Source organism: Fulvivirga marina (assembly GCF_016775155.1).
In the GTDB taxonomy this organism is placed as follows: domain Bacteria; phylum Bacteroidota; class Bacteroidia; order Cytophagales; family Cyclobacteriaceae; genus Fulvivirga; species Fulvivirga marina.
Map to the genome: position 1 here is coordinate 1 of NZ_JAEUGD010000031.1, position 57,671 is coordinate 57,671.

At 39.7% G+C, this 57,671-nt stretch carries 51 protein-coding genes (1 of these 51 running past the window's edge); 19 read left to right on the forward strand and 32 right to left on the reverse strand.

The features are described from left to right. The 4 genes from JMN32_RS08905 to JMN32_RS08920 form a co-directional block, all read right to left on the reverse strand. Positions 1 to 312, reverse strand: a 312-nt coding sequence (locus JMN32_RS08905) for a hypothetical protein (protein ID WP_202855973.1), incomplete at its 3' end; no start/stop codon positions are given. 10 nt (positions 313 to 322) lie between these two features. Next, the gene (locus JMN32_RS08910) at positions 323 to 4,039 is read right to left on the reverse strand and encodes a DUF6443 domain-containing protein (RefSeq protein ID WP_202855974.1); all 3,717 of its coding nucleotides are present in this window, start codon (positions 4,037 to 4,039) and stop codon (positions 323 to 325) included. A gap of 19 nt (positions 4,040 to 4,058) precedes the next feature. Next, entirely contained in the window at positions 4,059 to 7,613 is a 3,555-nt protein-coding gene (locus JMN32_RS08915; RefSeq protein WP_202855975.1) for a hypothetical protein, read from the reverse strand. Between the two features lie 523 nt (positions 7,614 to 8,136). Next, a complete protein-coding gene (locus tag JMN32_RS08920) occupies positions 8,137 to 8,442 on the reverse strand; it encodes a hypothetical protein (protein ID WP_202855976.1) in 306 nt (101 codons plus the stop codon). 225 nt (positions 8,443 to 8,667) lie between these two features. On the opposite strand from JMN32_RS08920, the gene JMN32_RS08925 reads away from it, so the two are divergent. Beyond that, positions 8,668 to 9,162 (forward strand): helix-turn-helix domain-containing protein, encoded by a 495-nt coding sequence (locus JMN32_RS08925; protein WP_202855977.1) that lies wholly within the window; start codon positions 8,668 to 8,670, stop codon positions 9,160 to 9,162. 21 nt (positions 9,163 to 9,183) lie between these two features. Here the strand turns inward: JMN32_RS08925 and JMN32_RS08930 are convergent, their stop codons facing one another. From JMN32_RS08930 to JMN32_RS08955, 6 genes are all read right to left on the reverse strand, one after another. After that, positions 9,184 to 10,596 (reverse strand): tetratricopeptide repeat protein, encoded by a 1,413-nt coding sequence (locus JMN32_RS08930; RefSeq protein WP_202855978.1) that lies wholly within the window; start codon positions 10,594 to 10,596, stop codon positions 9,184 to 9,186. 111 nt (positions 10,597 to 10,707) lie between these two features. Next, complete coding sequence (locus tag JMN32_RS08935) at positions 10,708 to 10,869, reverse strand: hypothetical protein (protein ID WP_202855979.1); 162 nt, start codon at positions 10,867 to 10,869, stop codon at positions 10,708 to 10,710. A gap of 547 nt (positions 10,870 to 11,416) precedes the next feature. After that, positions 11,417 to 12,832 (reverse strand): aminopeptidase P family protein, encoded by a 1,416-nt coding sequence (locus JMN32_RS08940; protein WP_202855980.1) that lies wholly within the window; start codon positions 12,830 to 12,832, stop codon positions 11,417 to 11,419. Between the two features lie 13 nt (positions 12,833 to 12,845). Further along, positions 12,846 to 13,853, reverse strand: coding sequence for a WD40/YVTN/BNR-like repeat-containing protein (locus JMN32_RS08945; protein ID WP_202855981.1), 1,008 nt, complete (start codon positions 13,851 to 13,853; stop codon positions 12,846 to 12,848). Positions 13,854 to 13,856: 3 nt separating this feature from the next. Next, on the reverse strand, positions 13,857 to 16,112 hold the full coding sequence (locus tag JMN32_RS08950) for a S9 family peptidase (RefSeq protein ID WP_238354403.1): 2,256 nt from the start codon (positions 16,110 to 16,112) through the stop codon (positions 13,857 to 13,859). Between the two features lie 20 nt (positions 16,113 to 16,132). After that, positions 16,133 to 18,469 carry a GAF domain-containing protein gene (locus JMN32_RS08955; RefSeq protein ID WP_202855982.1) on the reverse strand — a complete coding sequence of 779 codons (2,337 nt, stop codon included), beginning with the start codon at positions 18,467 to 18,469 and terminating at the stop codon, positions 16,133 to 16,135. Between the two features lie 251 nt (positions 18,470 to 18,720). Here JMN32_RS08955 and JMN32_RS08960 point away from each other — a divergent pair, with 251 nt between their 5' ends. From JMN32_RS08960 to JMN32_RS08985, 6 genes are all read left to right on the forward strand, one after another. Further along, positions 18,721 to 19,284: an acyl-CoA thioesterase gene (locus JMN32_RS08960; protein ID WP_202855983.1), complete on the forward strand. Its 564-nt coding sequence runs from the start codon at positions 18,721 to 18,723 to the stop codon at positions 19,282 to 19,284. Between the two features lie 108 nt (positions 19,285 to 19,392). Continuing rightward, positions 19,393 to 20,124: a lysophospholipid acyltransferase family protein gene (locus tag JMN32_RS08965; RefSeq protein WP_202855984.1), complete on the forward strand. Its 732-nt coding sequence runs from the start codon at positions 19,393 to 19,395 to the stop codon at positions 20,122 to 20,124. Next, the gene (gene gatC / locus JMN32_RS08970) at positions 20,114 to 20,401 is read left to right on the forward strand and encodes an Asp-tRNA(Asn)/Glu-tRNA(Gln) amidotransferase subunit GatC (RefSeq protein ID WP_202855985.1); all 288 of its coding nucleotides are present in this window, start codon (positions 20,114 to 20,116) and stop codon (positions 20,399 to 20,401) included. Before JMN32_RS08965 ends, gatC begins: the two co-directional genes overlap by 11 nt. 6 nt (positions 20,402 to 20,407) lie before the next feature. After that, entirely contained in the window at positions 20,408 to 23,434 is a 3,027-nt protein-coding gene (locus JMN32_RS08975) for a tetratricopeptide repeat protein (protein WP_202855986.1), read from the forward strand. Between the two features lie 73 nt (positions 23,435 to 23,507). After that, the gene (gene gcvT / locus JMN32_RS08980; protein ID WP_202855987.1) at positions 23,508 to 24,590 is read left to right on the forward strand and encodes a glycine cleavage system aminomethyltransferase GcvT; all 1,083 of its coding nucleotides are present in this window, start codon (positions 23,508 to 23,510) and stop codon (positions 24,588 to 24,590) included. 78 nt (positions 24,591 to 24,668) lie between these two features. Next, the gene (locus tag JMN32_RS08985) at positions 24,669 to 25,391 is read left to right on the forward strand and encodes a 2-phosphosulfolactate phosphatase (RefSeq protein ID WP_202855988.1); all 723 of its coding nucleotides are present in this window, start codon (positions 24,669 to 24,671) and stop codon (positions 25,389 to 25,391) included. A gap of 12 nt (positions 25,392 to 25,403) precedes the next feature. Here JMN32_RS08985 and JMN32_RS08990 read toward each other — a convergent pair whose 3' ends face one another. Genes JMN32_RS08990 through JMN32_RS09010 form a run of 5 tightly spaced genes read right to left on the reverse strand, consistent with a single transcriptional unit; the run spans position 25,404 to position 27,895 of the window. After that, positions 25,404 to 25,730 (reverse strand): nucleotide pyrophosphohydrolase, encoded by a 327-nt coding sequence (locus tag JMN32_RS08990; RefSeq protein ID WP_202855989.1) that lies wholly within the window; start codon positions 25,728 to 25,730, stop codon positions 25,404 to 25,406. Positions 25,731 to 25,758: 28 nt separating this feature from the next. After that, a complete protein-coding gene (gene dtd, locus JMN32_RS08995; protein WP_202855990.1) occupies positions 25,759 to 26,211 on the reverse strand; it encodes a D-aminoacyl-tRNA deacylase in 453 nt (150 codons plus the stop codon). Positions 26,212 to 26,223: 12 nt separating this feature from the next. Beyond that, on the reverse strand, positions 26,224 to 26,877 hold the full coding sequence (locus tag JMN32_RS09000; protein ID WP_202855991.1) for an oxidoreductase: 654 nt from the start codon (positions 26,875 to 26,877) through the stop codon (positions 26,224 to 26,226). 41 nt (positions 26,878 to 26,918) lie between these two features. Continuing rightward, positions 26,919 to 27,332 (reverse strand): YkvA family protein, encoded by a 414-nt coding sequence (locus JMN32_RS09005; RefSeq protein WP_202855992.1) that lies wholly within the window; start codon positions 27,330 to 27,332, stop codon positions 26,919 to 26,921. 41 nt (positions 27,333 to 27,373) lie between these two features. Further along, positions 27,374 to 27,895, reverse strand: a complete 522-nt coding sequence (locus tag JMN32_RS09010; RefSeq protein WP_202855993.1) for a DUF7935 family protein — start codon at positions 27,893 to 27,895, stop codon at positions 27,374 to 27,376. 136 nt (positions 27,896 to 28,031) lie between these two features. On the opposite strand from JMN32_RS09010, the gene JMN32_RS09015 reads away from it, so the two are divergent. The 5 genes from JMN32_RS09015 (at position 28,032) to JMN32_RS09040 (ending at position 32,937) form a co-directional block, all read left to right on the forward strand. After that, complete coding sequence (locus JMN32_RS09015) at positions 28,032 to 28,610, forward strand: RNA polymerase sigma factor (RefSeq protein ID WP_202855994.1); 579 nt, start codon at positions 28,032 to 28,034, stop codon at positions 28,608 to 28,610. A 1-nt stretch (position 28,611) separates the two neighbouring features. Next, positions 28,612 to 29,331, forward strand: a complete 720-nt coding sequence (locus tag JMN32_RS09020; protein ID WP_202855995.1) for a tetratricopeptide repeat protein — start codon at positions 28,612 to 28,614, stop codon at positions 29,329 to 29,331. A gap of 622 nt (positions 29,332 to 29,953) precedes the next feature. Beyond that, on the forward strand, positions 29,954 to 30,457 hold the full coding sequence (locus JMN32_RS09030) for a hypothetical protein (RefSeq protein WP_202855997.1): 504 nt from the start codon (positions 29,954 to 29,956) through the stop codon (positions 30,455 to 30,457). 304 nt (positions 30,458 to 30,761) lie between these two features. After that, a complete protein-coding gene (locus JMN32_RS09035; RefSeq protein ID WP_202855998.1) occupies positions 30,762 to 32,555 on the forward strand; it encodes a CHAT domain-containing protein in 1,794 nt (597 codons plus the stop codon). 61 nt (positions 32,556 to 32,616) lie between these two features. Then, positions 32,617 to 32,937: a HesB/IscA family protein gene (locus tag JMN32_RS09040; RefSeq protein WP_202855999.1), complete on the forward strand. Its 321-nt coding sequence runs from the start codon at positions 32,617 to 32,619 to the stop codon at positions 32,935 to 32,937. Positions 32,938 to 32,939: 2 nt separating this feature from the next. Here the strand turns inward: JMN32_RS09040 and folB are convergent, their stop codons facing one another. The 3 genes from folB to JMN32_RS09055 are packed head-to-tail and all read right to left on the reverse strand — an operon-like array spanning position 32,940 to position 35,023. Next, positions 32,940 to 33,296 (reverse strand): dihydroneopterin aldolase, encoded by a 357-nt coding sequence (gene folB / locus JMN32_RS09045; protein ID WP_202856000.1) that lies wholly within the window; start codon positions 33,294 to 33,296, stop codon positions 32,940 to 32,942. Next, on the reverse strand, positions 33,296 to 34,081 hold the full coding sequence (locus tag JMN32_RS09050; protein WP_202856001.1) for a DivIVA domain-containing protein: 786 nt from the start codon (positions 34,079 to 34,081) through the stop codon (positions 33,296 to 33,298). The genes folB and JMN32_RS09050 overlap by 1 nt, the downstream gene beginning before the upstream one ends. Positions 34,082 to 34,105: 24 nt before the next feature. Further along, positions 34,106 to 35,023 (reverse strand): WD40 repeat domain-containing protein, encoded by a 918-nt coding sequence (locus JMN32_RS09055; RefSeq protein WP_202856002.1) that lies wholly within the window; start codon positions 35,021 to 35,023, stop codon positions 34,106 to 34,108. A 67-nt stretch (positions 35,024 to 35,090) separates the two neighbouring features. On the opposite strand from JMN32_RS09055, the gene JMN32_RS09060 reads away from it, so the two are divergent. Continuing rightward, positions 35,091 to 35,723, forward strand: a complete 633-nt coding sequence (locus JMN32_RS09060; RefSeq protein WP_202856003.1) for a 4'-phosphopantetheinyl transferase family protein — start codon at positions 35,091 to 35,093, stop codon at positions 35,721 to 35,723. 15 nt (positions 35,724 to 35,738) lie between these two features. Next, on the forward strand, positions 35,739 to 36,305 hold the full coding sequence (locus JMN32_RS09065; RefSeq protein ID WP_202856004.1) for a redoxin domain-containing protein: 567 nt from the start codon (positions 35,739 to 35,741) through the stop codon (positions 36,303 to 36,305). Here JMN32_RS09065 and JMN32_RS09070 read toward each other — a convergent pair. The 4 genes from JMN32_RS09070 to JMN32_RS09085 all read right to left on the reverse strand — a co-directional run bounded on the left by JMN32_RS09070 (position 36,302) and on the right by JMN32_RS09085 (position 40,798). After that, positions 36,302 to 37,162 carry a transglutaminase-like domain-containing protein gene (locus tag JMN32_RS09070; protein WP_202856005.1) on the reverse strand — a complete coding sequence of 287 codons (861 nt, stop codon included), beginning with the start codon at positions 37,160 to 37,162 and terminating at the stop codon, positions 36,302 to 36,304. The genes JMN32_RS09065 and JMN32_RS09070 overlap by 4 nt on opposite strands. A 137-nt stretch (positions 37,163 to 37,299) precedes the next feature. Then, positions 37,300 to 38,925: an acyl-CoA carboxylase subunit beta gene (locus JMN32_RS09075; RefSeq protein ID WP_202856006.1), complete on the reverse strand. Its 1,626-nt coding sequence runs from the start codon at positions 38,923 to 38,925 to the stop codon at positions 37,300 to 37,302. Between the two features lie 69 nt (positions 38,926 to 38,994). Then, entirely contained in the window at positions 38,995 to 39,963 is a 969-nt protein-coding gene (locus tag JMN32_RS09080; RefSeq protein WP_202856007.1) for an MlaD family protein, read from the reverse strand. Positions 39,964 to 39,973: 10 nt separating this feature from the next. Next, positions 39,974 to 40,798: an N-acetylmuramoyl-L-alanine amidase family protein gene (locus JMN32_RS09085; RefSeq protein WP_238354404.1), complete on the reverse strand. Its 825-nt coding sequence runs from the start codon at positions 40,796 to 40,798 to the stop codon at positions 39,974 to 39,976. A 43-nt stretch (positions 40,799 to 40,841) separates the two neighbouring features. On the opposite strand from JMN32_RS09085, the gene JMN32_RS09090 reads away from it, so the two are divergent. Beyond that, complete coding sequence (locus JMN32_RS09090; protein ID WP_202856009.1) at positions 40,842 to 43,580, forward strand: putative LPS assembly protein LptD; 2,739 nt, start codon at positions 40,842 to 40,844, stop codon at positions 43,578 to 43,580. 106 nt (positions 43,581 to 43,686) lie between these two features. Here JMN32_RS09090 and lysS read toward each other — a convergent pair whose 3' ends face one another. Further along, complete coding sequence (gene lysS / locus JMN32_RS09095; RefSeq protein ID WP_202856010.1) at positions 43,687 to 45,420, reverse strand: lysine--tRNA ligase; 1,734 nt, start codon at positions 45,418 to 45,420, stop codon at positions 43,687 to 43,689. Between the two features lie 127 nt (positions 45,421 to 45,547). Continuing rightward, on the reverse strand, positions 45,548 to 46,726 hold the full coding sequence (locus JMN32_RS09100) for a proline dehydrogenase family protein (protein WP_202856011.1): 1,179 nt from the start codon (positions 46,724 to 46,726) through the stop codon (positions 45,548 to 45,550). A gap of 184 nt (positions 46,727 to 46,910) precedes the next feature. Here JMN32_RS09100 and JMN32_RS09105 point away from each other — a divergent pair, with 184 nt between their 5' ends. Both JMN32_RS09105 and aroB read left to right on the forward strand, forming a co-directional pair. Further along, positions 46,911 to 47,984 carry a bifunctional 3-deoxy-7-phosphoheptulonate synthase/chorismate mutase type II gene (locus JMN32_RS09105; protein ID WP_202856012.1) on the forward strand — a complete coding sequence of 358 codons (1,074 nt, stop codon included), beginning with the start codon at positions 46,911 to 46,913 and terminating at the stop codon, positions 47,982 to 47,984. Beyond that, complete coding sequence (gene aroB, locus JMN32_RS09110; protein WP_202856013.1) at positions 47,981 to 49,018, forward strand: 3-dehydroquinate synthase; 1,038 nt, start codon at positions 47,981 to 47,983, stop codon at positions 49,016 to 49,018. Before JMN32_RS09105 ends, aroB begins: the two co-directional genes overlap by 4 nt. On the opposite strand, the gene JMN32_RS09115 is transcribed toward aroB, so the two are convergent. Next, complete coding sequence (locus JMN32_RS09115; RefSeq protein WP_202856014.1) at positions 49,015 to 49,194, reverse strand: YtxH domain-containing protein; 180 nt, start codon at positions 49,192 to 49,194, stop codon at positions 49,015 to 49,017. The two genes, aroB and JMN32_RS09115, sit on opposite strands and share 4 nt — an antisense overlap. 94 nt (positions 49,195 to 49,288) lie before the next feature. Here JMN32_RS09115 and JMN32_RS09120 point away from each other — a divergent pair, with 94 nt between their 5' ends. Continuing rightward, on the forward strand, positions 49,289 to 50,521 hold the full coding sequence (locus JMN32_RS09120) for a 3-phosphoshikimate 1-carboxyvinyltransferase (protein WP_202856015.1): 1,233 nt from the start codon (positions 49,289 to 49,291) through the stop codon (positions 50,519 to 50,521). Here JMN32_RS09120 and JMN32_RS09125 read toward each other — a convergent pair. From JMN32_RS09125 to JMN32_RS09155, 7 genes are all read right to left on the reverse strand, one after another. Next, the gene (locus JMN32_RS09125) at positions 50,510 to 51,295 is read right to left on the reverse strand and encodes an ABC transporter substrate-binding protein (RefSeq protein WP_202856016.1); all 786 of its coding nucleotides are present in this window, start codon (positions 51,293 to 51,295) and stop codon (positions 50,510 to 50,512) included. The two genes, JMN32_RS09120 and JMN32_RS09125, sit on opposite strands and share 12 nt — an antisense overlap. A 254-nt stretch (positions 51,296 to 51,549) precedes the next feature. After that, entirely contained in the window at positions 51,550 to 52,074 is a 525-nt protein-coding gene (locus JMN32_RS09130; RefSeq protein ID WP_238354405.1) for a YfiR family protein, read from the reverse strand. Between the two features lie 221 nt (positions 52,075 to 52,295). Continuing rightward, positions 52,296 to 52,820 carry a YfiR family protein gene (locus JMN32_RS09135; protein WP_238354406.1) on the reverse strand — a complete coding sequence of 175 codons (525 nt, stop codon included), beginning with the start codon at positions 52,818 to 52,820 and terminating at the stop codon, positions 52,296 to 52,298. A gap of 209 nt (positions 52,821 to 53,029) precedes the next feature. After that, on the reverse strand, positions 53,030 to 53,554 hold the full coding sequence (locus JMN32_RS09140; protein ID WP_238354407.1) for a YfiR family protein: 525 nt from the start codon (positions 53,552 to 53,554) through the stop codon (positions 53,030 to 53,032). A gap of 81 nt (positions 53,555 to 53,635) precedes the next feature. Further along, positions 53,636 to 54,706: a M42 family metallopeptidase gene (locus JMN32_RS09145; protein WP_202856017.1), complete on the reverse strand. Its 1,071-nt coding sequence runs from the start codon at positions 54,704 to 54,706 to the stop codon at positions 53,636 to 53,638. A gap of 12 nt (positions 54,707 to 54,718) precedes the next feature. Further along, on the reverse strand, positions 54,719 to 55,417 hold the full coding sequence (locus JMN32_RS09150) for an SDR family oxidoreductase (RefSeq protein ID WP_317191770.1): 699 nt from the start codon (positions 55,415 to 55,417) through the stop codon (positions 54,719 to 54,721). Next, entirely contained in the window at positions 55,417 to 57,006 is a 1,590-nt protein-coding gene (locus JMN32_RS09155) for an acyl-CoA carboxylase subunit beta (protein WP_202856018.1), read from the reverse strand. The genes JMN32_RS09150 and JMN32_RS09155 overlap by 1 nt, the downstream gene beginning before the upstream one ends. Positions 57,007 to 57,173: 167 nt before the next feature. Here JMN32_RS09155 and JMN32_RS09160 point away from each other — a divergent pair, with 167 nt between their 5' ends. Next, positions 57,174 to 57,671, forward strand: partial view of a Ppx/GppA phosphatase family protein gene (locus tag JMN32_RS09160; protein ID WP_202856019.1) — the 5' portion only. 435 nt of this gene lie beyond the right edge of the window; 498 of the gene's 933 nt are visible here — the first part of the coding sequence; it begins with the start codon at positions 57,174 to 57,176; its stop codon lies off the right edge, out of view.

The following is a 57,671-nucleotide window of genomic DNA, read 5'->3' on the forward strand; positions in this document are numbered from 1 at the left end:
GATGCTATTAATTTTGATAGCATAGTCGATGTTTTTGGTTGCATCGATGTTGTTTTGGGTCAATCCAAAGTAGCGCTCGTTCCCTGTGGGGTAGACGGTGAATTCTGCCCAGCCGTCGGTGTCTGCGGCTAATATTTCTGCTGATGCTGCTCCTCCATTGTCTGTTCCCCAGCCTCCGGTTTTGCGCAGGGTATTGTCTGTCTGCACTTCTACACCTACCAGGTCGGTCCAGGTGATGGGGTTTTGGGCGTGGCTGTTATAACCAATGAACAGCAGGAATATCAGTATGTATTTATTGTTAGGGTTGTTCATGTTTTATGCTTTAGTTCTCCACGGATACGCCATTCAGCGGGTTGTTGTACAATAGGTCCATTCCGAAAAGGTCAGGGGTGGGGTCGTCAACATTAACTCCGGTCTCCTCCTGAAGTGTGCTGTTGTTCAGGCTTTGCAGCCAGCCTCGGATGTTATACCGGTAATCGATGGATTGGTGTGGTGTTCCGTTCTCTATGTGCAGGTTCTTCTCAATCTGTTCACCCAGTTCGTTGTATTTGTTCTCGGCGAGTAGCACTTCTTCCTGCTCCACGTCATCTTTGGTCAGTTTATGATAGCCCCGCAGCAACCTTCCGGCGTGATCGTATTCATACCGTCTGTCTATTCTCAGCGATTCTGTTTGCCCTTTTGAATAGTAAGATGATGTCAACAATACTCTTCCTGCAAAATCATAGGTGGTGGTCTGGTTACTCAAAAGGTCTTCTGATTTGGTCACCGACATGGTCTCTCTGTACTTGTTGTCATAATATGTTGCTGTAAGTATCCAGGGGGACTTAGGGTCTGTGTCTTTTATCTTGCTCCCGGTAACAAGATTTTTGACCCTGTCAAAGGAAGAAGTCCGGTGGTCAAACTCTTCGCTAAATTCGGCCAGGTTTAGGAAGGAGTAGTCATCATAATAAGTTACTGTCAGGTAAGCATTACTTTCCGGGACTGAAGGGTAAGTGTTATTGGTGTACCCGTGTACTACCGTACCGCGCTGCTCATACAATACCGACATGGCGGCCACTTCGTTTCGCAGCTGGCCTGTCGTTTTTGTTCCCATATCTGTAATACCGGTCAAAACAGGCCTGTCGAGCTGGTCATATTTTGTGAAGGTCCATTCGTTTTTTCCTGCTGCACGTTGCGCTCCATCTTGTGTTAGCACGAGCCTGTCTCGTACATCATAGACTATATACTCCCAGTCGGCTCCCGGCACTTTTTTGGTGATCATGCGCTTTCGGGCATCATATTGATACTGAAAGGCCCACTGGGCCAGGAGCTCAGTATTGAGGTTATTGCCTTCATTCACTTTTTTACTGGCCATGGGTGGCAGGACGAATCTCAGGTTACCAAAGTCATCGTAAATATAGTAGGTATCGGCCCACTTTTCGGTTTCTCCATTTTCATGTGTTTGCACTTTTTTCAGTATGGTTTTTCCTTCCTTATCTGTATACTCGATCACCTGATGTTTTTGCTCATCGGTGGTAACTTCTTTGAAAAGTGTGTTTTCGGCATAGTAGGTGTTCGCTCCATTAGTGTCTTTGTACACTGGGCTCTCATTCTCAATTTGCCAGAGTAGCACTTCTCTGGCTACATTGCTCATCCGCTTATTATGGATGCCTTTGTTGCTGATGGTGCCGGCCTCTCCGGTCCAGCTTTCTCCGGGCGCATGTTGGACTTTGGCTCGCTGAGTGGGTGCTCTTTCTATTTCTGTATATGCAAATGGATAGTAAGAGTCTGCTACAGCTGTAGGGGAAGCGGCATTATAAAAGTCATGTTGTTCGGCATAGGGCTGGGTCTTCACATTGCCGTCGTTTGCTGAAGACCGGTAAGGCAGGTAGGCTCTGGGCATATTACCGGAAGCATCATACTCCCGGGGTGCTACGAGATCGGTTTTCTGGGGTGTGGCCTGCTTATCTACCTCCTGAATCGTCCGCCCCAGTCCGTCAAGGTACTGGGTATTGACCGCTACCTGAGCAATGTCGTTAGCATCGGTCACATTCTCCTTCAGGTAGGTAAATGTTCTGACATAATTGGGATTGGTTATGGTTTTGCCCAGGTGTGGCTGGAGGTCGTAGATTTCTACGGCTGTACTACCTGCATCGCATCCATCCGAATTAAGTGCTTTTAATACATATATTCCCGGTTGATCAACTGTTCTGTCCTGCGCTCCCATACCTGCTCCCTGGTCAAGCCAATAGTATGCAAAATCTGACCTTAAATTGTAGGGTAATAGTTGATACTGTGTGTTGTTTATCTTTTTAACTGTTGGCGCATCGGGTTCAAAGTAATAGGGCTGATATACATCAACATAAGCCGAACTGGTATTCTCACAACCTTCTCCACTAACTGTTTTCAGGTTAAATGTTTGGCCTGACTTTAATTTTGGGGTAATCAATGGGTTCTCGGATCCTAAATCCTTTCCTGACTCGTCTGTCCAATACACATAATTGAAAACATGTGTTTCTGCGGTTAGTCTGGCTGTTTTATTGTAACATACGGTTTCTGTGTATGTAATGCCTGCTTCGGGAATATGCTTAGGTGCTGCGGTAATCATCTTTGTATTACTATCCAGGTTCCAGCAAAGTGTGAGGTTATGACGGGCTCTGAGGTAATATTGTTTTCTGGTATCTGTTTCCAACACGGTGATCGGATTTCGGGTATCGGTGGTTTCCGTTCCTGTTGCTGAGGTTTGCCAATAATAAGTAAACATTCCTGAGGGTTGGGGCATGCTAATTATGGACTGACCGCATTGATTATCGACTGTTGCTGTAGCGACAACTGGTCGATCATATACATTAAAAGTTAATGGGGGGGTCGAGCGTTTTAGTGTATTGGAACAGCTGTTGGTGTAAACTACTTTCCTTATAAACTCGAGGGATTCACTGGCATCTGCAGGCAAGTGCGATGCAGGTACATAAAGATCCTCATTGGTATGTCCGCTGATAAGCTCAAACGCTCCTCCGTTTCTGGACATATGCCATTCGTACCCTACTAAGGTTCCTCCACTGACTGAGGCAGGGGTCACACTTTGAATATGCCTGCCGTTGGTCATAAATTCATCTAATGAGCAGTAGTTGCCGCCTCCACTTATTTGCCCCGGATCGGCTGTTGGGTCTGAGACAACATATACTTGTACTGTGGGTGATTTAATTGTACATATCCAGGGGTCCTTAGTTTTAATGGTTGCATAATAACTACCTCCTCCAACGGTAGCTGTTCTTCCAAATTTGTTAATCGTGGTATTGGTATTGGCATCAAACCATTCAGCTTTTATTTGTTTTTGGTCCCAATAGGCTGCATCAGCTGAAAGTTCCAACGTCGCTGAATTTCCTACACAAATATTGGCGCCTATAAAACTGGAAATATCAGGATAATATCGTTCAACAGTTACTCCATAGATAGATTTATCACTCCACAACTGGGTTTCAGTATTATATGCTTGTAGGTAATAATTTTCATCTGGTTTAACCGATTTCGAAGCACTATATCCCTCACTGGTGCTTTTTGTCTGGCCATTTTTCTGCCAATACCACCTGACATTGGCTGGCGGCGTACCATTGTGCTGAACAAAATGTTTAAGTTGACCATTACACCCCTCCACCTGAGAGGGTGAAGGCGGCCGGTTTGGTGGCTGAATGATTGTAATACTCTTTGTCCCGGAAGCTGTTCCTCCATTCAAATAACCTGTAGCAATAACGGTTCCGCTACTTCCTGTTCCCCATTTAACGGTTACCTCCGTATCATTTTGTGAAATTTTACTACCTCCGGTAACATCCCATGTCCCAACAGTGCCATCATGAACCCAGTATTTGGCGGTTGTACCGGGCATCAGTGTGGTTGATTTATCAGAGTAAATAGCAAAGGTGTAGGTCTCCTCTCCCCCTCCTCCGTCAATAGGTGGGGCGGCTGTTTCCTGAGCATAGGATAGTGTACCTATAATCAAAAAGGGCAATACTAGGTGATGCTTTAAATAGCTTAATATTTTCATGATTATATCAGAATTCATATTTGGAAGTAAGGAGTAATTATTGACCAGCATAGTTATACTCATATCGCTGGACAGGATGACGGTCATCATCACTTACAAGAATCAACCTGCCTAATCCATCGTATTTATAATATGTGCTGATGTTGTTGGCATCGGTCTTTGATGTTAATCCTACCTCTTCTTTGTAGGTATAAGTGGTCATCAAGGCTCCTTCGGGGTATACTCTGATTTCATCAAGCTTTGATCCTGGGCTTGATATGTTTCTTGTGAAAGCCAACTCTCCGCTGAATAGCCACTCTGAACCATTCCAGTACCAATAGCTTAGTTTTAGCTGACTGATATTGGTGGGGTTAAAAGAAGAGGGAATAGTGTAGCTGCCTGAATTATGATAGTATCGACCTGTTTTGGCTTTGGACTCATCCAATGTGCCTTCTTTCTCAAAGCTGTTATAGAAAATATGATCGATTACTGCATTTTTAACCTCTGCAATCGGCTTTGTATCATTGTATCCCCATAAATAGGCTGTCTGGCGATTTCCTATCTTCGTAATTTGTTTCACCTTATCGGTCTGATCATTATACCGGACTTGTGTTTCCAGGGTGTGGTCTGTATAGTCAATTCCTGTCGGATCATGGGGCTCCGGAGCTTTAAGCAGGTCAGATCGGTAACCATACACATCTAATGGCTGCCCATTGGAATTATAGCTGGTTATCTGCCCTTCTACTTGGTTTCCATTAACTACCTTTTGGGTTTTTATGGGTACCGTAACTATATTATTGTTCTTTAGGGCACTGAAAGAGGTGCTTGTATAATCATCAGGGTAGGTAACATAGCTTTCAATGATCTCAGGATTTGCATTCCCGGAATTTTCGGTCTTCATGTAAGTTGTCTGAAGGTGTTCAGGGTTGTCATACCTGTAGTAAGTGGTTTTAATCACGGGGTTTGCGCCTTTGTCATCAAAAAGTGAGTCTACTGTGGTTTCTAAATAGCGCCATTTGGAGCGGGCTTTAAATACGGCAAAATCATAATAAAGTGGATCGTCGTTCTCCACTTCCAGGCTGTTACCAAATCCATCGGTACCTATTGCGGAAGAATAAAAATTATATTTCCTGGCAGAAAATCCTTTGATTTCCTGATCAAGCCGGTTGTCTGGCATGTAGTCATTATCTATCGTTCTTACACTAATAAATCTGTCTCCTACCCATTTTTGGTATACTGTTCTCAGTTCTTCTCCTTGCCCAAAAGTATTGGTGTTTGGGGTGCCGGCAAGAGGATCGCCATTATATACCTGTGGGTCGTTTTCGGCATCTGAAATTGTGTTGAAATAGTGAATGGTCCTTCCATATTCTGCGTTTTCACCAAAACCCTCTATTACTGTTTTATATGTTATGTGATTGCCTTGCAAGGAATACAGCGGCTTAAATGTATTGGAGCTTAGGGCTGCATAGGTGCATGTGGATATTTCTGAAGTTGTTTCTTTCCTTATAGTATTTACCCATATATCGGCCTTGGGCAGTTCTATTACTCCGGTGGAGCAATCGGGGCATGAGGGGGTACCGTAATAAATCTTCTTCACTTGTTGCTCTCCTGCCCCGTCATCTGTAATTATTTTAGAAACACGTACTCCTCCTACTTCTATGTTTGCTTTCTCCACTTTGGTAGCTCCTTTGCGGTACTGAAAAGTAATATCTGTTTCAATACACGGCCTGCTAATCTTAAGAGTGGCCATATAAGTATGTCCTGCTTCAATATCAAAAAACACTCGCCCGTCTTGTGTGTTTGGCGTGAAAATATATTCATCTCCAATCAAAGTTCTATAGTGTGGTGGGTTAAGTGTTTCTTTGTAAAATGACACCCGTTGATCTGTCGTTTTATTATAGACTTTGAAGGTTGCGCTGATCCAATGATCAGGATCTGCACCCTGATAGCATGAGTCTCCATGCACATTAAAACTAATGCTTTTATGGATCTCCACTTCCTGATCACTATAAATGCCAGTCATCTCATAGCTATCTACAATACCCCCAAAACCATTACTGCCATCAACATTATCAGATACCAGCTTTAAATGGGCGTCTGTGGTATAGGTTGCCAGGGTAGTTTTTGTATCATAATAGGAATGTGGTTCATAGAAAAATTCATTGTATCCACCCGTAGGGTAGGTCACTTGACGAAGCATGCCTTTTTTGGCGTGTGCACCTGATGGGGATTTATCACCTCCGATATTTTGGTAAACGCCCTTAATTGTAGGGGGTAGGTATGGGATGGCGTCATAAAAATCTAAAGTTTTGCCTATGTAGATATCGCCAAGTTCATTGGGAACAAGGAAGGAATTATCTTTACCATTAAAATACCCCCAATAATCCTGTGCGTAAGAAAACCTGGCCGGTAGCTGATTCGGCGAATAATATGTGAAAGCATAAGGTGGCTTTGACTCTCCGTTACTACCTGTTTCTGAAACGCTGGTCAGAAATAGTCTTCCCAGGTCCTCTGCCTGATGGGTAATATCTTTGTTTTGGAAAAGTGTACTTGCATAGGCTGTATAACCCAGGTTAATCTTTTTCACAATGCTTCCGTCCTGATCGTTCAATACGGTGATGCTGTCCAGTTTTGGGGTGAGTATCCCGGCTGAATAAGTAAAGTTTACACTAAAATGGCTTTGTGGAGAATAAATACGCTGAAGCACTGAGGTAGTCATATGGGCCGTGGTAAATTCGGGACTCACGTCATCTCCTGTTCCGTTGTAACACGCTGGCCCCGCCTGCACATTTTCATAAACGAGTTTTGAAAAAGATTGTGAGATACTGGCATTATAGCTATAGGCAGATTTTGTGTATTCAAATATGATTTCGTCTCCTGTTGGGTGTATGATTCTGTCGATATACCAGGCATTTTCAACGTCGTAAGGGGGTGTGGGAACTCCGTTATTGGTTTTGGTACTTCGATAAAGACCTACTTCGCCTGCATTATGCGCACCAAAAGTGTATATCACTCCTCTTGAATCTGTAATTCTTATTTCCGGGCTGGCATCGTTCGGATCATATGGGTCTGAAAATGAACTTAATAATTCAATTTTCAAGGGTGAGGGATCAATCATTACTGCCTCGCCGTTATTATCGATATAAAACTTACCGTAGTTGCCCAGAAAGTTAAAGGCGAAGATGTCTGGCTGAGCATCGCCTTCCAGGTGATTTACCTGACGGAGAAATATCAGCATTTCATCTGAGTCGTATGGCGCATCTGGCATTTGCCAGCGGTTAGCCAAATCTCCGTCTGGCTTGTCTCTCGCCATTCTGGTGACGGCCCCTCCCGCGCTTAGAACCCATCCGAGTCCGACATGTGAGGGTAGTTCATCGACTTTTATCCCATTGGAGCTATAATTCAAAGAAATGGGTACTGTTAAATTGCCGCCTGAATATTCATAAACAGGTACAGAAAGTTGAAGGGTCCCGGTATTCAATCCGACCGGAACGTGCCCATACTTACCCAGAGCGGCTGCATTGGGAGATGCCGGCAGAAAATCTTCCTGGGCCTTTAATGAACCTCCTATGACAACAGATAAAACCAAAATACAGACTAAAATCCTGATCATAAATGCATTAATAATTTAAAAATAAATTGGTTTGTTTATAAAAATAAACTACAAGAATAATATAATTATTTTATAAATAAAAACTAACCTAAAAATGATTTACCAAGTAACTTACTATCAGTTACATAACTTTGAACCTCTAAAAAGACACGTGGATTTTGAAACATTTAACCTATAGCGGCCATCCAGTAATAGTAGTAACTTCAGTAAGTTTTTGTAAACAAAAGTTTAAATGGTCAATGGGGCTTCGACCAAAAAAAAAGGAGTTGAAAGAGGCTGATACAAAAGTCCTGTTCGTCATTCAAAACTTAATTTTGAAATCCCCTTTAAAATGCATAGAAGCTAATGTGGAGATTTCTGAATAACGCCTGGAAATGACTTTTGCTACAGCCTCTAAAAGCCAACAATATGCTTTAAAATAATAGTAAAATTTCGAAGAGACTAGAAACATCATCTGGGAGATATGTATGTGCATACCTCCCACGATGACTTCAACCTAAACCCACTTTAGGGTTACCTTTTTCTATATTAAAGAAGTGCTTTCGTCAGCGGTCAATAAACTTCTTCTAAACTGAAGGTTTACTTTCTCCCGCTTCAATAGTCTATTTTCGTTTTCAAGATCTTCCAGTAAGTCTTTAAACCTTCTGTCGTAGTATGACAGACGCCCATCCTCGGAGAGTTCATTTCTCAACCTGGCATCACCCAGCTTACTTATAAAATCAACATTGGCTTCAAAGTATTCCTGAGCTATCGAATCCATTTTAGATGTTAGCTCTTCCATGCTGTCAATAATCTTCTGATAATGTTCTGATTTGTCCTGCTTCTTCACGTTGTTGGTAGTTTGAAAGTTTAAGGTTTAAGTTATCTTGCTGATCTGTTACACTTTAGAATGGAGATATAAAAAAAGGTAGGTCTATTGCGTTTTTTTAGGGTGGTCAAGCCTTCAATGACCTGATTTTTATCTTCTTTTTTTATATCTTTGATATCTCTTAAATGTGTAAAAAATCATAAACTTGATTTTTTTATCAAGTCGATACGCTAAAATAATCATATATTGACAAAAAAGTCAACTTTTGCAAGAAATTTTAGATACTTCAGAGAAAAAGCGCAGCTTGGTCAGGAAGCACTGGCTCAAAAGATTGGCGTAAACGTCAGAACTATATCTGTTTACGAGACTGGCAAAGGGTATCCTAAGGTTGACTTGCTCATTAAAATAAGTAGCATACTTGGCGTACCGGTGGAACATTTCTTTGCTGACAGTCCGGAAAATGCAGGAAGGACCAACAAGCCTTCAACCACAGGCTTATCCTTATCTGAAGATAGTGACGCTTATGAAACTGTTCAAAGGTATAGAAATGCCATTAAGGCATGTAAACATTTAATAGAAAACGGGAATGCTGAGGCCGGTCAGAGCTTGATCAATTCTTTTTCATCAGCCGTTGATGAACTGGAAACCATCTATATGAGAAATAAGGAAATAGAAGCGAAACTTCGATATGCCACAGAACTGATCAGCTCCATAGCCAATGGCGGCAAGCCATTCAAATAAATAGGCAAGAATTTTAATTAATTAATTCGGAATACTTTCAAGCACATCTCTAACCTCTAAACACACATCCTTCCATTCATCTCTATTTCTTTTGGTTCGTCTATAGTTAACCGTATAAATAAACCCAAGAATAGCTGCTATAATAAGTAAAATACCCAATGATAGCGCAATGTTGCTAATGAGTTCCCTTTGCTCTACCTCTGCCTTTTTTTCTTTGATCTGGTTATCCAACTCTATTGAAAGCCCAAGAGCTGCCTGAAGAGATTTGAAGTTTGCCTTTTCTAAAAGTTCTTCTTCCAACGAATCCTGCATACCATCAATACTAAATGCGGTTTCATATTTTGCAACACCTACTGGCTTCCCTGAATTTTGCAAAAACTTGTATGATACTCTGATTAGATCAATAGTCTCCTGAAGCGATTCATTGATAACATCTTTGTCAGCCACATCTATGGCTTTCTCAAGATAAACAGTGGCCTGCTGGTGATCCCCCTGCACTTGAAACAGCTCAGCAGTCATGTTGTGAATATCTACCAAAACCAGATTATCTTTAATATATGAAGATAGTTCCAACGATTTTTCGAGCCACCGTTGTGCTTCTGAATAATTTCCCTGATCCATATAGGCCTCACCTATATTAGCATAAGCAATTGCTTGTTTTTCCTCAACTTTTTCACCAGTACCCAAATATTCCAGTGACAGTTGATAATTATGAATAGCAGCCTTATAGTCTGTTTGTAGATATTTAACTGTTCCTATCTGGTTGTAAATACGGTTAAAATAATAATCCTGCTTATCCTCAATGGTTCCGGCAAGTTCTAATGCTTTTTGAAAAAAGCGCTCTGCTTTATTAAAATCAGGGTCTTTTTTAAAGAAGTTACAAATACCAAGATTAAGTGTTGCAATAATCTGTCTGGTAGGATCTCCTGAATTCAAATGAGTCTGGTACGCTTTATAAAAAAACTTTTCTGCATATTCATAATTCCCTGTTGTTGCAAATATATCCCCCAGGTTGGACAAGGCGCTGGCTGCCAACTTTACTTCATTAATTTTATCAAAAGAGCTTATTGACGTTAAATAATAATCAACTGCTTTAACATAATCGCTATTCCTACTATTTATCAATGCTCTACCAAAATTAGCTTTACCCAGAAGTAGATCATTTTCCAATTCAACTGCTAGATCCGCCTGTTTGTCCAAATATGAAAGTGCCAAATCTTCATTGGTAGCCCTACTTTGTTTGTAAAGAGCCCAATATATCTCCAATTTAAAGCTATTATCTTCTGTTGATTCCAACAAGGTCACAAGTTCTGCAGAGTTTTCCGGTAGAGGCTGAGGTTTGGGGGCAACTTCTTTATCCTCACAAGCCAGCAAGCTTATAAAAAGCAGGGCATAAATTAACGGGTATTTAATTTTCAATATTTCAACAAGCATGAGTAGGTTGATTAGGTTCTAGCCTCTCAAAGGTGCCAAATTTATCATCGAATATAAACACCAATCTAGGCAAATCCTTACATCGTTAAGTTAAACATAAAAAAACATCGTTCAGTTTATGTCGTCTTTTTCAGTGCCGTTCCCAGTGGCATATTGAGATTCACTCCCCTCTAAAGGTTGCGGGACCACTTCTTCTGACTCATCAGTACAAGCTGAGAATCCTAGGCCAGTGAAAGTTACAGCAAAAATGATCAGTAAATTTCTAAGTCTCATAGTGATTGTGTTTTATTAATTAAAGCAAAAATAAACGGAATATTGTTTAGATAATAAATGTTTATGTCCTCCAAAGCACCTCTGTAAAGTCTTAATAGTAGTTATACCGTTTAACTGAATAAAACCATTAAGCACTGAGTTGATCAGGAAAGCAAAGCACAATATGAGAAAAAAATGTCGTAAGATGAAGTTCTGCAGGCCCAAAAAGAGTCAAAAAATCGCAATTACCCAACAAAACTTACATCAAAAGTACCCTTTCATAAAATCAGAACGATCAATTTATTAAGAAATAATAATATTCTGAACCAGAGATTTTAGAGGTAATGGTGATTTTTCACGACATTCCAATAAAGTTAATTTATTTTTCAAAGCCATATAAAAAGTGGCTTAAAACATTATAAAGACCGTCTAAAAGGTTATTTTCTACCTTCATTCTGAGCTTGTTACGGAATCTCCTTATTAGCTCAGGGTATTTCACGCGACCCTAAATCAAGTTTGGAATGACTAATGACACATTTTAGACGGCCTCTTAACCTTTATAATAAGGTTATACCTTGGCGATAACTTGTTCGCTATTTACAGCTTCAGTTCGAACAGCTTCAACTTCTTCAGAAGACCTTACCAAGGGCTTACCTAAAAGGTCACTCCCCTCATCCGTGATCACATAATCATCCTCAACACGAATGCCTCCGAAATCTCTGTAGCTCTCAAGCTCCTGATAGTTAATAAACTCCTCAAACTTATTATCAGCCTTATACATATCAATCAGCTCCGGAATAATATAAATACCGGGCTCAATGGTAACTACATAGCCTTTCTCAACTGCTTTACCCAGCCTCAAAGACTTCAGACCAAACTCTTTACTCTTCACCAAAGTATCTGTATACCCAATATACTGCTCTCCGAAGTTTTCCATATCATGAACATCAAGTCCCATCATGTGACCTAGTCCGCATTGGAAGAACATAGTATGTGCACCGGCGTTCACTGCTTCATCAGCATTACCTTTCATAATACCCACTTCTGTCAACCCCTCAACTAATTTTTTGGCCGCCAGCAGGTGAATGTCTTTAAACACTGCTCCTGGCTTTAAAGCATCAACTGCCGCAGAATGAGACTTGTGTACGATATCATACAATGCTTTTTGCCTGGTATCAAAACTCCCTCCTACCGGGAAGGTTCTTGTCATATCTCCCGCATAATTCCTTGGAGATTCGGTACCTCCGTCGAAAAGAAGCATATCACCTTCTTTAAGCGTGTTGCCATAATAATGATTGTGCAGAATGCTACCATTGATGGTCATAATTGGCGGAAAGGAAAGATGCACATTATTTTCTGCAGCTGTTCTCACGGCCACCCCAACAAGCTCATGTTCCTTCAGGCCAGGTCTTGCGGCTTTCATTACAGCCAAATGCATTTCACTGGTGATAGTTACTGCTTTATTGATCTCTTCCAGCTCTTCCGCTGATTTAATGGATCGCTGCTGCGCTATAGCTTTGATCAGCTCAACAGAATATGCTGATGAAGCTTCCTCAACACTTTTTCCAGTCCAGCTACTCAGCTTCACTGCATGTTCGGGTCTATATGGAGGAAGGTACAATGTTGAAGCGTTTATATGCTCGGCTATACGTGATGTAGGGAGCACGTCAGTAGCAGCAACTTTTTCAGCAAGTTCTGCCAAAGATGGCTGTGGCCCTGTCCAGACTATATCATCGATACTTAATTCATTACCGAAAATAATGTCCCTGTCATTGTCAATATCAATTAGCGCACAAAGCCCTGGCAGGTTTAGTCCGAAGTAATACAGAAATGTACTATCCTGACGGAAAGGATACCAGTTATCCTTAAAATTGATACTGCTCTCTTCGTTACCGAGTATCAACACCACACCTTTGCCCAATTTTTTCTTCAGGCCATCGCGGCGCTCTTTATACGTTTGTGATGCAAATAGATTTATTTCCATAATAAAAACTTATTTATTTATCAATAATCATTTTCCCAATTCTTCCTCCTGAACCCGCAGCCCAAACTACACCATGTGTTGCGACATCTAAGGTATGAAATCCCTGACCATTTATCTTCATCCAACTATGACCTTTATCTAAAGAATATTCGGAACCTGACGGGCCAGACACAAGAATTACATCATTTACAAACCGTATAGCAGATCTAAAAGGCAGCTTTTGCCCTTTGTAAACAGTCCAACTATTGCCTTTATCCTGTGAGTATATCACATTTTTATCACCAGGGATTGCCTCATCAGTATAATCACCTCCTACCGCCACACCCATGCCCGTATCAGAAAATGCCATGGAAAATATCCCCTGCGACGCAGCTCCTTGTAGTATGGGTGAACCTGTAACCACCCAGAAGACTCCCCTATCAGCAGAATGGAATATACGGGCGACTGAGCCTCCCGTGCCCACCCACACGTGATCACCCAGCACTGTAATATGACTACCACTGGCAGCAAAACCATATTCACCTGCTACAATTTCAGGAAGATCTGTTACTCGCTGCCATGACTCTCCACCATCTTTTGTGGTCATAATAAATAGCTTACCTTCTACAGGATCTCCGGTTAATATACCTTCCTGGTCATTCCAAAAAGCTATTCCGTTAAAAAATCCTTTGGGGTATTCATTCTCCAAAACAACTCTCCAGGTAGCTCCTCCGTCAGTTGTTTTATAGATTTTAGATTTGTCTCCTTCTCCCGCACTCATTACAATTGCCGTATCCGGTCCAAAGGCCTGAATGTCACGAAATTCAGCATCAGGAACATCTACCAGATCAAAGTACTTCCAGCTGCTGCCACCATCTATCGTTTTAGCCAGCACACTGTTGCTCCCACCAACCCAGCATACTTTTTCATCTACAGCCGCTATACCTCGAAGTGAAGTATCTTTGTCGAGATTATACAGCTGCCACGACAACCCTGTAGTGCTACTTAACACCAAGGTCAACACAAGTTGAAAATAACTCATAATTTATTGAGGACCAGCTGGCAAATGTGCTTTCAAATAATGAGTGAGTGTTTCCCGTAAATGTCTGGAGGTATTCTCCCCTTCGTAAATACCATGTGAACGGTTAGGATAAGACATCAAAGAGAATAATTTATTATACTTGATTAGTTCATTGATCAACATTTCTGCATGCTGGTAATGCACATTATCATCACCTGTACCATGCACCAGCAGCAAATCACCTTTCAGATTTTTAGCAAAATTGATAGGTGATCCTTTTTCGTATCCTTCAGGGTTTTCAGAAGGTATCCCTGAATAGCGCTCCTGATATATATTGTCATATAATAACTGGTTGGTTACCGGTGCTACAGACATACCCATTTTATAAAGGTCAGGATATCTGAACAGAGCATTCAGGGTCATGGCCCCTCCTCCACTCCAGCCCCATATACCTATACGATCCGGATCAACGAATTTGTAGTTTCCAATAATATTTTTAACCGCAGCGGCCTGATCAGCCGATGACAACACCCCGATCTGACCATATACACATTTTCTAAACTCCCTGCCTTTGGGCCCGGGAGTACCACGATTATCTACGCTCATCACTATATAACCCTGCTGTGTCAGCATTAAATGCCACAAGTAGGTAGAACCTCCCCAACTATCCAGTACTGTCTGACTCCACGGCTCACCATAAACATGAAAGAGTACGGGATACTTCTTGGAAGGGTCAAAATCTACAGGTTTGATCATATAGGCATCCAAAGAAACCCCCTCACCATTGTCGACGGTAAAAAACTCTACGGGCTGCTTATCAAGTGCATCCAGTTTCGTCTTAAGCTCTTCATTCGTGATCATGGTACGGATAACCTTATGATCAGGGAGTGAAACAAGGCTTGTCACCGGAGGTACACCTGCCCTGGAATAGGTATGCACTGCATATTTGCCATTAGGCGCTATGTCATAATTATGGGTGCCTGCCTGAGAATCAGGTGATACCTTTTGCTGTTTCGATTTGCCTGACAGCTTTGTTCTATACAAGTAGCGCTGGGTAGGGTTGGTTGGTGAGGCCATATAGTAAAGCCAGCCACCTTTTTCATCTATGAGTTTGATTTCTATCATATCCTGCCCTTCCGGTGTAATGCGCTGTTCGGTTTTACCGTCTGCAGAAATAGTATAAGCAGTTTTCCAGCCGCTCTTCTCGCTTACCCATGTAAACTCTTTTCCTTTGTTCAAGTATTGGAAGTCATTAACCACTTCAAGCCAGGCCGTCTCTTTATCTTCATAGATAACTTTTGTAATCCCCATTTTTACATCTGCCTTGGTCACTCTGTTATGATTTTGAGCTCTGTTCAGATGTTGCATCAGAATAGACTCAGAGTCAGGGGTCCAGATCATGCGTGGAATATAATTTTGCCTGGGGTCCCCTGGCATATGCATCCAGGTAGTCGGCCCACCAGAAGCGCTAACAACACCTACTTTGCATTCAGAAGGGGTCTCTCCTGCTTTAGGGTATTGAACAGGTATAATATGAGAGTAGACCGAATCAGTATTATTGATCATGTAAAAGTTCCGAATAGCAGTGGCATCGATACGCCAATATGCTATTGACCTGCTATCAGGACTCCACTTAAAACCATCTCTACAACTAAACTCTTCTTCATAAGCCCAGTCAAAGGTTCCGTTAATAATCCTTTCACTACCATCAGAGGTTAGCTGAACAATATCATTGGCTCCCAGTGATTCTACATAAATATTGTGCTCTCTAACGTACGCTACTTTCTGTCCGTCAGGTGAAAACTTTGCAAACATCAGCGTAGAAGGTTTTGCTTCGCTACCTCCCAACTGCCGAAGGGTTTTCTTTTGGGTATCATACACCCAGTAATCTCCCTTGGTGTTGTATCTCCATACTCTTTGAGAATTGGTGAAGATCAACAGTTTGGTTTTATCGGGCGACCAATAATAATTCTCAATAAAAACAGGGTCATTTTTACCCTCAGGAATAAGGACTGACGCTGATATAAGGATGGCTTTCTCTCCATTAGCTGTATTATATTTCACCAGATCACGAGCTACAGGATGAGAAGCTGACTTTTCCAACCTGATGTAACTCTCCCCTTCGTCAAACCAGCGTATGGGACCGAGCCATTCAGGGCTAAATTCATATTTTGTAAATATCCGGTCCAGATCAAGCCTGGACTGAGACTGAACGGATAAAGGTAAAGTAATGGCTATTAGCAGGGTAGCCATACTAGCAATGTTTCTGAAACGTGACATTAAATTTGTAAATTGGTTTGTTATAAAGACTCAAACTCTTCCTGTGTCAGTACGTTACTGTACTGGTCAGTATTTGCATCGCGGGTTATCACACTTACGTACCGGACTTCTCCATGTGAATCCCTTATTGGGTTCATATAGTAGAACCTATAGTTTTCGCTATCCTTGAGCTGACTTTTAATGGCAAACTGAAGCCGCTCTCCACCAAGTACTTTCTCATAATGTTTTTCCCACAGGCCTCTGTGGCTTCCCAATTTCTCCAAAAGGTTATCACCCACACTCATCTCAAATTGAGTACCCTGGTATCGTTTCTCTAACACATCATTGATCAGCACAATGTTATAATGACTGTCAAACACCAAAACGGAGTCCCCTGCCTGGTTAAGGAGTACTTCCATAAGCATTTGGTTTTGTTCTACTAGTTTTTGAGTACGCTTCATCTCCTCCTGAGTAGCCTCCATTTCTTCCATATTTTGGCGCATCTCTTCTTCCTGTGCACGTAGTTCTTCCGACTGCTGTTGAGACTGCTCTAGTAACACTCTCGTACGCTGGTTTGTTTTTAGTGTAGAAACCGTTGAGGCCAGGCTTTCTGCAAGCTTCTCAACAAACTCTATTTTATACTCGGGTACCACTTCAAAAGACGCAAACTCCATTACACCAAGCACTTCCTCTTCCAGTTTAACAGGAACGAGAAATACATGCGTAGGTGGTGCCACACCCAACCCGGAAGTAATATGGATATAATCCTCAGGAAGCTCTGTTAGCGAAATTCGTTGTTTTTCTTTATAGCATTGTCCAACCAACCCTTCATCCAACTCTACTCTTTTCTCAATAAATTTCTTTCTTTCATAGGCATATGCAGCCACCAGTTCCAAATAAGTTCTATCTTCTTCATCATTGTCTATAACAAAAAGGCCAGCCTGGTTTACCCCGATATACTTGACCATTTCGCTAACAACTTTAATGTAGAACTCTTCCATTTCCCCTTCATTCAACCTCAGTATCTCTGTAAATTTTGCCAATCCACGGTTGATCCAACTGCGACGTTCGTCCTCTTTTTTAGACTCTTTGAGGCTTTCCCTCATAGATATTAGCGACTTTCCTAAAATATCCTGATCTCCTGCTACTTCATGTGCCAGATCTAAATTACCTGATCCTATGCTTTTAGCAAACTCCACCTTGTTATTCAGGTCATCTATTAACGCATTAGCAGAAATGCTTATTTCTCCTACTTCATCATCAGTAGGGTTGGATACTTTTTTTGAAAGGTCAATATCTCCCTGGGCTATTTCCTTAATTAAGGCATTAACTCTGTTTAGAGGCTTGGTTATATTATTGGATATTTTCCAGAGCACAAGAGCTATTATTGTAATACCCAAAATTGCTATCAACAGAGACCTTAACATACTGCTATTCACCTCTGTCAGGATTACATCTCTAGGCACTACTATACCAATAGCCCACGGATAATAAGAATTCCCCAACTCTATAGGGGCAAGTGCCAAAAGATAAACCTCTCCGGAATCCGATATCCTGGTATCAACCATAAAAGATTGGCCCTGACTTACTTTTGCATCCAGTTCGTGCAGATCAACAATTTCAGGCAAGATCATTTCATCCATTTTCTTACCTATTAACTCTTTATTTGGGTGAGACACAAAAGTGCCGTTATTAGAGATAAGGAATATCTGTGATTGGTCGAAGGGCTTAAAGTCAGAAACATACTGGAAGTGCTCCAAAGAAATATCCACACCCCCAACACCACCAAACTCTCCGTCAATAAGAATAGGGGCACATATTGAAGTTCCAAAAACGTCGTTGCGCTCATCCCCGGCGTCACTATATTTTGTATAGTAGTACGGATCATTCACCTCTTCACGTTTTTCCAACTTTAACCTCAAATAACTACTACCTCTCAAATCTCCCTGAAGGTTTGCCGAATCAATCGCTGGCGGTCCCTGATGGTAAAAAGTATAACGTTTCCTGCCATAGCCCAGATTCCAGGTTGGCTCAAAATGATTAAGTTCTATGCTCAGCCAGGCACTGTGGTAGCTATCTTCGCCCTCAACAATACCTGAAAGCATTCCTTTGATAAAGTTTTCCCTGGCAGCCCCTGATGAATCCTTATAAACAGCCGTAGCATTGGCAATAGCCCGCGACAACCCAATATCTTCATTCATTCTTGCCTTCACCTCATTAGCTACTTCTTCTACATAACTGAATGCCAACTTCTCATTATCCTCGATGGCCTGTTGTCTAAGACTAAAAATGATATATCCGATACAAACAAGAAAAATCACCGTCACTACCGGCATGATTTGCAGCAGTAGTTTGTACTTCAGTCCTCTTAATTTCACTTGGTATTAATTCTTTTAATCAGAAAATATGGTAATATAACTCTCAACAAGATACATTCAAAACTATTTGCATTTTTCATTATGAAGTTCAGTTGCATTGTGCTAAAGGAGTGAAAGTAAAAGTCTTCCATCCTAATTTCACAGCGAATGAAGGTCGAATTTATTGAAATATTTTATGAAGGGACGGGTAGCTTTGCAAAAGGTATTAAATTAGATACCAGAATAAACAATCTCATTTTACATCATAAAACATGAAACATTCGGGACGTACCGTAAAGCACTCAAAAACAACCATTACTGAATTAATGATCCCTTCTTATGCTAACTTCGGAGGAAAAATACACGGTGGCATTCTACTGTCACTCATAGATAAGGTGGCCTATGCATGTGCCTCAAAACATGCTGGTAACTACTGTGTGACCGTGTCTGTAGATGGTGTTGAGTTTTTGCAACCTGTAGAGGTGGGAGACCTGGTATCTTTACATGCCTCTGTAAACTATGCCGGAAGAACCTCTATGGTAGTAGGTATCAAGGTAATCGCCGAAAATGTAAAACATAGTTCTGTAAAACACACCAACACCTCATATGTAACGATGGTGGCCAAGGATGATGACAATAAGCCTACTCCAGTTCCTCCTCTTATCCTGGAAGATAAAGAAGAAGTAAGAAGGTTCGTAGAAGCACTTAAAAGAAAGGAGCTAAAGTTCTCATTTAATCAAAAAATGGATGAAACCAAATCATCACTAAACCTTGAGCAAGCACTTGACATGCTAGAAGACCAGCGTTGTATTGTTAAACTCGATGGCCAGGTCTGACAGCTTACCCTTTAATGGGTATAAAAATCTCGTTAATTTTACGTATCCTTACATTCCTGCATGTTTTTAGCAAAGCGAATTATAGAAAAACGGAATCATTTTAGTTTAATGAAGATCATTAGAGGCCTCCATGCCGGTTATGCTGTATTTACGTTCTCTCTAACTTTTTTAATTTTCCTCCCTTTACTAATGATCCCGGTATATTTCCCCCGGCAGTTTCACCTTGTAGGTGTATTTAACCGGTGGTGGGCCAGGGTATTCCTTACCCTTATATTCATACCATTTAAAAACGAGTACCGTGCTAAGCTGGACAAAAACAAACCTTACATTTTTTGTCCCAATCACTTTTCATACCTGGATATACCAGCTATGGGACTCAATAAGGTCAACAGCATATTTGTGGGTAAAAGTGATATGGAGAAGATTCCCCTTTTCGGCTTTATGTACAAAAAATTGCATATAACTGTAAACCGCGGCAGTCTGAAAAGCAGATACGGCACCTTTCTAAGAAGCTGTCTGGCCATTGATGAGGGCAAAAGCCTGATGATTTTCCCCGAAGGTGGTATTCTCACTGCTAACCCTCCGGAAATGACACGTTTTAAAGATGGCCCTTTCAGGACGGCCATTGAAAAACAAATTGCTATTATCCCTGTCACTATTCCTTATAATTGGATAATTTTGCCCGATTCTAGTTTTTTGCCCCGAAGACATGAAATGAAAATCATCTATCATGAACCGATAGAAACTCAGGGCTTAACACTGGCTGATATGCCAGCATTGAAGCAAAAAACTTATGAAGTCATTAACTCAGAACTTAAAAAGCATCTGAATGAACATTGATAAAGAACTTTTGAACAAAATTGCCCACCTGGCAAGATTGGAGTTTGATGAAAATACCGCAGATGAGATGATGTCGGACATGAGCAAAATCATCACTTGGGTAGAAAAACTTAATGAAGTGGATACTGAAGGTGTAGAGCCTTTAACCACAATGTCTCATGAAGTAAATGCTTTGAGAGAAGATGAACAAAAACCTCACCTTAGTCATGAAAGAGCTTTGAAAAATGCACCTAAAAAAGACTCTGACTATTTCAGGGTGCCTAAGGTAATGGAGTAACACATTATGCAATCGAAATTTTTCTGGAAACACTGGTCAGCCCCATACAAACAATTATACATCGGGCTAATAACTATTGCCTTGACCAGTCTGGCTTGGTTTGGTTATAATTACCTCACTGGTCCCGACGCTATACTGGGTTGGGACATAATGGCTAAAACAGAACATATAAATGTACTGATAGACTCTTTTAAGATTGGGCCTTTCAGCCTTACCACCTCAGCTAATAATACGCTCTTTTTACAGCAGTACAATGGTAGTGCCCCTAATATCAACACAACTTCTTACTATACTTTCTTGGGAGTTAGTACAGTATGCATAATCCTGCTACTTACGATAGTTACTACCCTCCCTCGCTTCTGGTATTTTGTAGGCATAGCATTGTTTGCGGTAGTACTTGTTAACTTCAAATTCGAGTTACTGTTACTTTTCGAAAGTGAGAAAAAATTAGGGCTTACCCTGGCTTTAGTTTTATACCTGCCCGCATCTTATTTTTTTAACAGTATAAAGCCAAACACAAGTTTTATTACCAGACTAGCATCCTTTGCAGGCGTAACTGCTATTCTGGCAGTAATCATTGGTTTATTCTCATCTGTAGATACGCCTTTTTTGTATCTTGCTACGTATGGAATGATCAATCCACTGATAATCAGTCTAATATTTATACTTATAGTAGCTCATGAGATCATTGCTGCTTTTATCTATTTACTTACTAGTTCTGGCACTGGTACTGGCAAAAATGCTATCTCTCATTTTTATATCATTACTACAATCTATCTGGCCAATTTGGTGCTGGCTTATCTCTATGAAACCCACGTCATAAATTGGGATTTCATTTATGTGAACCTTTTTCTGCTTTTACTCATCTCCACCATTCTTGGTATCTGGGGGTTCCGTCAGCGTGAAGAACAGTATAAATATTTATTTAATTTCTACCCTTTTGGAGCCATAGCGTTTCTTGCCATGGCTATTTGCTGCTTTCTAACCCTGGGGCACTTTATGGCAACTTTCAATGACCCTGCCATTGAAATTTTCAGAGACTTCATCATTTATTCGCACCTCGGTTACGGGGCCATTTTTGTTATATATATCACCAGCAACTTCCTTGATCCACTCAAAAGGAACTTGCAGGTATACAAGGTGCTATATAAACCTACAAGCATGCCCTACTTCACATTCCGGTTAGCCGGACTAATCGCTTTCATTGCATTTATGGTAAAGTCTAACTGGGAAGTACCGGTAAATCAGGGTATATCAGCCTACTATAATGGGATTGGAGACCTTCACTGGCAAAACAACGAAAGTGGTCTTGCTGAAACTTATTATGAGGAAGCTGCAATCTTTGGTTACAATAACCACAAGTCGCATTATATGTTAGGACACATCGCTCTGCAAAGAAAAGATGATGTAAAAGCTGCTGTATACTACAAAGCTGCTATTGCTAAAAACCCAACCCCTCAGAGTTATGTTAACCTGAGCAATATATATATGGAGCAATCCAGGTTCTTCGATGCGCTTTTTGCTCTTAACCAGGGTTTGGAGATGGCACCTGACAATGGGGCTATCCTTAACAATATTGGTATTACGTATGCTAAGACCAACATTATTGACACTGCAGCCTTTTACCTTAATGAGGCTTATGAGCAACGAAAAACCCGCCAGGCAGCGGGCAGCAATCTGCTGGCTCTTATTGCTCAAAATGACATCAACATTAACCCTGACTCTGTACTGGCGGGTTTTGATATCTCAGAAGATAAGATTTCCGTAAACAACAGCTTTGTCTTAAAAAATAAGGCTCAGCAGCATTATGATTATGACAAAAGCTTTTTCCCTCAGGACTCATCCTTATCTTTTCTCGACGCGTCTATCGTATACAATGAGGCATTTAATCAACTGTTTAGCTCAGACTCATTAGAAATCAGCTTACTTAAAAAGTATACTGACTATGCCAACAACATCAATTTCAGCGAAAAGCTAAAGTTGGCAGCATACCTTAACCTCTATAAAAACAAGCAGGTATCACATGCCTTTAAACAGCTGAACTGGCTCGCCAACACCAGCACATTCAATGCAGGCGAATACTTTAATATGGTCGGTTTATGGGCTCTTGAGCAAGAGGCTCCCTATGTCGCTGCTGATTATTTCAAATGGGCTACTGACCGTAATTTCAATAATGCGAAGTTTAACCTGGCCATCGCCCTGACGGAAGACCAAAAAATAGAGGAAGCCAAGGCGGTATGGCTGGAGTTGCTTCAAATAGGTGATAATAAAGTAAAAGATATTTCCAAAAATATGCTGACGGTGCTATCAGCAGATGAAGCAACATATAACAAGGCGTCAGACCAGCAAAAGCATCTTTACCTGAGATATCTGTTAGACTATTCTGACACTACCACATTCGATCAACTCATTGAAACGGTAGAGAACACTGACATTAAAGGCCAGGCCATACTCGATATGTCTAAGAAGCTCTGGAGAAAAGGCATGGATTCCAAAGCCATCGAATATTACGGCAGGCTTACCGGCACTGAGATCAATGACCCTGTCCTTTTTGATAAAATCCAATGGTATGAACTAAAAATGCTAGCGGCTCAGGGTAACATCAGAGGTCTGTCTACAAAAATCAACCAGGGCATTGAATTCGACAATGAGCACCAGTTGGAAAAGCTTTACTTCACGGCACTGATCAATGAAGCGAGTAGTGACACTACTAAGGCAGAACAAAACTATAAGCTTATTGCTTACAGAAACCCTTTTATGGAGGAAATGACAATAGCTGCCGCAAACTATCTTGGAATAAAGGATAAATTTGAAGCCTATAACATTCTGCTAAATGGTATAGAAATCAACCCAAAGTCAGTAAAACTACTTAAAGCTTACATTTTACAATGTGCAAGGGTACAACTTAACAACTATGCAGAACTAAGCCTTGAAGATTTAAGACTTTTAATTTCGGACAAAGAGTACAGCATATTTGTCAATGACTACCAAATATTGGTTAAGAAAGTAGAAGAAGCAGAGCGAAATTTTTAGAAATTTGCAGCCGATTTTAATAGGAAACTACATAATCACTACCTTTGACACCCTTAAACACTGATATAGACTTATGGAATTAAAGAAAATCCAGCTTAACGATCTTCATGAAGGCCTTGGTGCTAAAATGGTACCTTTTGCAGGTTATAATATGCCTGTACGATATTCATCCGACATAGAAGAGCATATGACTGTGCGCAATGGCGTAGGTATGTTCGATGTATCGCACATGGGTGAATTCATGGTTAGAGGTTCTAAGGCACTCGACCTGATACAGAGAGTTACCAGCAACGATGCTTCTAAGCTTGAAGACGGTAAAGCCCAATACTCTTGTTTGCCTAATGATAAAGGCGGTATTGTAGATGATCTTTTAGTTTATAAGTTGAAAGATGAAGAATATATGTTGGTAGTAAATGCTTCTAACATAGAAAAAGACTGGAACTGGATCTCTCAGCACAATTCAGAAGGTGCAGAAATGGAAAACATTTCCGATAGCATCTCTCTTTTTGCCGTACAGGGCCCCAAAGCTACTGCTGTACTTCAAAAGTTAACAGACACCAATCTCTCTGAGGTTAAATTTTATACTTTTACTCATGGTGAGTTCGCTGGAGTAAAAGATGTGATCATGTCTGCCACTGGATATACTGGAGCCGGAGGCTTTGAGCTATATATCAAGAATGAAGATGCCGAAGAGGTGTGGAATAAAATTATGGAAGCTGGCCGGGAAGAAGGTATTAAACCTATTGGCCTGGGTGCCAGAGATACTTTGAGACTTGAAATGGGCTACTGCCTTTATGGTAATGACATTGATGATACTACTTCTCCTTTGGAAGCAGGCTTGGGCTGGATCACTAAATTCACCAAGGACTTTATCAATGCCGATAACCTCAAGAAACAAAAGGAAGAAGGCGTAACCAGAAAGCTTGTAGGGTTTAAAATGGTTGACAAGGGTATTCCTCGCCATGATTACATTATAGAAGATGCTGAAGGAAATGAAATAGGCAAAGTAACCTCTGGTACGATGTCTCCTGTTCTCAACCAGGGTATCGGACTGGGCTATGTAACCAAAGAATTTTCAGCACCTGGCAGTGAAATTTATATTGCCGTAAGAAACAGAAAACTTAAAGCAGAGGTCAATAAACTTCCGTTAATTTAATATATCCTTTCAATTAGTAAACCATGATAAAGCTGAATCCCCTTCAATTTTATCATGGTTAAAATAAAATGTGCCTATATGAAAACCATCGATGTTTGTCTTAGCCCCGATCTCATTCATCTTTTTAATGTCAAAAACAAAGTAATTGTAGTAGTAGACATCTTAAGAGCAACTTCATGCATGACCACAGGCATGGCTTATGGGATAAAAAGTATTAAGCCATTTTCTTCATTGGAAGAATGTCAGCAGATGAAAAGTAAGGGGTATTACATAGCGGGAGAGCGCAATGGAGAAAAAGTTGATGATTTTGATCTGGGTAACTCTCCTTTCGACTACATGAACCCTAATTTAAAGGGCAAAAATGTAGCAGTAACCACTACCAATGGCACGGTGGCCATTGAAAAATCACAAGAGGCAGATGAGATCGTAATTGGCTCTTTCCTAAACATTTCGGCAGTTGCTCAATACCTTTGCGAGCAGGAAAAAGATGTGCTTATCTTCTGCGCTGGATGGAAAGGTAAGGTCAACATGGAAGACTCACTATTTGCAGGTGCGCTAGTTGAAAGGTTGCAGAATGACTTTGCCAATGAGTGTGATGCTCCATTAATCGTACAGGCCGCATATCAGGAAATGAGCCATAATTTACTAGCACTCGTGCAAAGTTCGTCACACGCAAAAAGGCTACAGAAACTCAACATCTACGAAGACATCGAGTATTGCTTGAAATTAGATGAGTATGACGTGGTACCTGTAATTAGAAATGGAGAGATAGTGCTTCTAAAAGAGCCCACCATCTCATAAAGTCTGAGACCGTTACTTCAATTTTTCGTTGTTTTTGTGGCGGTCTTTATCTCTGATATTCTTTTTTTCCAGGTTCTTTTTAAAAGCTTCTGTTAAGTCTATTCCTGTCTGATTGGCTAAGCAGATCAACACCCATAGAACATCTGCCATTTCATCGCCAAGATCCTTTTGCTTATCAGATTCCTTCTCTGACTGCTCTCCATAACGGCGAGCCATGATCCTGGCTACTTCTCCAACCTCTTCAGTGAGGATGGCTGTATTGGTAAGCTCATTAAAATATCGCACCCCAGTTGTATTGATCCATTGGTCAACAATCTCCTGCGCTTCTTTAATTGTCATAAGTAATACTCTTAGGTTATTTTGCCACCTATTTTTTATCTTTTGTATCCACTATAATGGTTACGGGCCCATCATTAACAAGGCCTACCTTCATATCTGCACCAAACTCACCGGTTTCGATAGATTTACCGATCTCACCTTCCATTTTCGTAATAAATCTCTCATAAAGTGGTATGGCTACATCTGGCTTTGCGGCTTTAATGTATGAAGGCCTGTTACCCTTTTTAGTACTCGCATGCAGAGTAAACTGACTAATCAATAATAAGTCTCCCCCCACGTCCAACAGACTTCTGTTCATCACTTCATTTTCATCTTCGAAGATTCTCATATTCGCTATTTTCCGCGTAAGCCACTGTATATCCTCTTCACCATCCTCATCCTCGATTCCCAACAGCACCAGTAACCCATGACCAATTTCACCCTTTATTTCCCCATCTATTTTCACCGAAGATTCTGACACCCTCTGAACAACTGCAATCATAAAAAATCTATATTAATATTGTTGTAGTTCTTTTGATTCATGAATATGCCTTCCAGCATTACTTTGTCTGGCAATAGCAAACATTGCCCTGGCTACCCTGACTGAGTCAATAGCTTCATATTTTTTAAGTGGGCCTAAAAAAATGAATCCAAAAACCTTAAAGAAAGCTTTACCCAAAATCTCCCCCAGCCTCTTTTCTTGACGAGGTCCCATTAATAGTGAGGGTCTGAAAATATGATAACATTTGAATCCCACCGATGCTATAGCCTCCTCTACCTCTCCTTTAACTTTATTGTAAAAAATTGAAGAAATAGCATTTGCCCCCAAAGCTGAGATAAGCAGGAACTGTTGAGCTCCATTTGTATGGGCAAACTTAGCTATTTGGTAAGGATAAGTGAAATCAACCTGCCTGAACATATCTTTGCTACCAGCCTTTTTCATGGTTGTACCCAGACAGCAGTAGATATCATCTGCCTTGATTTGAGAAGCATAGCCTTCCAGGTCTTCAAAGTCAACCAACAAATTAACCAACTTCTCTCCATGCTTTTTAATAGGTCTGCGTGTAAGTACTATCACCTTGTCGTAATAGTCCTCCCTAAGTATCAGACCTAAAAGCTGCTCACCTACCAAACCTGTCGCGCCAGCTATCAATGCCGTCTTGCTCATAGGGCTTTATTATTTATACATAAAAGATAAAATACTGGACTCTAGCTCCCCTCAACCGCCTGTTCTTCCTCCCAAAGTATATATCGGTCTATCTCTTCTTTAAGACTGCTATAGACCCACACCACTACTGAAAAGTCGTCAACAAAACCAGTAATGGGAATAAAGTCAGGAATAAGGTCGATAGGCGTCACAAAATAAACTAAAGCCGCCACCAAAAGAAGAAGACTCTGCCACCTTACATCCCGGTATTCTCCGCTCCTATAGGCTTTCACCATTCTTATGATCACTTTTATCCTGTCTATGAACTTAGTATCCCGGAGCTTGGATACGTCAATATCCTTCAGCTTATCCCCTGAAGCTTTCATCAGGTTACGTAACCTTTCCTGGTTCTTTAAAATGTTGGTTGCTCGCTGCTTAGCTCTATTAAAAAATTCGTTTCCATTCACATTTTCCATAAGTCATTGCTTATTTATAGGTTGTCAACGTGGGCACACGCCTAAAAAGTTTGTCGTATCTCATTTTTAACCTGGGTCAGCGCATGCTGAATGGGATCAAAGTCCTTTTCAACAGCCATTTCAAAAAGCTGCTTGGCCACATCAATGCTGGTAGCATTTTCAGGTAACCTACTGGTTGCCTCGTTTACCATCACAATCAGGTCTTCCTTGGCTGACTTTACCAATTCCCAGGCTTCCTCACTCATATAGAGCTGCTGAGATACATTATGATTATATTCTTCGCGTATTTCATTGAGTAGTATCTGTTGAAATTCCCGCGCTGTGTATTGACCATTGTTTAACCTCACCACCAAGTTATTAAGAGCAATACGCTCCAGAAAAAGGCAGACCCGCTCATAGGCGTGCAAACGGTTGGGTAAAACAGTCTCAATACTTTTGCTTCTAATTTCCATCCGCTGCTTTTCAAGCTCCTTATCAAGAAACGACTTTACCACCAGATACATTGCATACAACACTACAGTGGCAGGTATCAAAAGCTTTCCAAATTCTACTACTACTTCCATATATTCATGTTCATTATTTGACTCTAAATTAATAAATTTAGACGCTGTTAAAACAATAATGATCAAATTGCATTTAACGGCTCACAATTTTTTAATGTATTTGTTGTTTACTTTTTTTAACTATCTCTACTATTAAGTGGCCCATCTTGACAATGACCAAATAATCCTTCGACTAAAGCAAGACGACTCATCATGCCTTGAGGATTTAGTGGTTGCTTATAAAAGCTATTGCGTTAATGGATTAAAGAAAAAAACCAAGTGCTCTGATGAAGAAGCTGAAGACTTGTTTATCGATGCTCTTCTGGAGTTGAGAGACAAAGTGCTTTCAGACAAACTGGACCATTTGCTAAATGCCAAAAGCTATATCTTTGGCATTTGTTACAATAAGTGGTTATCAGCACAACGCCTGAAAAACAAAACAATCTTTACGTCAATTGATGCAGAGGGCTACTATCAACAATACCTTAAAGATGATTCAAGCCTTGACCTTGAAGATCTGGAATATAAAATGCAACTCCTGAACATCACCAACCGGGCCCTGGGGACGATAGGTGAGAAATGTTATAAGCTTATAAAATATTTTTATATTGAAAAACGGAGTATGGAAGACATCGCTAATATCATGGGGTTTGCAAGCGCCGATGTAGCTAAGACTTCTAAATCAAGATGTTTTAAAAAGCTGGTTGAAAAAACTAAAGAGCTTGAAAAACTATAACATGCAAGAAGAGAAACATAGGGCCCTGATAGATAAGTATCTTACTGATACTTTAACCGAAGGCGAAAAGAAAGATTTTATCCTTCTTATGGAAAACCCGGAATTTAAAGAAGCTGTGCTTCATGAAAAGCACATAGTGGCCGCACTTAAAGCTAAAGAAAAAGCTAAGCTAAAGGCCAATCTAAAAAGCTTTTCATCCCGTATCCCTACTACACCTCAACAAACCAGTAATACCAAAAGGCTATGGATGGCGGCGGCTTCTGTCATATTGATTGTCTCCATCGGGTATTTCATTTACATGAATAACCAGCCTATAAGTAATCAGTTCATAAATTATTATGAACCATACCCAGCAGTAACGATTCAAAGAGGTGAAGGGGAAAAGATAAGCAAAGCGCTTCAATTATATAGTGAAGAGAAATACCAGGAAGCCGTAGATGAACTTACCAGTTTAGCCAGCCCTGACCAACAGGCTTACTACTTATACCTAGGCAATTGCTATCTCCAGCTAGATGAAACTCAAAAAGCCATTACTACTTTCGAGAAATTGATAGAAATAAGCAACGACTCTATTTTGACACAACACAGCCAATGGTACCTGGCTATGGCTCACCTTAAAGCCAACCAATCAGAGCCCTTAAAGATACTTCTTCGGAACATCATCAACCAAAATGGCATGTATTCTGAGCTTGCCCATAATCTCTTGAAAGAAATAGATTAATATATCGAAATAGAACCACTCTCTCTGTTTACTTTTCCATATCAAAAGCACTACTTTTAAAACTAAGTGATAAACAGTATGGCTTTTAAATTCGAACAATATCTTAATAATATCGAACGACTGGATCAGCTTATTAGATTAAAATGCACTGGCTCACCAGAATCGCTATCAACACGATTAAACATATCAAGAAGTACATTGTACAGACACCTTGAGATCATGCGCATAATAGGTGCCCCCATAACTTACTGTACAAAATATGAGAGCTTTGTCTACGAATATCCTGTGGATTTCAACTTTGGATTTTCACCTAAATACCGTACGCCCGGTAGGTCTTCCCTTTCTTTGACCTGATCAGGACGAACATCAGATTCAATCTGGATCGCTATTGTCTTAGTAACCTTACCCGCTTCGCCCCGAACTACAAACTTTCAACAACCAGATTTTCTAACCTAATCAACCAACGATCAGGATCAATGTTCAGAGATAGAAAGAGCAAGGCAAATAGAGTTGAATAATTTTTAATTCAGGAAACCTTAAAGCTGAAAGGAGTGTTCATATCATTCGCTAAATTTGCAGCAATTCAACTGCTTTTTAACGCATTCCACGACTTTAAGCCAATATGCTCAAGTATTATTTGCTCGTTTTTGTTCTTGCCATATTTACATACAGCTCGCCCCCATCATTTGGACAGAATGACTATCTAAAGTCTTTTGACCATCACTACAGCCACGCTCAGTTTGACTCATGTATTCAACTGATCAAAAAAGTCCTCCCTCGCTATCAAAACAACCCCTCTCAAAAAATAAAACTGCTCAACCTGTTGGGCAAGAGCTATGCGCGTAATTATCAATATGAGGAAGGTCAGGAAGCCTACACTAAAGCGGCAGCACTGAACAAAGAACGTGGCACCCTCTCAAAGGACGACTACATAGCCAGCTTATTGGGAATTTGTGATGTTTATGCAGCAGATATGCAAACGGATTCTATGAAAGTTCTACTAGACAGGGTAGAGCTTATGATAGATAAGGACAATAGGCATTATGGGCATTTTCTTTTGAATAGAGGAAGGGAAAATTTTGAGTTTAACACACTATTGGCAAAAGGTATTTTCTACAAGCTTTAAACTCATTATCACAACGGAATCATTTAATTATTGAAGCTCATATTTCCCTTGGGCAAATATATAATTTTCAGATAACACGACCTTATGATAGTGCCGATCATCATATTTCCAAAGCAATACAGTTAGCTCATGAACAATTTAACTCAGATCAAACAGCTCTTTTACAATGCTTTATCCATAAAGCTAATTATTTGAGAGTAACCCATAGTGTGGATAGCGCAATTTCCTTTTTGGAAACAAATGCCTTCAAGAATCTAAATAACACCACAAGAGTCATTCTATATTTTAAAGTGAAATTTATGAAATGATGAGTTTATGTTATGAGTTCAATGGCAATGATAAAAGACAATTGGAATGTGCCAAATATAATATCAATATTAAAACCAAATTACTAAATCCAAATCACCCCCAAATCGCAAAGGCCTATATTAGACTTGCGAGAGCATTTGCAAAATTAGAAATGCTTGCTCAATCTAACCTGTCAAATATTGGTTATAGAATTAATGAAAGCCTTATTCAAAGTGGAGAATATTATAGAATTATAGAGGCGTACCAAAGAACACTTTTTACACTATATAATTTATCTCTAAATAAGTCTCACCTCGCAGAAGCATATTTAACATCCGAGATAACAAAAGCTAGTACAATCCACCAATCCCAATACTACTATTCTTCAGTTAAATACTTAGGCATATCCGAAGACTTAATTACTGAAGAAGCCATTTTAAAAAAGGAGCTAAGTTTTCTACAGTCAAAAAAAATAGAATTAGTAAAAAACAATGCTAATCAAACCGAGATTCATAAGGTACAAAACAAATTATTCAATAAGCATAAATCCTATGACAGTCTAATCTCACACCTCGAACAAAACTACCCCGAATACTATAACCTCAAATACAATTTCGATGTGTTGTCAATAGAAGAAGTACAACAAAAACTTAAGTCTAATGAAGCATTGATAGAATATTTTAATGGGAATGATCAAACCTATGTATTTACCATCACAAAAGACACTGCCACATTCCAGGCTATGCCCTTGGTAAAATATGATCGTATAGAAAAACTTAGAAATACACTGACCAACTCTGCTCTTAAAAACCCATCTCAAGCCTACATGGATTATTCAAAAGCAGCCTATCAACTCTTTAAAGAAATCCTGGCCACCCCACTTAAAAATATTGATACTACAAAGATCAACACCCTTAGAATAATACCTGATGGTTTACTGGGACTCATCCCTTTTGAAACACTATTAACTCAACCTGTTCATAAACAAGCAGAAGACTACCGTAGTTTACCCTATCTCTTCAAAAAATTTAATATTAGCTATGGATATTCTGCCACATCTATGTTCAAGTTCAATGAACATAAAAAGTCAGTGAGTTCAGCCCAGGTCCTGGCTTTTGCTCCTTCAGAGTTAACTCCTTCTGTAAAAACTGCTGATCTGGCCCCATTAAAGTCGAACCTTCAGGAAGTGTTCCACCTCAATAACTATTTTGACCATCATAATTTGACAGGGGAAGAAGCCACGGAAACAGCATTCAAAGAAAAAATAAAAGACTATCCCATCGCTCACCTGGCCATGCATGCCATCATTGACGACGAAGACCCCATGTACTCCAAGCTGTTGTTCGCACCCTCAAAAGATACTTTGGAAGACGGTATGCTCCACACCTTCGAGCTGTACAACATGCGCCTGAATACGCAAATGGTAGTACTCAGTGCTTGTAATACAGGAAGCGGAAAATTACAAAAAGGAGAAGGGGTAATTGCCTATGCGGGCAGCCCTTCTGTGGTTATGAGCCACTGGGCCGTGGACGACAAGTCTACTGCTGAGCTCATGAAGCACTTTTACAAACATTTAAGCAATGGTCACCCAAAGGATGTAGCGCTACGCAATGCCAAGCTGGATTTCTTAAAAAATGCTCCTCCCATCTATCACCACCCTTACTACTGGAACAATTTTGTGGTAATGGGCGACCCCGCGCCTGTTGCAAGCGAATGGTATGGATGGAAAATCGTGGTTGCTCTACGTACGGCAATGTTCTTTGCCATGATACTAGCCATTTCCAACAGACACAAAATGATTAAGTACTGAAATTAATTCTAAGTTTTTTAAGTTTACAGGAGAAGAGTAAAACTTTCTTAGAAAGAGAGATATGATAGATAGTATTCAGCCAGTAACACTTACGGACAAAGCCATAGAGGAGGTTCGTAACATCATGACCAACAAAAATATACCAGGAGGTTATTCGTTGCGCATCGGTATAAAAGGAAGTGGAGGATGCTCAGGGTTCAACTATTTGTTGGGTTTTGACAAGAAGAAGGATACAGATTTGGCGTACGAGGTCAATGGCATACCTGTTATAGTCGAAAAAAAACATACCATGTACTTACTGGGGCTGGAAGTAGACTTTTATGAAGGTTCTGATGCCCGGGGCTTCACTTTTGTAAAACCTGAAGAAAATAAACAGGATTAAGCTTACCTTTTCTTTTTTACTGTTATAGTTGCCGCTCTGCATTGACCACCTATAGGCGGATCAAACTTCGAAAGGCTTACTTTCACCTTTTTAACAGCCGGCACCTCATCCAATACCCTGGTTATTATTCTATTCACAACATGTTCAAGGAGCTTGGAGGGTTGTTCCATTTCATCCTTTACAATTGCGTATAACTGCTCGTAATCAACTGTCCCCTCTAACTCATCCTTTTTTGAAGCATGCGCAAAGTTAGTTTTCACAGAAATATTAACTTCAAACTTATTTCCTTTTTGCCTCTCCTCATCATAATAGCCATGATAGGCTTTGAAAAGCAACCCTTCAAGGGATATTTTACCCATTACTCAATATCATCAAAAAATGAAGTACTTTCTTTACTCACCTTACTCTCTTTGGATTCACCAGGCTTTTGCTTCAGGGGCTCCTTTACCGCATTTGCAACTACAGTTTCTTCCTGCTGTTGCTCCTCATCCGCACTTTCTTCAACCTCTGGAATCTCTTCAGCAGAAATGGCCTTATAACTATTTTGAAGTTTGACAGAAGTCTTTGCTGCCTTATCTACTGCTTCTCTTTTTACACGTAATAACTCGGCCTCTACATCAAATTTCTTAACCTGAGACTTGACTCTATCAGCTTTCTGTAATGCATCATTGGCAAAGCTCTTGATATCAGAGACAAGATCATCTTTTACATTCTCAAGTAACTTGTATACTTGGGCCATACTGCGGATCTGGTCCTCCATCTCATCAATGGTATTCTTTGACTTAATCTCGGCCTCCTCAATCATATCTTTTGCCTTGCTTTTGGCGTCATTTAAAACAGCTTCCGCCTTCATCTGAGTTTCACGCATATGAAGCTCCGCTGTTTTAGTGGCTTGATCAATCATACTGGCCCCGGTATCTTCCGCGGTTTTCAGAGTTTTGAACAGTGAATTTTCAACTTCACGAAGCTTTTCAACCTCCTTTTCAGAGGCCTGTAGTTTTATTTTAAGTTCTTTATTTTCATCAATCAGCTTCTCCCACTCCTGAGACATCGTGACCAAAAAAGCATTGACCTCATCTTTGTCTAACCCTCGAAAAACTTTCTCAAATGTTTTTTGGCGTATTTCTAATGGTGTAATCTTCATAATGTCATATCATTAAACCAACTTTCAACTATCAAACTCAATATCCCAGACCGATATTGCCCTGTCATCACTGGCACTCACCAATAAATCCTTGTACGACGACCAGAGCAGTTTGTTCACCGAAGTTCCGTGCCCGGCATGTCTCGCTTTGTCTATTACTTTCAACAACCTAAAAGCATGAGTATCCCAGATTTTTATGGATTTATCCATGCTACAAGTTACAAAATGTTTACCATCCGGACTAAAATCAAGGTTATTAATCGCATACATATGCGCTACAATATCTTCCAGCTCCAAATAGCCTGCCTGGACATCCCAAATTTTCAGGTGAGCATCTCGACCAGCAGTAACAAGCAATTGACCATCTGGCGAATATTTAACTGTGAAAACCGAATTTTCATGACCTTCAAGCTCCCTGACAAGCTGATAATCATCCAAATTAAATATACGCACTTTATTATCACTATAACCTACAGCCATCTCTCTACTTTGCTCATTAATAGCAATGGCACGAGCACTTTTTAATGAATTGTTAATTTTGTAGACCACATGCAAACTCTTCAAGTCCACCACAGTCACCGTACCAGAGGCATCACTAACATATAAGTGGTTCTCAAAAGAGTTTATGTCAAAAATGGCGTGATCTGTCATCTTCAAAGACCCTACTTCCTCTTTCTTCTCCCAATCTAATAGGTGGATACCGTCATAATTATGTCCAGCCACCAGCAAATTCTGATTTTTCAGATAATGAAGGGAATAAACCGAATTAGGTAACTTGGCTATGAGCTGCCCGTTTTCTGACTCCATGAGGTTCCAGAACACTACCATACCGTCTCCTGCTCCTGAAAAAAACATATGATCATATTGGGTTCTTTCCAATGTGTAAACACAATCATTATGACCAGTGAAGGTTTTGAGTTTGGAAACGTTAACTTTACCCATCGATCGTTGTTTTCAAGTTAAAATCTAATTTTAAAGCAAAGAAGCAAGTTTTCCAGTCAGTTATCAAATGCCGATACATAAAATAGAAGAAATAAATACAACCCGGTATCTCGCGATATGGCATATTGAAGAGAGTATCGAAGAATTAACCAGGCTACTAGACCCGGCAGATACCGACAAAAGTATTCTGGAGGGTTTTAGAAGTGATAAAAAGAAGTTTGAATGGCTAGCAGGCAGGGTCTGCATAAAAAGTCTTTGTAAAGTTATGGGCATCTATTACAAGGGGCTAACAAAAAATAACAATGGCAAACCTTTTCTTATTGAAAGCACGGCAGAAGTATCTATGTCACATTCATACCCATATGTAGCCGCCCTCATAGATAGCACCGAAGATATAGGTATTGACCTGGAGCAACCCAAAGAAAAGCTTCGAAGAGTCGCTCACAAATTTTTATCTGACCACGAATTAAACGCTGCAAGTGATCAAATAAATGCCTTGTGCATTTATTGGTGCGCAAAGGAAACACTCTATAAAATTTGTGATCAGCACATCAATTTCAGAGAGCAGATGGCAGTGGAAGACTTTGAATTATGTGATCGGGGACATACGGTTGGCAAAGTAATTGTAAACAATATTGTGAAAAGCTATAAATTAGAATTTAGGATAGAAAAAGATTATATTCTGACTTTTAACCTATAGCCAAAGTATAACGTCATGAGAAATTTATTATTTATAGGTCTTATTGCATTTGTAACAACGGCTGCTCTCGGACAAAAAATCAACAACTTTACCTTAACAGATGTTAAGACAAAAAAGCAGGTTTCCCTAGATGACTATAAAACTGCCAAAGGTGTTGTGGTGATTTTCACCAGCAATGTATGTCCATACGCCGTTTATTATGAAGGACGTATCACTCAGTTAATCTCTGAATATAAAAGTAAAGGCATACAATTTATACTCATAAACTCGCACACGGAAGCCAAAGAGTCGGAAGCAGAAATGGCTAACAAAATATCAACATGGGGGCTTAATGTACCTTACTTAGCTGATAAAGATCAAAGTGTGCTCTCTCAGTTTGGAGCACGCAAAAGCCCTGAGGTATTCCTTTTAAAAAATAACGGAAGCTTCTCCATTTTTTACAATGGTGCAATAGATAACAATCCTCAGGTTGCTACCGACGTAAAGGAGCAATATCTAAAGGAGAACATCAATCTTCTGTTACAGGGAAAACCTGCTAAATCAGGCGGCCGCCCTATTGGGTGTATGGTAAAGAGAGGCTAAAGTCCCAGGTCACTCCCTTTAGATACTAATTGAAGTAGGGTTTTAACCTCCTCTGATTTCGAATGATCACCAATTTTATCGAATGAGTTGACAAGGTTTCTCAAAGACCTGAGGACAATATCCTGATTACTGCAGGGCTGATAAAAAGTATCTTGAGGGTTAATACGCAACTCTGCAATATAGTTGTCAATATCTTCCTTTGAGAAGATCAGTCCCCTGTTGAATGCATTGATATAAAACTGAGAGAAATTCTCACTCTCAGGCTTAAAGGTGAGAATAAAAAGGTTGGGCAAGTTCACCCCATATACAGGCATTTTAAGTTTTTGAGCTACAAGCATGTAGAGTACACATAAAGATATAGGGTTACCCTTCCTTGTTTCCAGCACCACATTGATCATTGAATTTCCAGGCGAATGGAAGTTTTTAGTATTTGCCCCAAATTTCAGCTTACTAAATATGACACTATTCAGCAGTTTTACCTGATCATAAGGGTGTATATCAATTTTGAATTCCAGCCATGCCTCATAGTAGATCTGTTCCAAATCCTGCCTCAACTTCTGAAGCTCCAGATCGGGGTATTGATAAGTAGCCACCAACCACATACCTTCCAAAAGGTCGTTATCTTCTTTTTCAAACCAGGCTACAAGCTTATTTTTAAGAATATCAAATTGAAGTATATGGATTAAATCCTCTATCCTGCTCTGAACTAACGGATTAAGATTACTCTCCCATTCTGTTTCTAGAAACGGAATAATTTCTTCACCTAATGAAATGATTTTTTCCTCTACATGGGAAATGATCTGAGCATCTTCATCATCAAGCAAAGATACTAATGCCTTTAGTTCGCTTTCTTCCATATGCTGGTAATGAATGAAAAATAAAGGTTAAGAGATAAGTAGCGCACTACTTTCCTTAACCTTCTGTTCCAAAATTTAGTAATTTATTCTTTATTAAGTAATGATTCTACTCAGAACAATTTTCAAGCCGAATATTATCAGGTTTGGATTACTCCAACATTAAACTTATCTACCGGAGCATGATTAGCAGCCTCAATACCCATCGAAATCACCTTTCTTGTCTCTAAAGGATCGATAATACCATCTACCCAAAGACGTGCAGCTGCATAATAGGGGCTTAACTCCTCATTGTATTTATCGGTAATCTCCTTAAGCAGATTATCTTCTTCTTCTTTAGTGATCTCCTTACCTTGAGCTTTTAAAGTAGCCACTTTGATCTGCAAAAGTGTTTTGGCAGCCGAGGCCCCACTCATTACCGCTATTTGCGCCGTTGGCCAGGCATAAATCAGCCTGGGGTCGTATGCTTTGCCACACATAGCATAATTACCTGCACCATATGAGTTACCTATGACAATAGTAAACTTCGGCACGGTAGAGTTGGCCATCGCATTGACCATTTTGGCACCATCTTTTATGATACCACCATGTTCCGCCTTACTTCCAACCATAAAACCACTCACATCTTGCAAAAATACCAATGGAATTTTACGTTGATTACAGTTCATAATGAACCTGGCAGCCTTATCAGCAGCATCTGAATATATAACTCCCCCCATCTGCATCTCTCCTTTTTTCGACTTAACCACTTTACGCTGATTAGCTACTATTCCAACTGCCCAGCCATCTATACGCCCGTATCCGCAAACTATAGTCTTTCCATAAAGCTCTTTGTATTCATCAAACTCAGAGTTATCTACAAGTCTTTTTATGATGTCCACTGTGTCATATGGCTTTACCCTGTCCGCAGGCAAAATACCATAGATTTCTTCTGCCTTCTCTTTAGGTAAGGCAGCCTCTACACGATCAAACCCCGCCTTTTCATCATGACCTATTTTATTGAAAATTGACTTGATATAATCAAGACATGCTTCGTCACTTTCAAATTTGTTATCTGTAACCCCGGAAATTTCGCAATGCGTAGTAGCTCCCCCAAGAGTTTCATTATCAATATCTTCTCCTACGGCTGCCTTTACCAGATATGAACCAGCCAAGAAGATAGAACCTGTTTTATCAACTATCATTGCCTCATCCGACATGATAGGCAGATAAGCTCCTCCGGCTACACAGCTACCCATAATAGCCGCTATTTGCACAATACCCATAGAAGACATTTTTGCATTGTTTCTAAACTGTCTTCCAAAGTGCTCTTTATCAGGAAATATCTCATTTTGCATAGGAAGAAATACACCCGCACTATCTACAAGATATATTATAGGCAGGCGATTCTCCATGGCAATTTCCTGCGCTCGAAGATTCTTCTTTGCCGTAATCGGAAACCAAGCCCCAGCCTTTACCGTCGCGTCATTAGCGACAATCATACACTGCCTGCCTTGAACGTAACCAATTCCGGTAACAACACCACCGGAAGGGCAGCCCCCAACATCCTGATACATACCTTCTCCGGCCAGAACTCCTACTTCAAGAAATTCGCTCCCCTCATCAATCAAATAATTAATACGTTCTCTTGCTGTTAGTTTTCCTTTTTTGTGATGGGCCTCTATCTTTTTTTCACCACCACCCATTTGGGTCTTTTGAACTTTGATTTTCAGCTGATACAATAGTTGCTTAACACTATCTTCGTTTTTATTGAATTCTAAATCCATTCAACTTATGGGGTTTAATTTTTTTCGCAAGTTATGTTATCAGGGATAAAAATCAGTCCTTTGAAACACTTAGTTTTCCTTTTCTTCCTTTTTTGCGGCTTTTCTTCTGTCCTTGGCTATTTTCTTCTTACTCTTGCCAAGAGGAGAAAAAAAGTGTTTCGGCTGAGTGTCCATATGGATTAACAATTTATCCAGATTCTCAACTGCTTTATTAAGGTTAACATATAAGGAATCACTGTTAATCAATTTACCAAGGGTACCGTCATTATTAGAAAACCGCTCAATTGTCTGATTCAATTTAGCTAGTGTGGTATTAGCTTCTTTGATAGTCTTATTGAGCTCCAGACGTTTTAGGGAATCACTAAATACAGCCAGATTGTTTAGCATAGGTCGGCTGGATTTTAGTGTTATGTTGAGTTCCTTTCCTACCTGATCAAAGGTAGCCGTAATTTCATCAAGATTTTCCTTTGTACCTGCTATTGTGGAGTTTAGAAGTATGGGTGTCTTTTGAAAACCATCCATCATACGGTTAAGCTTATCACTATTACCGGTAAGGTTATCCAAAATTGTGTTGATCTTTTTTATAGTAACTTCGAGGCTGTTCGCAACTGGCTGAGCACTTTCTGCCAGTATATCAGCTATTCCCCTATCGAGCACCGCAATTATAGTATCTCCAGGCTGATGAGGGTCGGTAATATCACCCGTGCTTAGAAGAATGGATTTATTACCCAAAAAATCACCTGTAAGCGTTGCCATTGCCGAATCACCAAGAATAACATCACCGCTAAGATCAAGTTCAACAAGAATTTTGTTTTGTTCATTCTGAAGGAGTGAAATCCTGCTGACTCGCCCAACAACAAAACCATTTACAAATACGGGATTTGAAACATTAAGACCATCTACGTTTTCATAGATAGCATAGTACTTATCGTTTGAAGAGAAAAAATCTATGCCTTTAAGGTAATTAAATCCTAAATAAAGGATGGCAATGCTGAACACCATAAACAAGCCAACCTTGAATTCCTTTGATACCTTCACCTATTCGTTATTAGTTTAATGATTCTATATCGCTTTTGTAATCTCTGAATGCCCTGAAAATTCCAGAGGCTATATTTGCTTTAATTGATGAATTATTAAGTTCCTTTTCTTCTTTAGGATTTGTCAAATAACCTATTTCAACCAACACACTAGGCATGGCTGTCCTCCATAGCACCCAGAAACCAGCCTGCTTAACTCCTCTGCTCTTTCTACCTGCCCGTTTACCAAACTGATTTTCAATATTACTTGCTAGGTACAAACTATTTTCAATATATGCACTCTGAGTGAGAGAAAATAAGATATGTGATTCAGGAGAGTTCGGATCGAAACCTTCGTACTTTTCCTCATACCCTTCTTCATATAGAATTACTGAATTTTCGCGTTTAGCTACATCCAGATTGCCCTCTGATTTATGTGGTCCCATAACGTAAGTTTCAGTACCATAGATACTACTCTTACCTACTGCATTTACATGTATGGAGATGAATACATCCGCATGATTTTTATTAGCTATATGTGCTCTTTGTTCAAGTTCAACAAAATTGTCATCCTTTCTGGTATAGACAACCTTTACATCAGGCAGGTATTCCTTGATATATTTCCCCAGCTGCAGTGCTACATCGAGCGCTATGTCCTTTTCTTCGCTAAACTGACCGTGTGTTCCAGGGTCATGACCTCCATGGCCGGCATCTATAACAACAGTCTTTACCGTAAAATCTGATCGTCTATGCCCGCTTGAAGAAGTTAGCAAGGTTATTGCTAGGAGAAGGAATACAATGGCAATATTCTTCACAATCTTTCGCTTCTTAAAAGTTATTCCGATAACTTTACGCAAAATTGTAAATTTTTCTCTAAAACCGAAAAATACGTTATATAAATTGGAATCATGCGGCTTTTCGAAGTATAGTTTACTTTGTTTTTTTTGGTTTTTCATCTCTATAGGTTACGCTCAAAATCCTGAAAAAAATATAAATTCCAGTAAGGAACTACTAGGCAAACAAACCATAGCTGCTGATACTACCATTAACAGTGATAGCACTACAATAGTTACAGACTCTTCATCTACTGACTCTGCCATTACTCCACCGGCACCTGACAGTGATATTGAGACTACCATCAATTACTCTGCCAGAGATTCCATTAATTTTTCCGTGGATTCAAAGATCGTGAAGTTATACGGAGATGCCAAAATTGACTATGGTGCAATAAAGCTTGAAGCCAACCATATTGTAATAGATTACAACAAAAATACACTCACCGCTCATGGGCGAAAAGATTCATTAGGGAGAAAGGTCGGCTATCCTATATTTAAAAATGGGACCGAGGTTTATGAGACCAAAGACATTACCTACAACTTCAAAACAGGTAGAGCAAGAATAACCGAAGTAGTTACCCAACAGGGTGAAGGCTACCTACATGGTGAGACTGTATTTAAAAACTCTCGAAATGAACTTTTCAGTATAAACAACTCATACACCACCTGCGACCTGGCAGAGCCTCATTACCGAATAAGAGCCAAGAGAACGAAGGCCATCCCAGATGACAAGATTGTTTCAGGGCCATTCCACCTGGAAATCAACGATGTACCTACTCCTTTAGGTTTTTTCTTTGGTATGTTTCCCGCTAAAAACGAAGCTTCATCAGGCATAATAATACCAACATATGGTGAAGAAAGAAGAAGGGGCTTTTTTCTCAGAGGTGGAGGATACTTTTTTGACATTAACGAATATGTAAAGGCTACCCTGAGAGGTGACATCTACTCTAAAGGAGGACACGGTCTGGATCTGAATACCGTCTACAAAAAAAGATATTCCTATAATGGAAATTTCAATTTCACCTACACTAAACTCAAAGCTTCAGATAATATAGAAGACAAGAGTTCAAGCAATGACTACCGCCTTACCTGGAGCCATTCACCTGAATCTAAAGGAACAAGTAGGTTTTCAGCTTCAGTGAACGCCGCAACCTCCACCTACAACCAGAACAATTATCTGGGATTTGATGTTGATCAAAGCAATCAAAGGTTAAACAACTTTACCAGAAAGTTGAGCTCGAACATTTCCTACTCAAAAACATTCCAGGGCACACCTTTCTCTATGGGTCTAAGCATGCGCCACAACCAGGACGTATCCACAAGACAGGTAGACTTATTGTTACCTTCTTTAACCTTTAACATGGCTAACGTTTATCCATTTAGAGGAAAATCAGGAAGCTCAAATTCATGGATAGACAAGATAAATGTAAGATATACACTGGCCGGAACCAATGAAGTAACAAACAATCTGGGAAGAATAGGCTCCGATGCATCACAGGATAGTATTGCTCCTCTTAACTTTGACACTTTTGGCACTTTCCTGAAAAATTCTGAAAAGGGTTTTAAACATACCGTTCCCCTTAGCACATCTTTTAAGGTATTTAAGTATTTTACAGCAACTCCATCAATTAGCTATGAAGAAAAGTGGTACTTCGAAAAGCTACTTTGGGGGCTGGACCCTGACAATGTTAATAATGCAATTGTTATCGACACACTCAATGGCTTCAACAGGGTTTACTCCTACAGCCTTAGCACAGGGTTTAATACAAGGCTATATGGAACACATTTTTTCAAGAAAGGCCGTATAAAGGCCATAAGACATGTAATGAACCCAAGTTTATCATTCTCATACCGACCTGATTTCAGTGATGAGAAATATGGATATTTTGACCGGGTAGTAATTCAGGAAGGTGAGAGAGCAGGTGAGGAAATTGTTAAATCAAAGTATCAGGGCTTTGTTTATGGTGGCCCTTCCATAGGGGAAAGCGGAAGCATAGGACTTTCCATAAATAACACACTTGAAATGAAAGTGGACTCAAAAAAAGACACTGTGGATCAGGCTGTGAAAGTCCCCATACTCAACAACTTTGGACTGAGTACTTCTTATAATATCGTTGCTGATTCCTTCAAGCTATCCAATATTAGCCTAAGGGCGAACACTTCGGTCTTCAACAAAAAGCTCAACATCAATGTCAACGGAAGTATCAATCCATATGTGTGGATATTAGACAGTACGACAGTAAACTCTAGAGACCAGTCTACTATTTACTATCAACACCGCATTGATAGATATACCTGGAATAATGGACAGGGTATTGGTCAACTTTCCAGTGCATCCATTGCTTTGAGCACCAATTTAAGTGCAAGGGGAAGGGAAAAGGATGCAAAAACAACAGATAGAATTAATGACTCAGGTCTTAACGAGCAAGATAAGCAGTTCCTGCTCAATGACCCCAGCACATATGTTGACTTTAGCATACCATGGAATTTACGGGTTAACTACAGTTTAAACTATTCCAAGCAAGGCTTTAAGGATGCACTAATTACTCAGACCCTCAGGCTTTCCGGAGACTTTTCGTTAACCGATAAATGGAAAGTAACATTTAATACCGGATACGACTTTGAGAAAAAAGATGTAACACCAACTACCTTGGGGATTTCCAGAGATTTACATTGCTGGGAGATGAATCTTAACTGGACACCTTTTGGGGCATACACCAACTATAACTTCGTTATCAGGGTAAAATCGTCTTTACTACAAGACCTGAAGCTCAACAGAACCAGAAGTTTCTACGACAATTAACACTTCACTTTGAGCAAATGGGGCTTGACCTATTCATATAAATAACAAGCAAAAAAAGAGCAGCTTTATCACGAAAGCTGCTCTTCGAATATATAATATGCTGATTTTATTCTTCAGTCCAGCTCTTAACCTCTTCGATATCCGGATTTTTCACACCTTCCAACTTCATTTTCTTTCTCATGCCACAAACGTCATTAAAAAGCTTATTAGGGTTTGCTTCTTTCAGTTGCTTAATGGTTGAAATACCCAACTTCTGCATGATTGGAATCAACTCTTCTCTAACTCCTGCATTTTTATAATCCTCTGCAGTCGCCACTTCAACTTTCTTCTCAGGGCGTAACTGAGGAAAGAAAAGCACATCCTGAATTGAGTTTGAGTTAGTCATAATCATACTCAACCTGTCAATACCAACCCCTAGACCAGCCGTCGGCGGCATACCATATTCCAATGCGCGTAAGAAATCTTCATCGAGAGTCATAGCCTCTTCATCCCCTCGCTTACCCAGTTCTAACTGCTCTTCAAATCTCTTTCTCTGGTCTATTGGATCATTCAGCTCTGAGAATGCATTACATATTTCCTTACCATTAGCAATAGCCTCAAAACGCTCAACCAAACCTTCCTTAGAACGGTGCTTTTTAGCCAGAGGAGACATTTCTACCGGATAGTCAGTAATGAAAGTGGGTTGTATTAGCTGTCCTTCACACTTCTCACCAAAAATCTCGTCTATCAGCTTTCCTTTGCCCATGGTTTCATCTATGGGCACATCTAACTCTTTAGCTGTTTTCCTTAACTCAGCCTCATCCATTTCAGAAATATCAATACCAGTAAAGTGTTCGATGGCCTCAAACATGGTAAAGCGCTTCCATGGCCTCTTAAAGTCAAGCACATTCTCACCAACTTGTACTTTAGTAGTACCATGAAGATCCATTGCCACTTTCTCTATCATCTCCTCCACGAGATCCATCATCCAGTTGTAGTCTTTATAAGCAACATACAACTCAACCTGAGTAAACTCCGGATTATGAAACCTAGACATCCCCTCATTTCTGAAGTCTTTAGAAAACTCATAAACTCCGTCAAAACCTCCAACGATCAATCTCTTTAAATATAATTCATTCGCAATACGCAGGTATAAAGTCATATCAAGCGTATTATGGTGTGTTTTAAAAGGCTTTGCCGCAGCTCCTCCGTATAGTGGCTGAAGTATTGGTGTCTCAACTTCCAAATAGCCTCTGTCATTAAGATACTCTCTCATGGAGTTGACCAATTTAGTCCTTTTAACGAAAGCATCTTTTACATGTGAGTTGACAATTAAATCAACATAACGCTGTCTATACCTTAATTCAGGATCTGAAAACGCATCATGTTTCACAACATTTCCATCCTCATCTTTCGTTTCTTTTACTACAGGAAGTGGCTTCAAAGATTTTGACAACACCTTTAGCTCAGTAACATGAATAGATATTTCACCGGTCTGCGTAGTAAAAACGTATCCTTTCACTCCAATGATATCTCCAATATCAAGAAGTTTTTTAAACACTGTATTGTAGAGAGTTTTATCCTCCTCCGGACAGATATCATCTCTTCTAAGGTATATCTGGATACGGCCTGTAGAATCCTGAATTTCAGCAAAAGCAGCCGAACCCATGATCCTTCTACTCATTAAGCGACCTGCAATGGAAATATTCTTATAGTCAATCTTCTGCTTTTCATAGTTTTCATGAATTTCCTTGGCAGAAACATTAACATTATACAACTCTGACGGGTATGGATCTATACCCAACTCTTCCAGTTTTTTTCTGGCTTCTCGTCTTACGATTTCCTGTTCGCTTAACTGCATAGTATTATAATTACCTTTAAAACTTAATAAGGCGCAAAGATAGATGAAAGATATTAGAATTGGTATTGTTTTAACCAATAGCACTTTACTCCGCATAACAACGGAGTAAAGCAAAGTTTCCAGATTATTAGTTTTCTCTTCTCTTCAGTTCTTTTCTGATCAGAGACAATTCCCGGCTGCTTTGACCTGCCACAGAAGTATTTTCTTCCGCACGTCTGAACAAATAAGGCATTACAGAATTTATCGGACCGTAAGGAACATACTTAGCCACATTATATCCAGCCTTAGCCAAGTTGAAAGATATGTTGTCGCTCATTCCATAAAGTTGCGCAAAATAAACCCTCGGATCATCGTTGTTCATACTATGCTTCTCCATAAGCAGCGCCAGGTAATAGTTGCTATACTCGTTATGTGAACCACACACAAGGCTTACCCGTTGTTTGTTATCGATGCAAAAAGCTAACGCCTGATTAAACTGATTATCAGTAGCATCTTTAGTAGGCTGGATCGGGCTAGGGTATCCCATTTCTTCTGCTCTTTCACGTTCTTTCTCCATGTATGCTCCCCTTACTAGTTTTGCTCCTAAATAGTAGTTATTCATTGCTGCATAATGGAAGGCCTTACGAAGATTTTCGAGCATATTTACACGATACATCTGGTAGGTATTATAAACTATAGCTCTTTGTTGATTATATTTCTCCATCATCTCAGCTGCCAACTCATCTATAGGGTCCTGTATCCATGAATCTTCAGCATCAATTAGAATAGGTACACCTGACTCAAAGGCATATTTACAAACTTCATTTACTCGATTTCTAATTCGATCATATGCAGCTTTCTCCTTTTCAGTCAGCTCTTTCCCTTCTTGTATTTTCTGAAAAAGCGTAGAACTACCCAGTCCGGTAGGTTTGAAAACACAGAATGGTATATGCCTGGACTCCTTTGCCTTAGTGATTGTCTTAAGAATTTCTTCCTTAGTATTATTAAAACTATGCTCATTTTCCTCTCCTTCAACAGAGTAATCCAATATTGTACCTATTCGATAGGTAGCAAGCTCATTGATAGTATGCTGGCTGTCCTCTATGTTTTCTCCTCCGCAAAAATGCTCAAAAACCGTATTCTTTATTAGCCCTTTTATTGGAAGATGAAGTTTGAGTGCAAACTTTACTGAGCCTGTAGCCACCCTGGACACAAATGGGTTGTTCATTACAGAAAACATAAGATTAGCCTTTCTAAGTGCTTTGTTTGACTTGGCCTCAAATGCTACTGAGGTATCATCAAAAGAGATGTTGGACTTTAACTGCATAGGAGAATTAAATTTTCGGGTACAAAGATATAAATTAACCAATTCCGTCCTGTTTTTTTATTTTTTAAATATCTTTAAATCACCAAAAAAGCAACAGAATTTTGTGATTCTGACACCATTGCAAAGCAGGCTCCTCAAATCAAAATACAAGGTATAAAAATAAAAGGCTGTAAATCGAATAGGTATGAAAACAGGTGAATGGAAAAGCAGATTTCAAAAGCCATGGATCATTGCAGGACCATGCAGTGCCGAATCTGAAGAGCAATTGCTTAAAACAACAAAGGCAGTATCAGCTTTAGGGGTTGAGGTAATCCGAGCAGGTGTATGGAAACCCCGAACACGCCCTAACTCCTTTGAAGGAATTGGCCTTAAGGCTTTAGAATGGATCCAAAATATCAAAAAGGAGGTTAATGTCAAGTTCATTACGGAAGTTGCAAGTGCCCAACATGTAGAGCTTGCCCTGAAACATGACCTAGACATGGTATGGCTTGGTGCCAGAACGACGGTAAACCCTTTTACTGTACAGGAAATTGCCGATGCCCTTAAAGGAAGCTATCTCCCCGTACTCATAAAAAACCCTGTAAACCCGGATCTGGCATTGTGGATGGGTGCTATTGAAAGAATTGCAAATGCAGACCTCCATGAAATCGGAGCCATTCACCGTGGCTTCTCTTCTTTCAGAAAATCTAAGTATCGCAATGAACCGGTTTGGCAGATTCCTATTGAACTCAAGGCAAATTTCCCTCATATACCACTGATATGCGATCCAAGTCATATTGGAGGAAACAGAGATATGATTTATGACATTTCTCAAAAGGCATTGGACATGGGGTATGATGGCTTAATGATCGAAACTCACCCTGATCCTGACAATGCCTTAAGTGATTCAAAGCAACAGATAACACCCGAGCGGTTAGATGAAATAAAAGGAAAGCTAAAAATAAGGCAAACGACTTCCGATAATGTATTATTCAAAACTCGACTTGAGGAACTAAGAAACAAAATTGACAGTGTTGATCATGATCTTATTGAGACTTTATCAATTAGAATGAAACTCATAGAGCAAATAGGGGAATATAAAAAGAAAAACAATGTCACCATATTTCAGCTCGAAAGGTGGAATGAAATTATAAGAACTCGACCTCGGTGGGCAGAAGCTCTTGATTTACGAAAAGATTTTATCGAAGAAATTTACAAACAGATTCATTCTGAATCATTAAGAAACCAAACAGAAATACTGAATAAACAGAAACCGTGACTATAGACAATATCATTATAACCGGAAATGTGTCAGAAGTTCTCAATGACATTCTGAATAAAGAGAATTACAGTAAAATCGCTGTTTTAGTGGATGAGAATACACTAGCTCATTGTTACCCACTTATAAAAAGTAACCTGCCCCAGCATACACTTATACAGATCAAAAGTGGGGAAATAAACAAAACACTGAATACATGTACTCATGTATGGCAAGAACTAACAGATCAGAGTTTTGACAGGAAATCACTTTTCATCAATTTAGGTGGCGGTGTTATTGGAGATCTTGGCGGTTTTTGTGCAGGAACATATAAAAGGGGTATTGATTTCATCAATCTGCCTACTACATTATTATCTCAGGTTGACGCCAGCGTTGGAGGCAAATTAGGTATTGATTTTAATGGTTTCAAAAATCACATTGGCCTGTTTCAAGAACCTAAGAATGTTTTAATAGACTTGAATTTCCTTAAGACCTTGCCAGAACAGGAATTAAGATCTGGCTTTGCGGAGATCCTAAAACACCATTTAATCGCAGATCGCACTGGTTGGGAAGGCTTAAAGCACAAAACATTCGAGGCTATGGACTGGACAACTTCTGTACCACATTCTGTTCAAATAAAGCATAAAATCGTTACTGAAGATCCACATGAAAGTGGTTTGAGAAAAGCTTTAAATTTTGGCCATACCATAGGTCATGGCATAGAAAGCTATTTACTAAATAGCGGCAGGGCTATACTTCATGGAGAGGCCGTTGCTGCTGGTATCATTTGCGAAGCATATCTAAGCTATAAAAGAGAGCTTATAACAGAAGAAGAGCTAAATGACATTACACAATTTATTCAGAGCATTTATGAAAAAATAAATCTTTCTGACCTGGACAGAGAAGAGGTCTGCAACTACCTCATGCAAGACAAAAAAAATAGAGACAATAACATACTCGCCGTACTCCTTAACGGAATAGGTAGTGTAGTATGGGACCAGTCACTGGACAGACAAGAGTCACTAGACTCACTGGTATTTTATGACAAACTCTAAATATAAAACACCTCTGAATCGTCGTATTGTTCAGCAGTAAGATTGGTTTTTAGTTTTTCGTATTTACCGGAAATATATTGCCTGGTCTTTTTACCATTACGGCCGGTCGCGACCACGGCAACTGCAGCTCCTGCAGCTAGCCCAAGAGCTATAGCCAACTTTCTTCTTGTTATCATGCTTTAGGTTATTTTCAAGAACCACCACATAAAGCGTACCAATTTATGTTTTTAAACCATTTTCAATTAATATTGTCCTAAACAAATCCTGCTAATGTCAACTAACCATACACTTCATATAGAGAAAAAAAGCACTATTAACTCCACCGTTATAGAGCTTCCTGCATCAAAAAGCATTGCCAACAGAGCTTTGATATTAGACGCACTGGCAGGAGGAAAATCGCACCTAACTAACGTATCTGAAGCGCGGGATACAAAGACAATGCAAAGATTATTGGGATCAGATACCCCAATATGGGATGTTCTTGATGCCGGAACTACTATGAGATTTCTTACTGCATATGCTGCTGTTACTACTACAAAAACATTAACAGGAACCAAACGTATGCAGGAGCGCCCTATAAAAATATTAGCAGACGCTCTCAAAGAACTAGGTGCGAACATTGAATATTTGGCAAATGACGGGTATCCTCCAATGAAAGTCACTCCCATAAATCAACAGGTGACCAATAAAATAGCTATAAGAGGGGATGTCAGCAGTCAATATATCTCAGCGCTTATGATGATTGCAGCCTCTTTGCCGGAGGGACTTGAAATAGAATTAACTGGTCATATTGGAAGCAAACCCTATATAAATATGACCATGGCTGTGATGAAAGCTTTTGGCATAAAAGCTGAGTGGAATAACCACATCATTAAAATCCCTCATCAGCAATATCAAGCAACTGAATACCGAATAGAACCAGACTGGTCAGCTGCAAGCTACTGGTATGGCTTTGTAGCTTTGAGTGATAATGCTCATGTAATCCTCAAAGATTTAAAGGATGACTCTATTCAGGGAGACCGACAGATAGTTGATTATATGACCCAGCTTGGAGTAATGACAAACTTCACTACCGATGGGGCGCAGCTATCCAAGTGCGAGCATATAAATGAAGTAGCATTTAACTTCACTGACTGCCCTGATATGGCTCAAACTGTAGCCGTGATATGTGCAGCAAAAGGCATAACTTGCCAAATGACAGGTTTGGAAAGCCTGCGTATTAAGGAAACAGACCGCATTCTCGCGTTACAAAATGAGCTAGCCAAATTTGGTGCTAACTTAGAAGAAAAAGATAGTACATGGAAGGTAGTGCCAACTACTACAGAAACCACTAATGACCTGATTGAATTTGAAACTTATCACGATCATAGGATGGCTATGGCCTTTGCTCCATTAAGTACCATTGCTCCTGTAAATATCAAAGACCCCGAAGTTGTTAATAAATCATACCCGCGATTCTGGGAGGATATGAAAAAGGCTGGTTTTAGACTATCAGAGCTGTAGCTGGTTGAAATATTCCACAGCTCTCATTAAACGGCTACCATACCAGGAAAACATTTCACCATTCACAATCTTAACCTCTGCATCAGGGTAAATAGCCTGAACATTATTGATATGTTTTTGTTTAAAGGGGTAAGGTTCTGATGATAACAAAACAAGCTCTGGCTGTAATGATTCAATGTCCTTATGAGATAACTCCGGGTACCGGTCCAATTCATTAGCCAGGTTTTCTAGCCCCAACTTTCCCAGTATTTCATTGATAAAAGTATTACCTCCTGCTACCATGTATGGTTTTTGCCAGATAAAGTAAAGTACTTTCTTTGAGATTTGCTTTTTTATGCACTTAAAGCCATTTACAATCTTATCTCGTATTTCAATTGCCTTATTTTCGGTTTCGGTAAGGCAGCCAATAGCAACTATCATTTCAAGAGCATCTTCAAAGGTAACAATATCGCTCATCCATACAGGATACCTTTCTTTGAGTTCTTCAATACCCTCTTTATAATTTTCTTCTTTATTGCCAATTATCAGGTCTGGATTCAGATTCTTAATTTTATCAAAGTCAAACCTCTTGGTACCACCTACCTTTACTCTATCTTTCACCTTGGAAGAGGGGTAAATACAAAATTTAGTAACACCAACAACTTGTTGCTCTAAACCAAGGTCAAATAATAACTCTGTTTGTGAAGGAACTAAAGATATGATCCTGGGACTACGAGGCACTGTTACCTCGCAGCCCATTTGATCATAAGTCGTTTTCCAATTGACACCTTGCATAATGCAAAGATATCTGTTTAGATAGGAATATTAAAAAATACCATAAAAGACTCATTTATGGTGGTCCTATTAAAAAATCAGGCATCGCAAATGGTAAAGGACTGGCCTCTACCATAGTTAGTCAATCTCCTTTATTTCCACCTAGTTGTCTCCGACTTTCCAATAATATTAAACCTAACCACCGAACCTTTTGCGTTATTCGGTAAATGAAAACATCGAAAACTTTGAGACCGGCTACCGATACCCTGTTACTTTTAGATTAGAATGGCCATACTAGAAAGCTGACCTGATACTTTCAATCTTGAAGCTTCAATAGCTTTTTGATTAAGTTCAAACGCCAATTTGTCGTTGATTGTCCTGAAATTAATGCCACTTCCTCTTTCACCCAAACCTGCCTTATCTGTAATAAGCAGTGTAGACGAAGAGCCCAATTTAGACTTAATAGCATCAAACTCTCTACTACTTCCCTTGGCAACATACAGAATTTCGCAACTCGAAATGTCTGCCAATGAATTGAACTTCTTAACGGTAAACTTTTTGTTACCTCTAAGCTTACCTCCATACCAGCTATTCAAAGTGGTATAAACCTCATCATCACCAATTACTCCAATAACAAAAGCCTCTCCTCCGTTTGCCTCAGGCCACTGGATGTACTTGATGAAATTATAAATCATCATCGAGTGGATTTCATGAATAGGTCTTTCCTGTGCATGAGTTGGCAATACAATCACGACGGCTAAAAAGATTGGAAGTAAAACTTTAGTTGTAAACTTCATCATAAAATTAAATTGTTTCATTCCATCAATATCTTACAAATGTAATGCCAAAAGTTCACAAAAACAGAAACGCTCCAATTCATAAGAAAAAGAGCGTTTAATTCATTTAATCATACCTCACCGCTTAGTTCCACAATCCCAATCTGATATCCTTTTTGTCACAGTGGGAATATAAACGGCAAAATCAAGACTAATCAGCAAAAAATCTTACATATTTAAAATCATCAAATTAACTTTGCAATTGAAGTCAGCTGACTCGAAACTTTTAACTTAGCCGCATCAACGGCTGATTGATTCAGCTCAATTGAAAGCTTGTTTCCTTCAGTGACGAAATTAATACCACTGCCTTCTTTGCCCAGACCAGGTTTGTCAGTAATTAATAAGGTAGAAGCGCTACCAAGTTTGGCTTTAATTTCATCAAATTGTCTACTATTACTTTTTCCTATATATAGTATATGACATTTTTGAATTTCTGCTGGTGAACCAAACTTCTTGATAACAAATTTTTTATTTCCTCTCTCCTGCCCACCATACCATTGACTTAAGGTTTTATAAACATCGTCACTTCCTATAACTCCCACTACAAAATCCTGAGAAGGCTGATAACCGGGCCACTGGATATATTTTGTAAAGTTATAAATCATCATAGCATGAATTTCATGAATAGGACGGTTTTGCGAATATCCAAATAGCGGCACGAGTAATAATGCAAGTGCCATTGCACACGTAATAAATATTGATCTTTTCATACATTTAAAAAATTAAAGGGTCGCAAAATATATCTATCAAAACAATAAAAATGAATCAAAAAATAAGCTAAAAAATATCTATAAGGTAATCATTTTAAATGACATTCACTAACCTCGAATTTTATAGCACCTCTTTCCAATCCCAATTCAACCAAATAAAAAAGCCCAATAATCTCGATTATTGGGCTTTTTATAAGTATTGTAATTTTTCAAATCAAAATTGCCATAGAAGTTAGCTGGCCGGAAATTTTCAAATTTGACTTCTCAATAGCAGACTGATTTAATTCAAACTTCAATCTATTATCGACTACTTTAAAGTTTATGCAACTGCCTTTTGCTCCCAATCCACTCTTATTAGTAATGGTGAGAACAGACTGATTTTCCACTTTAGTTCTTATTTCATCAAACTGATTACTAGCAGAAGCACCTATGTACAAAAGTTGACAGCCACTAATCTCAGATGGAGAGTTTAACTTTTTAATTGTAAATGTTTTATCTCCCCTAGTTTTGTTACCATACCATGTATTGAGGGTTTTAAAAACCTCATCGTCACCCATCACTCCGATCACAAAATCACCAGTATTCTTCTCGCCAGGCCACTGAATATATTTTAGAAAATTGTATATCATCATAGAGTGTAGCTCATGCTCAGGCCTATCTTGAGCATAAGAACTAGAAGACAAAGACATCCCTATGATTAAAAATAAAACGCAGATGTTAAAAATCTTTCTCATTGATATTAGGGGCTTTATAATAAAACATGATTTACAAAGATAGTCAAAATCCTCATTTCCAAGACCTAACTGATCTATTTATCACTTAATATATCTAAAATCGTGCCCAGCTTGCAGTTTTAACAAGAAATGGTATATAAGTTTTATTACATTTTCAACATCATCTTTATGTGTAGTTTCAACTGTGGTATGCATATACTTTAACGGCAAGGATATCAAAGCAGAAGCCACGCCATCACTTGAATATGCGAAGGCATCAGTATCAGTACCAGTAGCTCTTGATGCTGCAGCTCTCTGGAAAGGTATTTTATTATCATTAGCAGCTTCGATCACCATTTTCAGTAAATTATTCTGCACAGCAGGTCCATAGGTAAGTACCGGTCCCTTACCTGCTTTTTGCAATCCACTCTCTATTTTAGAGTACATAGGAGACGATGTTTCATGACAAACATCCGTAACAATAGCTACATCAGGCTTTATTCTTTCAGCTATCATCTCTGCACCTCTCAGACCAACCTCTTCCTGAACAGCATTTACAATATAAAGCCCAAATGGCAGATCCTTTTTATCCTCTTTCAACCTTCTGACCACCTCAGCAATCATAAAACCACCAATCCTATTATCCAAGGCTCGCCCTACAAGGAACTTTTTATTTAATTCCATCAATTCATCGTCAAAGGTCATCACACAGCCGACATGCACACCTAGTCCCTCTACTTCTGCCTTACTTTGGCAACCTACATCCACAAAGATGTTCTTCATTGTCGGTTTCTCTTCATTCTCTTTATTCCTAACATGTATTGCTGGCCAACCAAAGACCCCCTTCACTATACCCTTCTCTGTATAAATATTAACTCGCTTGGAAGGAGCAATTTGATGGTCCGACCCACCATTCCTTGTCACGTAAATGTAACCTTCATCAGTTATATAATTCACAAACCATGAAATCTCATCAGCATGCGCTTCAATCACAACCTTATATTCGGCCTCGGGGTTAATCACTCCTACTACAGATCCATAAGTATCAGTGAAGTAACTGTCAATGTAAGGTTTGATATAATCTAACCATATTTTCTGTCCTGATGACTCAAAACCTGTAGGTGATGAGTTGTTCAAGTATTCTTCTAAAAAATTTTTACTCTTCTTATCCATTTTTCTAATCTATTAAACTGATCGTGTCAATCCTCCATCAATTTTTATATTCTGCCCGGTAATGTATGCTGCCGAATCAGACACCAAAAAAACTACGGTTTTTGCAACCTCATCAACTGTTCCTGCTCTTTTCATTGGAATACTTTGGAGCATTAACTCATCTACTTCATAACTATTAATAAATCCTGGAAGCAGATTGTTCATCCTAATATTATCGGAGGCATACCTATCAGCAAACAGTTTCATGTAGCTTCCAAGACCTGCTCTTAGTACTGAGGAAACGGGAAAACTAGCTGATGGTTCATAGGCAGCAAAAGTAGAAATGTTTATAAATACCCCTCTACCCTGTTTTTGCATGATGGGAGTAACTAACTGAGCCATTTTTGCAACATTCAAAAGCACCAGATTAAGTCCATGATACCAGTCCTCTTCAGGTATCTCCAAAAGATCACCTTTCGCAGGATGCCCGGTATTATTGATGACAGCATCAATTCTTCCAAACTTCCCAAGTGTTGCATTCACCAGCTTCTTCAAGTCGTTTTTATCTGTTACGGACCCCTGAATACCCAGTCCTCCAAGCTCTTCAGCCAGATCAAGGATATCTTCGGAACGAGACATAAGTGCAACTTTATACCCTTGATGGGAAAGTTCTCGAGCACATGCAGCTCCCATGCCCTTACCAGCAGCTGTTATTATTGCAACCCTGTCCACTAGAGAGGGATGTTACCGTGTTTCTTTTTAGGTAATGTTGCCACCTTATTTTCCAGCATTTTAAAGGCTTTTATTAACTTGGCTCTTGTCTCCTCTGGCATAATTACCTCATCAATATACCCTCGGTGAGCTGCTCTGTATGGATTAGCAAACTTTTCGGTATAGTCATCAACCTTCTCCTGAAGTTTAGCCTCCGGATCACTGGCCTCAGCTATTTCCCTTTTAAATATTATTTCGGCAGCACCTTTTGCTCCCATTACTGCAATTTCTGCAGTGGGCCATGCATAATTCATGTCAGCTCCGATATGCTTGGAGTTCATCACATCATAAGCACCACCATAAGCCTTGCGGGTAATTACTGTAATTCTAGGCACAGTAGCCTCACTAAATGCATATAATAGTTTGGCACCGTTGGTTATGATACCATTCCATTCCTGATCAGTTCCTGGCAAAAAACCAGGGACATCTTCAAGCACAAGTAAAGGAATATTAAAACAATCGCAGAAACGAACAAATCTGGCACCTTTGGTACTGGCATCAATATCCAATACACCTGCAAGGGAAGCTGGTTGATTGCCTACTACTCCAATACTCCTACCCCCAATTCTGGCAAAACCTACAACGATATTCTCTGCAAAGTTTTTATGAACTTCCATAAAGCTATCAGAGTCAACTAGCGCCTCTACCACTTCCCTCATATCATAAGGTTGATTAGGGTTATCTGGAATAATGTCATTCAGAGCCGCTACAATTTCATCAGAATCACTTTCATATGCTTCTATAGGTGCGTCATCTTCACAGTTTTGCGGCATATAGCTGAGCAGCCTCTTTATATCATTTATACAAGCAACCTCATTTGGGCATGCAAAATGAGTTACTCCACTTTTTGCACTATGCGCACTAGCCCCTCCAAGTTCCTCTGCTGTAACGGTTTCCTGAGTTACAGTTTTAACAACATTAGGACCTGTAACAAACATGTAGGATGTATTCTCAACCATCAAGATAAAATCTGTAATAGCTGGTGAGTATACCGCACCTCCTGCACAAGGCCCCATAATAGCCGAGATTTGTGGCACCACTCCAGACGCCAATGTATTTCTGTAGAAAATGTCAGCATACCCCCCAAGGGAAACTACGCCTTCCTGTATTCTCGCACCTCCAGAATCATTTAAGCCTATTACTGGGGCACCATTTTTCATGGCTAAATCCATGATCTTTACGATTTTCTCTGCATGGGTCTCCGACAGCGACCCTCCAAAAACGGTAAAGTCCTGAGAAAACACATACACCAAACGTCCGTTTACTGTACCATAACCAGTAACCACCCCATCTCCCGGGTAATATTCTTTCTCCAGTCCGAAATCCTTACAACGGTGCATTACAAACTTTCCTATCTCCTCAAACGACCCTTCATCAAGAAGTAAATGAACCCGCTCTCGAGCTGTTAGCTTTCCCTTTTTATGCTGAGATTCAATTCTTTTTTCACCACCTCCAAGTAAGGCTTCTTTATTTTTATCGCCCAAAAGAGCGAACTTCTCCTTTTTTGTAGGCAACGTGTAAATAGGCTTTTTCTGTTTGTTATCCTCCATTCTTCGATGTTTTTTTGAGAATTTCAAAGATAAATAAATTGAAACGGATTCAAGTGTTTATCCGTTTTTTTCAGTTCACCGATAGCTTTGTCAAACGCCTTCGGTAATACCAAAACCGCACCTATCATTAATATTCATTTCTTTATATTTGGCTAATTTTTTAAGATATGGCAGAAAACATTGCAATAATTGATTGTGGCACAAATACCTTTCACTTGCTGGTGGTCAGGCAAAGTAATTCAGAATTTGAAACACTCCACAAGGAAAAAGTCTCAGTAAGGGTTGGTAAAGGAGGGATTAGCAAAAAACAATTAATGCCGGATGCCATAAACAGAGCAGCAAATACAATCCAGCATTTTAAAGACGTACTGACAGGCTTTGAAGTTGACCGCGTATTTGCATTTGCCACCAGCGCATTTCGCAATGCGACTAATGGGGAAGAAACCAGAAAAATCATACTGGCTAAAACGGGGATTGATATTAAAATTATCTCAGGACCAAAGGAAGCTGAACTAATTTTTAGAGGTGTTAACTCCGCACTTGATATTGGGAATAAACCAGCGCTAATAATGGATATTGGCGGGGGAAGTGTCGAGTTTGTTATTGGTCAACATAACAAAATATTTTGGAAGCAAAGCTTTGAAATTGGAGCCCAGCGTCTTCTG

Coding starts and splice junctions, on each gene's coding strand:
- JMN32_RS09030 (WP_202855997.1), top strand. CDS start 29,954: ATGCTCAAGTATTATTTGCTCGTTTTTGTTCTTGCCATATTTACATAC.
- JMN32_RS09010 (WP_202855993.1), bottom strand. CDS start 27,895: ATGGAAGTAGTAGTAGAATTTGGAAAGCTTTTGATACCTGCCACTGTA.
- JMN32_RS09105 (WP_202856012.1), top strand. CDS start 46,911: ATGAAAACAGGTGAATGGAAAAGCAGATTTCAAAAGCCATGGATCATT.
- JMN32_RS09020 (WP_202855995.1), top strand. CDS start 28,612: ATGCAAGAAGAGAAACATAGGGCCCTGATAGATAAGTATCTTACTGAT.
- JMN32_RS09075 (WP_202856006.1), bottom strand. CDS start 38,925: ATGGATTTAGAATTCAATAAAAACGAAGATAGTGTTAAGCAACTATTG.
- JMN32_RS08965 (WP_202855984.1), top strand. CDS start 19,393: ATGAAGATCATTAGAGGCCTCCATGCCGGTTATGCTGTATTTACGTTC.
- lysS (WP_202856010.1), bottom strand. CDS start 45,420: ATGCAGTTAAGCGAACAGGAAATCGTAAGACGAGAAGCCAGAAAAAAA.
- JMN32_RS09140 (WP_238354407.1), bottom strand. CDS start 53,554: ATGAGAAAGATTTTTAACATCTGCGTTTTATTTTTAATCATAGGGATG.
- JMN32_RS08910 (WP_202855974.1), bottom strand. CDS start 4,039: ATGAATTCTGATATAATCATGAAAATATTAAGCTATTTAAAGCATCAC.
- JMN32_RS09155 (WP_202856018.1), bottom strand. CDS start 57,006: ATGGAGGATAACAAACAGAAAAAGCCTATTTACACGTTGCCTACAAAA.
- JMN32_RS09065 (WP_202856004.1), top strand. CDS start 35,739: ATGAGAAATTTATTATTTATAGGTCTTATTGCATTTGTAACAACGGCT.
- JMN32_RS09120 (WP_202856015.1), top strand. CDS start 49,289: ATGTCAACTAACCATACACTTCATATAGAGAAAAAAAGCACTATTAAC.
- JMN32_RS08960 (WP_202855983.1), top strand. CDS start 18,721: ATGAAACATTCGGGACGTACCGTAAAGCACTCAAAAACAACCATTACT.
- JMN32_RS09050 (WP_202856001.1), bottom strand. CDS start 34,081: ATGAAGATTACACCATTAGAAATACGCCAAAAAACATTTGAGAAAGTT.
- JMN32_RS09040 (WP_202855999.1), top strand. CDS start 32,617: ATGATAGATAGTATTCAGCCAGTAACACTTACGGACAAAGCCATAGAG.
- JMN32_RS08975 (WP_202855986.1), top strand. CDS start 20,408: ATGCAATCGAAATTTTTCTGGAAACACTGGTCAGCCCCATACAAACAA.
- JMN32_RS08950 (WP_238354403.1), bottom strand. CDS start 16,112: ATGTCACGTTTCAGAAACATTGCTAGTATGGCTACCCTGCTAATAGCC.
- JMN32_RS09100 (WP_202856011.1), bottom strand. CDS start 46,726: ATGCAGTTAAAGTCCAACATCTCTTTTGATGATACCTCAGTAGCATTT.
- JMN32_RS08930 (WP_202855978.1), bottom strand. CDS start 10,596: ATGCTTGTTGAAATATTGAAAATTAAATACCCGTTAATTTATGCCCTG.
- JMN32_RS09115 (WP_202856014.1), bottom strand. CDS start 49,194: ATGATAACAAGAAGAAAGTTGGCTATAGCTCTTGGGCTAGCTGCAGGA.
- JMN32_RS08935 (WP_202855979.1), bottom strand. CDS start 10,869: ATGAGACTTAGAAATTTACTGATCATTTTTGCTGTAACTTTCACTGGC.
- JMN32_RS08945 (WP_202855981.1), bottom strand. CDS start 13,853: ATGAGTTATTTTCAACTTGTGTTGACCTTGGTGTTAAGTAGCACTACA.
- JMN32_RS08985 (WP_202855988.1), top strand. CDS start 24,669: ATGAAAACCATCGATGTTTGTCTTAGCCCCGATCTCATTCATCTTTTT.
- JMN32_RS09035 (WP_202855998.1), top strand. CDS start 30,762: ATGATGAGTTTATGTTATGAGTTCAATGGCAATGATAAAAGACAATTG.
- JMN32_RS09055 (WP_202856002.1), bottom strand. CDS start 35,023: ATGGGTAAAGTTAACGTTTCCAAACTCAAAACCTTCACTGGTCATAAT.
- JMN32_RS09000 (WP_202855991.1), bottom strand. CDS start 26,877: ATGAGCAAGACGGCATTGATAGCTGGCGCGACAGGTTTGGTAGGTGAG.
- JMN32_RS08940 (WP_202855980.1), bottom strand. CDS start 12,832: ATGGAAATAAATCTATTTGCATCACAAACGTATAAAGAGCGCCGCGAT.
- JMN32_RS08915 (WP_202855975.1), bottom strand. CDS start 7,613: ATGATCAGGATTTTAGTCTGTATTTTGGTTTTATCTGTTGTCATAGGA.
- JMN32_RS09060 (WP_202856003.1), top strand. CDS start 35,091: ATGCCGATACATAAAATAGAAGAAATAAATACAACCCGGTATCTCGCG.
- JMN32_RS09005 (WP_202855992.1), bottom strand. CDS start 27,332: ATGGAAAATGTGAATGGAAACGAATTTTTTAATAGAGCTAAGCAGCGA.
- JMN32_RS09145 (WP_202856017.1), bottom strand. CDS start 54,706: ATGGATAAGAAGAGTAAAAATTTTTTAGAAGAATACTTGAACAACTCA.
- JMN32_RS09130 (WP_238354405.1), bottom strand. CDS start 52,074: ATGATGAAGTTTACAACTAAAGTTTTACTTCCAATCTTTTTAGCCGTC.
- gcvT (WP_202855987.1), top strand. CDS start 23,508: ATGGAATTAAAGAAAATCCAGCTTAACGATCTTCATGAAGGCCTTGGT.
- gatC (WP_202855985.1), top strand. CDS start 20,114: ATGAACATTGATAAAGAACTTTTGAACAAAATTGCCCACCTGGCAAGA.
- folB (WP_202856000.1), bottom strand. CDS start 33,296: ATGGGTAAAATATCCCTTGAAGGGTTGCTTTTCAAAGCCTATCATGGC.
- JMN32_RS09070 (WP_202856005.1), bottom strand. CDS start 37,162: ATGGAAGAAAGCGAACTAAAGGCATTAGTATCTTTGCTTGATGATGAA.
- JMN32_RS09125 (WP_202856016.1), bottom strand. CDS start 51,295: ATGCAAGGTGTCAATTGGAAAACGACTTATGATCAAATGGGCTGCGAG.
- dtd (WP_202855990.1), bottom strand. CDS start 26,211: ATGATTGCAGTTGTTCAGAGGGTGTCAGAATCTTCGGTGAAAATAGAT.
- JMN32_RS09135 (WP_238354406.1), bottom strand. CDS start 52,820: ATGAAAAGATCAATATTTATTACGTGTGCAATGGCACTTGCATTATTA.
- JMN32_RS08990 (WP_202855989.1), bottom strand. CDS start 25,730: ATGACAATTAAAGAAGCGCAGGAGATTGTTGACCAATGGATCAATACA.